Origin of the sequence: Ensifer sp. KUDG1 (assembly GCF_050434285.1) — a bacterium.
GTDB lineage: Bacteria > Pseudomonadota > Alphaproteobacteria > Rhizobiales > Rhizobiaceae > Ensifer.
On record NZ_JBNDIG010000007.1, the window covers coordinates 111,370 to 168,481 of the forward strand.

The following is a 57,112-nucleotide window of genomic DNA, read 5'->3' on the forward strand; positions in this document are numbered from 1 at the left end:
TCGTAACCGTGGGGCTGCGTCTTGCCCTTGCCGACGATCTTGTCTTTGGAATCCAGCAGTTGAAAATCGATGGGGCGCTTCGCATCGGCGACGAAGGTCGCGCGCTTCGGGCCATCGGTCAGGTAGCCGAGCTGGTTGACGCGAATGGCTGGCCCTTCCGCCGCCCGCCGCGCCGCCGGCGAAGCAGCCCCGGTCGCCACCAGCGAGATGTCGTCGAGGCAGACGCGGCCGCCCTCGCCGCCGCCAAGCGGAAACACGAGCTGCGCTTCGTCCGGTTCCTGGCCTGCGAATTCCGCCGAAAAAAGTCTGCCCTCCGGCGTGCCTTCCATCGTGAATTCGTCCACCGTGGTCCAGGGATCGGCAGCGCGCTGCACCCTCGCCTGGACGCTGCGCACAGGCTCGGCGAGCACCTTCATCGACAGGCGGTAGATGCGACCGGGCTCGAGCTTCAGGCCGTTGGTGCCGATGAGTTGGCTCCAGGCTTCGCCACCCCGCGCAACCTCGACGCAAAGCCGGCCTTTCTCGCGCGTGAGCGTCAGCCCGTCACTCGCCCAGAACGTATCCTGTCCCTTGTCAAAGTGGCCGTCAGCAATCAGTTCGGCGCCCCTTGCCGGGCCCGGCAGGAAGAGCACGGCAATCGCCGCGTGTGCTATCCCGAACCTCGACACGTTTCCAACTCCGAACTCGCCGGTCATCCAAAAGGCGCCACGGAGCCGACAAGCCATGGCAGCAGAGCGTTGCCGCAAACAAGTTAAGCTTGAGAAAAGATCCGGCGGCGCGGCGAAATTTCGCTGTTGCCAAGCCCCGTCCAAGACCCGTCGGCCGGACCGGCGCGAGGCTTGACGCGCCCCGGCGCCCTGATAGTTTGACCAAAGGGTAAAAATATGGGCGGCAACACCGCCCGGACGACAAGAGAGACCGAGGAGAACTGGAATGTCGAACCGCCTTAACACGCCGAACGACCTGCGCGCCTTCTGGATGCCGTTCACTGCGAACCGGCAGTTCAAGAAGGAGCCGCGGATGTTCGTCGGCGCCAAGGACATGCATTATACGACCCATGACGGCCGCACGGTACTGGACGGCACGGCGGGTCTGTGGTGCGTGAACGCCGGCCATTGTCGCCCGAAGATCACCGAGGCGATCCGTGCGCAGGCGGGCGAACTCGACTATGCGCCGGCCTTCCAGCTCGGCCACCCCAAGGCCTTCGAACTGGCAAACCGCCTGGTCGACATCGCGCCCGAGGGCATGAACCACGTTCTCTACACCAACTCCGGCTCGGAATCGGTGGATACGGCGCTGAAGGTGGCACTCGCCTATCACCGCGCCAAGGGTGACGGCTCGCGCTTCCGCCTGATCGGTCGCGAGCGCGGATATCACGGCGTCAATTTCGGCGGCATCTCGGTCGGCGGCATCGTCTCCAACCGCAAGATGTTCGGCACGCTTCTGACCGGCGTCGACCACATGCCGCATACGCATCTGCCGGCCCAGAATGGCTTCACTCGCGGCGAGCCGGAACATGGCGGCGATATCGCGACCGAACTCGAGCGCATCGTCACGCTGCATGACGCCTCCACCATCGCCGCCGTGATCGTCGAGCCTGTGGCCGGCTCGACCGGCGTGCTGATCCCGCCGAAGGGCTACCTGCAGAAGCTCCGCGAGATCTGCACCAAGCACGGTATCCTGCTGATTTTCGATGAAGTCATCACCGGTTTCGGCCGCCTCGGCACGCCGTTTGCCGCGCAGTATTTCGACGTCAAGCCCGACATCATCACCACCGCCAAGGGCCTGACCAACGGCGTCATCCCGATGGGCGCGGTCTTTGTCACCTCCGAGATCCATGACGCGTTCATGAACGGCCCGGAGCACATGATCGAGTTCTTCCACGGCTACACCTATTCGGGCAACCCGATCGCCTCGGCCGCCGCCCTCGGCACGCTCGACACCTACAAGGAAGAGGGCCTTTTGACCCGTGCCGCCGAGCTTGCGCCCTATTGGGAGGAAGGCCTGCACTCGCTGCGAGACTGCCCGCATGTCATCGACATCCGCAATCTCGGCCTGATCGGCGCGATCGAGTTGCAGCCGATCGCCGGCGAGCCGACCAAGCGCGCCTTCTCCGCCTTCCTCAAGGCCTATGAGAGCGGTCTGTTGATCCGCACCACCGGCGACATCATCGCGCTGTCACCGCCGCTGATCATCTCCAAGGCCGAGATCGACGAGCTCTTCGGCAAGCTGCGCGCGGTTCTCAACAGTAATATCTAAGCGGGCCTCACCGAGACCATCAGAACCCTTTCCCCGGCAACGGGGGAAGGGTTACTCTTATCTGCAACAATGAAACCAAGCGCCGTCCCGCCGAGAGCATTCGGGGCGCGTATAAGAAATGGAGTTGCCTCATGTCCGAAGCGCTGGAACGCTATATCGATCAGGGCGTCGGACGCGAGCCCGCTGACATCGTCCTGAAGGGCGGGCGGTTCTTCGATCTCGTCACCGGCGAACTCGTCGCCTCCGACATCGCGATCTCGGGCGACCGCATCGTCGGCACCTTCGGCAGCTACGAGGGGCGCGAGGAAATCGACATCACCGGCCGCATCGTCGTGCCGGGCTTCATCGACACCCATCTGCACATCGAATCCTCGCTGGTCACGCCGCACGAGTTCGATCGTTGCGTCCTGCCGCTCGGCATCACCACCGTCGTCTGCGACCCGCACGAGATTGCCAATGTGCTCGGCACCGAAGGCATCGAGTATTTCCTGGATTCGGCGCTCGAGACGATCATGGATATCCGCGTCCAGCTTTCCTCCTGCGTACCCGCAACGCATCTGGAAACGTCGGGCGCCGACCTGCCGATCGAAAGGCTCCTGCCCTTCCGCCACCATCCGAAAGTCATCGGCCTTGCCGAGTTCATGAACTTCCCCGGCGTGGTGCACAAGGATCCGGTCTGCCTTGCCAAGCTCGAGGCCTTCCAGGGCGCGCATATCGACGGCCACGCGCCGCTGCTGTCGGGCAAGGACCTGAACGGCTACCTCGCGGCCGGCATCCGCACCGACCACGAATGCACCAGCGCCGAAGAAGCGATGGAGAAGATCCGCAAGGGCATGCACATCCTCGTGCGCGAGGGCTCGGTCTCCAAGGACCTGCATGCGCTGATGCCGATCATCACCGAGCGGCTATCGCCGCACCTGGCGCTCTGCACCGATGATCGCAATCCGCTTGATATCGCCGAGCAGGGTCACCTCGACCACATGATCCGCACGGCCATATCCGCCGGCGTCGAGCCGCTGGCCATCTATCGCGCCGCATCCATCTCGGCCGCCCGCGCCTTCGGCCTGCGCGACCGCGGCCTCGTCGCCCCCGGCTGGCGCGCCGATCTCGTGGTCATCGACAGCCTGGAAAACTGCAAGGCCGAGACGGTGTTTTCCGGTGGCCGGCGCGTCACCGACGCGCTCTTTGCCACCCGCAATCCGGTCGCCCCGGTCGGGCTCGACAGTGTCAAGGCCGGCCACGTACACGCCAGCGCCTTCGGCATTCCAGTCGCTGACGGCGACACGTCGGTCATCGGCGTTCTGCCGGGCAAGATCATTACCGAGCACCGCCGCTACCGCCTGCCCGCCGTCGGCAACCAGACGGGCGTCGATCTCGGCCGCGACATCATCAAGGTCGCCGTCATCGAGCGCCACGGCGTCAACGGCAACCATGCCAACGGCTTCGTTCAAGGCTTCGGGCTGAAGAAGGGTGCGATTGCCTCGACCGTCGGCCATGACAGCCACAACATCTGCGTGGTCGGCGTCAACGACGAGGACATGGCGATCGCCGCCAACCGGCTCGGCGAGATCAAGGGCGGCTTCGTCGTCGTCGAAGATGGCAAGGTGACCGGAGAAATCGCGCTGCCGGTGGCAGGCCTGATGAGCCTCGAACCCTATGAGAGCGTCCGCGATACCCTGCACCATCTGAGGCAGGCCGCCTTCGCGCTCGGCGCGACGCTGGAAGAGCCGTTCCTGCAGCTCGCCTTCCTGCCGTTGCCGGTCATCCCGCATCTGAAGATCTCGGATCGCGGGCTGGTCGATGTCGACAAGTTCATGCTGATCGGGTGATTGGCCGCAGTGCTCAGTTGTCGGCCACGGCGGGCGCCAGTTCCTTGCGGAAATAGACGACGCGCTCCGTCTCCTCGAAGCCGAGCGCCATGTGCAGGCTCTGGCTTCTGAGATTGTCGGTCGCCGTGTCGGAGGCGAGTTCCTGGCAGCCCCGGCTCGTCGCCCAGCGTTCGACCGCGATGATCAGGGCGCGCGCCACCCCGCGGCGACGGTAGGCGGGCAACACGTAGATCCCTTCGAGGAAGCCGACGGGCGAGGTCTCGCAGCCGTTGACATAATCGTGGCGGATCGACGCTTCGGCGAAGCCGGCAGCGACCCCGGCTTCGTCCTCGCACAGGAACGAAGCATAGCGGTCGCCCTCCGCAAGACAGGATTCGACCTCGGCGCGATGATCCGCGGCGGGGGTATCCGGCCAGAGCGCCACGCGCATCTCGACCCAGCGGCCGATGGCCTCGTCATCCATCAACAATACGCGCATCAGTATTTCCCTGCGAAGACCGACAGTCCGGCAACCCTGATGCTACCGGCTTCCAGCCGCGCCGGATATCCGGGCAATTCCAGGGGCTCGACCGCAGCGGGCGCCGGAAACTCCAGGGGTTCCCGGGTGAGGTTGAAAACGAAGAGCACCCGTTCGCCGGCCTTCTCGCGTACAAAGGCGAGCAGGTCGCTGTTGGTGTCGAGGAACCGCATCGTGCCATCGCTGAGCGCCGGCTGCGATCGGCGGAAGGCGAGCGTCGCCCTATAGTGATCGAGCACCGTGTCACCGGCTTGCTGGGCGTCCACCGACAGGCGCCGATGGTCCTCGGGCACCGGCAGCCACGGCTTGCCGCCGGTGAAACCGGCATTCACAGCGTTCTCTTCCCAAACCATAGGTGTGCGGCATCCGTCGCGGCCCTTATAGGAGGGCCAGAAGCGGATGCCATAGGGATCGCGCAGATCCTCGAAGGCAAGCTCGGCTTCCGGCAGCCCCAGTTCCTCGCCCTGATAAAGGCAGATCGAGCCGCGCAAGGCGGAAAGCAGCGTGATCGCCAGCCGCGCCACGCTCTCCCTCTCTGCTTCGTTGGGGGCAAAGCGGCTGACATGGCGTGTCACGTCGTGGTTGGAAAAGGCCCAGCAGACCCAGCCGTCGGTCACCGCCTTCTGGAAGTTCTCGACGCAGCGGCGGATATGGGCCGCGGTGAAGTCCGGGCCCAGGAGGTCAAAGGTGTAGCACATGTTGAGCTTGTCGCCGCCGCTGGTATAGGCGGCCACGGTCTTCAGCGAGCGGGCGCCGTCGCCCACTTCACCGACGGTCATACGGCCCTCGTAGCGATCGAGCAAAGCCCGGAACCGCGCAAGGAAGGCGATGTTTTCCGGCTGGCTCTTGTCGTGGAGATGATCCTGCATGCCATAGGGGTTCACGTCAGGTGCATCGTTGCTGGTTGCATCCGGATCGGGAATGAGCGGCGGGTTGTCCCGCAGATGCTTGTCGTGGAAGTAGAAGTTCACCGTATCGAGGCGGAAGCCGTCGACACCGCGGTCGAGCCAGAAGCGGGCGGCATCGAGCACCGCGTCCTGAACTTCAGGATTGTGGAAGTTGAGGTCCGGCTGCGAGCCCAGGAAGTTGTGCATGTAATACTGCTTGCGCACGCCGTCCCACTCCCAGGCCGGCCCGCCGAAGATCGACAGCCAGTTGTTGGGCGCCGTGCCGTCCGGCTTCGGATCGGCCCAGACATACCAGTCCGCTTTCGCGTTGGTTCGGCTGGAGCGGCTTTCGATAAACCAGGGATGGCGATCGGCCGTGTGCGAGATCACCTGGTCGATGATCACCTTCAGGCCGAGACGATGGGCCGCGCCAAGCATCTCGTCGAAATCGGCGAGCGTTCCGAACATCGGATCGACGTCGCAGTAATCAGACACGTCGTAGCCCATGTCAGCCTGCGGCGAGGTGAAGAACGGCGACAGCCAGATCGCATCGACGCCCAGCGAGGCGATATGCGGCAGCCTGCGGGTAACGCCTTTGAGGTCGCCGATGCCGTCGTCGTCGGTATCCTGGAACGAGCGCGGATAGACCTGATAGATCACCGCACCGCGCCACCAATCGTCACCCGATACCTGCCGAGACGCCATGTAAGCCCCCTGAAGACGGTCTGTCGCGCAAAGGTGTAGCGTTGCCCGGCGCTGGAGTAAACGCCATTCACCGCCACGCACCGATCGCCACCGAGCAGCCGGAAACTATCTCTTGCCGAGAACGATCGAGACCCTTATCCCGTCTCAGGCGAAATCTTGTGAGGAGGAAAGCCGTTGGCCGGAAAGATGCTTGCGATCGGGGAGTGCATGGTCGAGCTCATGCAGGCGGAAGGCGGGCTCTTGCGCAAAGGCTATGCCGGCGACACGTTCAACGCCGCCTACTATGCGCGGCTGTTCATGCCTGCTGATTGGACCGTCGCCTACTGCTCCGCCGTCGGCACCGACACGGTCTCCGACGAGATGCTGGCCTTCATGGCGGAAAAAGCGATCGACACGTCGGCCGTCCGCCGCATCGAGAACCGCTCGGCAGGCCTCTACATGATCCATCTGAAGGACGGCGAGCGCAGCTTCTCCTACTGGCGCTCGCACTCGGCAGCCAAGCTGCTTGCCGAGGATGCCGAGCACCTAAGACGCGCGATCGAAAGCTCCGACCTCATCCTCTTCTCCGGCATCACGCTGGCGATCCTTGCCCCCGATGCGGTGGAAACGCTGCTGTCGGAACTGCGCCGCGCCAAGGCCTCGGGCAAAACGGTGGTCTTCGACCCGAACATTCGCCCGCGGCTCTGGGACGATGCGGAGCGCATGCGCCGCACGCTGACCGACGGTGCCCGCGCCGCTACCCTGGTGATGCCGAGCTTCGACGACGAGATCACCCATTTCGGCGACGCTTCGATCGAAGCGACGATTGCCCGTTACAAAAGCCTCGGCGCCGCAAATATCGTGGTGAAGGATGGCGAAAAGGGCGTGACGCTCGCCTTTGGCGACGCCCCGGTTGAGCATGTGCCGGCAACCCCGGTCGAGCGCGTCGTCGATACAACCAGCGCCGGCGACAGCTTCAACGGCGCCTTCGTCTCCCGCCTGGTGGCGGGCGACAAACCAGCCCAGGCCGCTGCCTTTGCGGCAAGCGTCGCTGCCGGCGTCATCGGCCATCACGGTGCGCTGGTCCCCAGGGAAAAGCTGCCTGCGGCTTAAGTGACGCCGCGTTTTCCGAAAAGAGCTTTGCGCCCGCCAAAATCTCCGTCATTCCTGTGCCAATCACAGGAATCTAGCCAGCCCAAGCCCTTGGGCTGAAAGGCTTTTCTGACCCGACGGACGTCGGGTCGCTGGATCCCCGCCACAAGGGCGAGGATGAGGGGGAATGAGGTTACCCTCCCGCTGGAGAACCTTAGCCTTATTCAAGGTTTGCAGGCAGTCTTCCTGCCGCCTGAGCGGCATGGTCGATTTCTCTCAGCGGCGCTTCTTCGCCTTGGATTCGTACGGGTTGTCGCCCGAGCGGAAATGCATGCGGATCGGCACGCCCGGCAGGTCGAAATCGTTGCGCAGACCGTTGATCAGGTAGCGGATGTAGGATTCCGGCAGCGCGTCGGGGCGGGTGCAGGAGATCATGAAGCCCGGCGGACGGGCCTTCACCTGGGTCATGTACTTGAGCTTCAGGCGGCGACCGGACACGGCCGGTGGCGGATGCTGGATCGTCTGCGATTCCAGCCAGCGGTTAAGCCGCGCGGTCGAGATGCGGCGGTTCCAGGTCTTGTCGGTATCGATGATCGCCTGCATCAGCCGGTCGAGACCGTAGCCGGTGTGGCCGGAGATCGGCACGGCGCGGATGCCGCGCGCCTGCGGCAGCAGCCGCTCAGTCTTTTCGCGAAGATCGGCAAGCACCGTCTGCCAGTCCTCGACGAGGTCCCATTTGTTGAAAGCGAGCACCGCCGCCCGGCCTTCGCGCAGGACGAGGTCAACGATCTGCAGGTCCTGCTTCTCGAAGGGAATGGTGGCGTCGAAGACGATGACAACCGTTTCGGCGAAGCGGATGGCGCGTAGCGCATCGGCGACCGAGAGCTTTTCGAGCTTCTCCTGCACCTTGGCCTTGCGGCGCATGCCGGCGGTGTCGAACATCTTTATGGTGCGGCCGCGCCATTCCCATTCGACCGAGATGGAATCGCGGGTGATGCCGGCTTCCGGGCCGGTCAGCAGACGGTCTTCGCCGAGGAAGCGATTGATCAGCGTCGACTTGCCGGCGTTCGGACGACCGACGATCGCCACGCGCAGCGGCTTGGTCTCGTCATAGGCCTCGGCCTCTTCCTCTTCACCATCTTCGTCCTTGAAGGTCGGGCGCAGATCGATATCGGTTTCGGCCACGTCGTCTTCCGGCGGGTAGGCCCGGTCTTCGCCGATCGCAGCGACGATCGCGTCGCGCAGATCGAGCATGCCCTGGCCGTGCTCGGCCGAAATCGGGCACGGCTCGCCAAGGCCGAGCGTGAACGCATCGTAGAAGCCACCGTCCGAACCGCGCGCTTCCGATTTGTTGGCGACCAGCACCACCGGCTTGCCGCGGCGGCGTAGCATTTCGGCAAGCGTCTCGTCGGCCGGCGTCAGGCCGCCCTTGGCATCCACCAGGAACAGCGACAGGTCGGCTTCATCGATCGCGGCCTCGGTCTGCGCCCACATGCGCCCCTGCAGCGTGTCGGGTCCAGATTGCTCGAGACCGGCCGTATCGATGATGCGGAAGCGCAGATCGATCAGCTTGGCATCGCCCGGGCGACGGTCGCGGGTGACACCCGGCGTGTCGTCGACGAGCGCCAGCTTCTTGCCGACCAGACGGTTGAACAAGGTGGACTTGCCGACATTGGGACGCCCGACGATGGCGACGGTGAAGCTCATGGATCTATCCGTTTCCGCTTGGAGCGCCGCTGCCAACAAGGCGTCTGCGCTCATAATTCGTTCTCTGCCGCATCCGGCAGCGACAGTTCCAGCCGGAACTGTTCCGATTGTACTCGGCAATCCCGAACGCAAAATCGCTTAAGCACTTTTGCTGGAACTGCCTTGTCTTTCGCAGTTCCGGACGCAAAACCGCTTAAGCACTTTTGCTGGAATTGCTTTAAACGCTTTAGCGCACAATCCCAAGGTCGAGACCGACATTGGGATCATGCGCTGATTCGAAGGGGTCTTGCACCCTGTGCCCATCGCGGCGGGGATAGGCTGCTGTTGTCTTAGGCCTTGCCGCTGGCGGCGATCACGTCGAGCAGCATCTGCGCGCGACCGGTGACGTTGCGCGGGCTCTGCGCATCGTCGACGATCTGCTGGAACCAGGTCTTCGCCTTGGCGTAGTCGCCGGACTTGTAGGCAGCGAGGCCAAGAGCCTCACGCGCCGAGTGGCGCATGTTGTTCTGCGGCGTTGCAAGCTGCTCAACCTCGGCCGAAACCTGGTCGTAGCTGCCGGTGTCGACCAGAAGGTAGGCTGCACGCAGGCGCGCTGCCTCCTGAATAGCCGTCGGAACGCTGCCGTCCTTGCCGATGGCGGAGAACGCCTTGGCAGCCGCGTCGGCCTCGCCCTTCTGCGCCTGCAGCGTGGCGGCGCGCAGACGCGCCAGCACCGGATAGGCGCCGTAGCCGTCCTTCTCCAGCGTGTTCAAGGCGGTGAGCGCCTCGTCCGTCTTGTTTTCCTTGGCGAGGTTGAGCGCCTGCAAGAACGCATCCCCCGACTTCGAGGAGGCGCCATCCTGCCAATAGTCGAAGCCGACCTTGCCGATGGTGCCGAGAACGATGAGCACGGCGATCGCCACGATGACGCCGCCGAAGCGGGCCCAGATGCTCTTCATCTGGTCGGAACGCAGTTCCTCATTGACCTCGCGGATAAAGCTGTCGTCTTGGTTCGCCATCTATTGCCCCGGCCTTGCCTGCACACTGGCCCGCCGCGCCAACGGTCTGATGACGATCGGCGGAACGGGCACTCTCAAACTGTTCGAGCATGCACGACGGGTCCTTTGCCGCACCCGCCGCACTCTCATGGATTTTGCGCCTTCTACCCGATTTTGCGGCGCTTGTAAGGGGGCCGACGCGATTTAGAGCGCCGATGGCCGCCACGAGGCCGCCTCTGTCGCTCTAAATTTTCTGTTACTGCAGTTCCCGGCGCAAAGCGCTGCGCATTTTTCCCGGAAATTGCGTCAGCCCATGACGACCGGCGCAACGCCGATCAACCATTCGTGCAGCTTCCAGACGAAGAGCACGTAGGCGACAAGCCCGATGATGACGGCGAGCACGTCGTTGGAGGCCGACTTGAACACCGGCAGCACGCGTTCGCCTGCCCGCTCGCGGCGTTTCAGCGAGATGCGCAGGATCACCGCCCAGGCGAGAAACGAGCCGAACAGCAGGACGGAGGACGTTTCACCATTGGCGAGCAGATGCGCCAGCGCCCAGATCTTGATCGAAAGCACCTGCGGATGCTTGACCGCAACCGCGATGCGCCCGGCCGGGAGAAAGCCGGCAGCAAGGAAGATGAACGCAAAAAGCATCAGCAGCAGGGCGATGTGGCGCATGAATACGGGCGGATCGTAGAGCATGCCCGTTTCGCTGCGGGCCTGGCCGAAGCCATAGATGATCAGACAGAGGCCGATGAGGCTGAGGATGGCATAGATCCCCATCCAGGTGCCCTTGCCGCGGCTCTCGATCACGCCGGCGCGGAAACCGGGCGCGACGACGCGGATGAGATGCAGGCCGAGAAAAAGAATGATGCCGAGAACGAGTATCGCCATGGGGCCACCGCTTTGTTCGAGTATCGGGCAAACTCAGCGCCGCGCGTCGGAAAAGACGGGAGCCGGCCGCTGAAGCCTGTTGATTTCCAGTATCTTCGGTTCCCGGACCGATTCCGCCCAGGTTGCTATGGAGTAGCCTTGATGGCGCGTTTTTTCCAGACCGATCAAAGGATTGCCGCATTTTCGAACCATTTGCGACAAAACCAAAACAGTGCAGTTGATCATGATCCGTATTCCGCTTGCCCTCTCGCTCGCCCTTCTTCCCGCTCTTGCCAGGGCCGAGCCGGCGTCGCCGGCCACTACGCCCGCCGGCGACAAGCAGCTGGTAATAGTCTCGTTCGACGGCGCACATGACAACGCGCTTTGGGAAAAGAGCCTGGCGATGGCCAAGCGCACCGGTGCGCATTTTACCTACTTCCTCTCCTGCACCTTCCTGATGACCAGAGCGGACGGCAAGGCGCTCTACAAGCCGCCGGGCCAGAAGGCGGGCCGCTCGAATGTCGGCTTCGCCCAGAGCCGCGAGGAGATCGCGGCGCGCGCCGGTCACATCTGGCAGGCCCATCTCGACGGTCACGATATCGCCAGCCACGCCTGCGGCCACTTCGACGGCAAGGGCTGGAGCAAGGCCGACTGGGAAAGCGAGTTTTCGACGTTCGACACGGCGCTCAAAGACGCCTGGAAGAAGGCCGGCACGCCCGAGGCCGAGCCTCAGGGCTGGGCGGATTTCGCCAAGGCCGGCGTCAAAGGCTTCCGCGCGCCCTATCTTTCGCTGAGCGATGGCCTGTTGCCAGCGCTGAAGGAGTGGGGCTTCACCTATGACGCGAGCCTGGTGACCAAGGGCCCGGGCTGGCCGACAACGAAGGACGGGCTGCCGCGCTTCGGCCTGCCGCTGATCCCCGAAGGGCCGTCGCAGCGCCCGGTCATCGGCATGGACTACAATCTCTTCGTGCGCCATTCGATGGGCGTCGAGAACAAGAAGGACAGCGCCCGCTTCGAGGAACGCACCTACGAGGCCTACAAGAAAGCCTTCGACCGCGAATATACGGGCGACCGCATCCCGCTACAGCTCGGTTTCCATTTCGTCGAAATGAACGGCGGCGCCTACTGGCGTGCGCTCGACCGCCTGCTGAGCGAAGTTTGCGGCAAGGCCGACGTCGCCTGCGTCAGCTACGCCCAGGCACTGCCCCTGATCGAGCAGGCAAAAAAGAAGGCGGGTCGCTCCGCCTTCTGATTGGCTTTTTTCGCTCGCCTCAGGCCAGCTCTTCGTTGCCGCCAACCGCAATGAATTTCTGGTCGATGTGCGGCAGCGGCTCGTCATCGATTGCCGCTTCGAATGCGCGCAGGCGCTTGTAGATCGACAACAGTTCGACGATCGTCGGCCAGGACGAAACTAGGTACTGAAATGACGACGACACCTGCCCGAAAGCATTCGAGATCTGGTTCAACGCACCAAGCGCAACCTTGCCGGCGATGATCGAAGGCACGATGATCACCAGCGAAAAGATACCATTGATCTGCAAATAGAAAATGCGGGCAACGTTGAAGTACAAATAGTGGAAATAGAGCCGGAAGTAGTTCCGGCGAACGTTATCGAAGAGATCGGCGACCGTCGGCGGTTGGGCGCGATCAGCATGGTCCTCACCATAAACCAGCTCTTTGCGGTAGGCAGCTTCCACGCGCTGGTTGCGGAACTCGAGGCCCGGCAGCTTGATACCAACGAGAGCCAGGAACACCGTACCGAACAGCGACCAAAGTATAGCGGACGTAACGAGCGGATACGGGATGACGCCAATGAGCGGCAATTCGGTGACGTGCGACTCGAGCCGGATCAAGACCGGCATGAACGCTATCAACGTCATCACACTATCGATCAGGCTAACGCCAAGCCCTTCCACTGTCGTGGAAAAGCGCATCGTGTCTTCCTGCACGCGCTGCGAGGCCCCTTCGATATGGCGCAGCTTGTCCCAGTTGGCCATGTAGTATTCGTTCATCGCTGTTCGCCAACGGAAGATGTAGTGACTGACGAAAAAGCGTGTGATGACCCCGACCGCGACCGCGACCATGGCGATGCCGAGAAAGACGGAGATTTCTCCGTAGACTTCCGCTGCAGGAACCACCTTGGTCTTCGCAATGATTGCCTGGATCATATCCCAGAACGGGCCGTACCAGTTGTTGATTGCGACGCTGACCTGCACCTGAAAATAGGTGACGAAGAGGATGAGTGCCGAGCCGAGGATCGACCAGTTCTGCCAACGGTGCGGCGAGTAGACGTACCAGAAAGCGGCAAACAGCCCGACGACAAGCGCGAAATAGAGGTAGAACCAGATGAAGGCCGGCGACCAGAAGGCAGAGATGCCGGTGATCGGCGGCGCATCCGCGGCCAAAGGCGGCATTCCGAAGACGGCACCCAGCTGTTCGCCACCGCCATACCAGAAGGCTACGGCAACCAGCGACCAGACGACAAAAGATATGAAGAAGAGCTTCGGCTTCGGAAAGAAGGATAGGAACAAGTGCGGCACTCTCGTTTCGGAGGAGACGAACAACTCGCCTCTCGAAGCGCCAAAACTAGGGCAAAGCGCTGTCGCCAACAATCGGGTAATGTAAACGTTACTGTTATTTCATCCAGGCGAGCGCCGATGCCGGAGGGTCTTTTTTCGCCGCCGCTCAGGTCCTCAAAGCCTGTGAAATCCGCTTCAACTCGACGACAATGACCCCACCGCACAGGAAAAGTACGGCAGCGGCGATCAAGGTCGGTGCGGCGAAGCTGCCGGTGCGTTCCGCAAGCCAGCCGGCAACCAGTGGGCCAACGATCTGGCCGATACCGAAGGCGGCGGTCATCAGGGCAAGTGCCTTGCGCGGGCTCTCGGGTGCCAGCTTCCGGCCGATCTGCAGACCATAGGCAGTGATCATCATGAAGGTTGCGCCAAGCATCAGGCCGCCGGCAAGCGGGGCATAGGGCAAAGGCAGGCTGACCGTCAGCACCAGCCCGACCGCCTCGACCAGAAGCCCGATCGCGTAGACACCGGCAAGCCCGAAGCGCGGCACGGCAAAGCGCCAGAGATAGACGGAGAGCGCTGCAGCAAGCCCGGTCAGCAGCCAGGCGAGAAATTCGATGCTGTGGCCGCCGCTCGGATCGCGCGCCATGGTGACGAGGAAGGTGGCGGTGATCACATAGCCGAAGCCGAAGAGCGCATAGGTGAAGGTCACCACCGTCAGCGGCCGCGTCCAGCGTAGCGGCTTTTCGCGCACCGGACCTGAACCGGAAGAAGGAACCCCGGGCAGAAGTGCGGCAACGACGATCGTCCCGACCAGCCCGACCAGCGCGCCGGTGAACCAGTCGCCCATGGAGGTCGTCAGGCCGGCGTGCCCCGCAAGCGGGTTCGCCCAGACGCAAAGCGATGAAAAAGCGATGCCGAGACCGACGCCGCCGAAATGGACAGCAGGGACATGTTCCGACCGCGCAAGCAGGCCGTGGCCAAGGACGATGCCGGAGATGAAGATCATCGCAAAGGCACTGGCAAGGCCTGCGAGAAACCGGATGAGCGCCAGCACGACAACGGAGGACGACAGCCCCATCGCCGCCAGGAGCACCGTCGTGGCGGCGAGCGCCAGAAGACCGATCCGGCGCTCGTGCCCATGCGCCCAGCCATAGGCGGCTAGAATGGCGCCGGCGAGGTAGCCGACGAAATTGGCCGAAGCGATCAAACCGGCATCGCCCGGCGACAGGCCGAGATCCGCCATCATCGCCGGCAGGATCGGCGTGTAGGAGAAGCGCCCAAACCCCATGGCGACGGCCATGGCGATGGCGCCGGCGGCTGCCGTGGCGGCGATGTTGGTCTGCAGCGGTCTGTCGAGCGTGGTCATATCAGTTTATTGCGCCGCAACACGGCAGACCACAAACGACAATAATTGAAGGACCTATTGAAGAAATCGAACGATCGCCGATTTCAATGGCTTAGACCAGTCGCCGAAAAGGTGAAATGCGCGACGTCACGGCGGCACATAATGCATTGCAGCGATGGAGCAAAAATCGTCTGGAGGACGACGAAGGCCCTAAACCACCGCCGTATCCCTGGCTCAGCCCGGCAGCGTGACCACCAGCGGCCCGCCGCGGGTGACCACGACCGTGTGCTCGTACTGCACCGTCGGCGCGCGCGGATCGCTGTAGAGCGTCCAGTCGTCGTTGCCGCCTTCGGCCCATTGTGCGCCCATCGACAGGAATGGCTCGACCGTAAACACCATGCCGTCGGTCATCCGGCGGCGCTCCTTGGGATCGGGCCAGGTGGCGATCTCGGTCGGCTCTTCGTGCAGCGAGCGGCCGATGCCGTGGCTGGCGAGGTTGGTGACCAGCGAGTAGCGATTCTTGCGGGCGAAGTCGCCGATCGCATTGCCGATCGCCGCCAGCGGCTGGTCGGGGCGAACCTGCTTAAGACCCACCCACATCGCCCGCTTGCCGTCGCGGCACAGCCGGTCGATCGCGGCGGTCACCGGCGGCACCGGGAACGAGGCGCCGGTGTCTGCGAAGATGCCGTCTTTTTCGGCTGACACGTCGATGTTGACGAGATCGCCCGCCTTGATGACGCGGCCGCCGGGAATGCCGTGGGCGATTTCCTCGTTGACGCTGATGCAGGTGGCGCCGGGGAAATTGTAGCAGAGCTCGGGCGCCGAGCGTGCGCCGGCCTCTTCCAGCACCTTGCGGCCGATCGCGTCCAGCTCCGCCGTGGTGATGCCGGGCTCGAGCGCCTCGCCCATCGCGTGCAGGGCATTGGCGCAGATGCGGCCGATTTCCTTTAGCCGCAGCAGATCTTCTTCGTTGTTGAGGGTCATCCGTTTCTCGCTTTCGCGCTCACATGTAGCGTGTCGCCAGGCGTTATGCCAGCGCCGAGCGGAATGACTGGCAACCGGGCACAAGACCCGGCGTTTCCGGTCAGACGGCGGCCGGGGCCGCCGCCTTCTCTTCCGCCACGGCCTTGCGCACCAGTGGCGCCACCTTCGTGCCGTAGAGCTCGATGCCGCGCATGATCTGATCGTGCGGCATCGGCCCGATCGCCATCTGCAGCAAGAAGCGATCGTTGCGGAACAGCTTCCAGTTCTCGACGATCTTTTCGGCCACCGTTTCCGGGTCGCCGAGGAAGAGGTTGCCGCTGGGGCTGCGCGCCTGGTCGAAATGCGCCCGGTTGGTCGGACCCCAGCCGCGCTCGCGGCCGATGCGGTTCATCACCTCGGCCTGCGGACCGTAGAACTGGTCGGCGGCGAGATCGGTCGTATCGGCGATGAAGCCGTGCACGTTGATGCTGGTCTTCAGCCTGGCCGAATCCTGGCCGGCCCGCCGCGCGGCCTCGCGATAGAGATCGAAGAGCGGCGCAAACCGGCGGGGTTCGCCACCGATGATGGCAAGCGCCACCGGCAGGCCAAGCGCCCCGGCGCGCGCCACCGATTGCGGCGTGCCGCCGACAGCGATCCAGAGCGGCAGTTCCTGCTGCAGCGGCCGCGGATAGACGCCGCGATCATGGATCGCCGGTCGCATCTCACCCGCCCACGAGACCTTCTCGCTCTCGCGCAGCGCCATCAGCAGATCGAGCTTCTCGGCAAAGAGCTGGTCGTAGTCGTCGAGCGACTGGCCGAAGAGCGGGAAGGATTCGATGAAGGACCCGCGACCGGCCATGATTTCGGCACGGCCGCCCGAGATCAGGTCCAGCGTCGAAAACTGCTGGAAAACGCGCACGGGATCGTCGGAGCTCAACACCGTGACGGCACTGGTCAGCCGGATGGTCTTCGTCCTCGCGGCAGCAGCGGCCAGGATGACCGCCGGCGCCGAGGCCGCATAGTCGGGGCGATGGTGCTCGCCGAGCCCGAAGACGTCGAGGCCGACCTGATCGGCGAGCTCGATCTCTTCGAGAAGGTTGTTGAGGCGGCGCTGCCCTTCCCTGCCCTTGTCATCGGCATTCGGATCGACATCCGCGAATGTGTAAAGCCCGAGTTCCATGGTGCCTGTCCTTTTTCTGTTTGCACAACAGATAGTTGGCGCGCGCGGGAGCAGCAAATGCGCATCCGGGAAACACAGTGTTTCCCGGATGAACACCAATGGACGTCAGCGGCGCGACAGACCGTCGAGCAGAATGTCGAGACCTTTCCGGAACGTGCCGTCCCAGTCGTTGTCGAGCAGCAGGCGCGTGCGCTCGATGGTCGGATAGCGTTCGCTGAGCACCGAGAGGCGCTGTTGTCCGGCAGTCTGGTCGGCATCCGAAAGCGCGAAGCTCGCCCGTGTGACGGTGGCGCCGAGCACGTAGTTCCACAGCGACCAGATCGCGACGTTCATGCTGGCATCGGCAACGCCGGCGCCGGACAGAGCCTTGCTCATGGTTTCCAGGCGGGCGAGGATGTTCGGCCCGAGCGCCCGGCGCGGCAACAGCGATGCCGACCAGGGATGGCGCAACATGATTGCACGCCAGTCTTCGAGCATGTGAACCACATCGCTACGCCAATCCTCTGGCTCGGTCTTTTGCGGGGCTCCGCGATAAGCAAACACCGCATCGAGCGCCAGATCGAACACCTCTTCCTTGTTGCTGACATGCCAATAGAGGCTCATGACGCCGGCGCCGAGACGGTCGGCAAGGCGGCGCATCTTCAACCCGTCGATCCCCTCGGTGTCCAGCAGGTCAACCGCCGTTGCGACGATACGGTCCAGAGACAGCGACGGTTCGCCACCCGGCTTCTGCCCGGCTTCAACTGCCGCCTCCACCCGTTGGGAGCGTTTGCCCTGCCCGCCGTTCCCTTTCCCCGCCATGCGTCTTCCTTACTGATTGAAACACCGATTTACGCCGACAACACGCAGGATGTCGATCCTCAACGATTGACTCGTACGGCGTACGATGTAAATCAATCGTACGCCGTACGAGTCAATATCAAAGAGCGACGGCGAAAGGTCAAACCTGCGGGTCTGCAAGCCGCGTCGCGCGCAGACCTCGGAGACGAGAGAGCATCATGTCACACGCAATCAGACATCTCATGATCGGAGGGTTCATCATCATGACCACAGGCGTTTCCACCGTGGCGACGGCAAGCGAGCAGGCGGCCAAGCTGACGATCGTCAACCCAAAAAACCTCTACGACCCGACGCCGCATGGCTATAGCACCGCGGTGATTGCGCCTGCCGGGGCCCGGGTGGCCTACATTTCAGGACAAGGCGGTCAGGACAGCAGGGGCGGCCTGTCTCCCGACTTTGCGGTGCAGGTCAAGCAGGCCTATGCCAATCTGGGTGCAGCGCTCGAAGGCCTTGGCGCAAGGCCCGACCAGGTCGCCAAGCTCACCATCTTCGTGGTCGACCACGACATGTCGAAGCTTGAGGTCCTGACCAACAGCGTCAAGGAAATGTTCGGAACAACCCTGCCGGCGCAGACCCTCGTTCCGGTGCCCAAGCTGGCGGTCGACGGCATGCTGTTCGAGGTGGAAGCGGTCGCGGTCATCGACTGACGAGCGGCCGGCGCGCGAGCGCCGCCGTCCGGTCAGAAGGCAGATGATCGTCAGGAGAAACGCGCGTCCGGGCCCTTAACTCAGCGTGCGCTTGACCGCGTTGCGCCAGCCCTTGAGCTTCGTCTTGCGCGTCTTTTCGTCCATCGCGGGCTCGAAGCGGCGGTCGCGTGCCCAGGACTTGGCGAAGTCTTCCTGCTTCGGCCAGACGCCGGCGCGGCTGCCGGCAAGCCAGGCGACGCCGAGCGCGGTCGTTTCGAGGATGACGGGCCGGTCGACCGGCGCATCGAGCAGGTCCGACAACCGCTGCATCGTCCAGTCGGAAGCAACCATGCCGCCATCGACGCGCAGCACCGTTTCCTTGCCGTTGTTGCGCCAGTCCTTGTGCATGGCTTCAAGCAGGTCGCGCGTCTGGTAGCAGACGGCTTCGAGCGCGGCGCGCGCAAACTCCGCCGGGCCGGTGTTGCGGGTCATGCCGAAGATCGCGCCACGTGCATCCGGATCCCAATGCGGCGCTCCAAGCCCGGTGAAGGCCGGCACCAGATAAACCTCCTGCGTCGGATCGGCACTTTCGGCAAGGGTGCCGGTATCGGGGGCGGCCTTGATCACCTTCAGCCCGTCGCGCAACCATTGCACCGCGGCACCGGCAACGAAGATCGAGCCTTCGAGCGCATAGGTGGTTTCGCCGTCAAGCTTGTAGGCAATCGTGGTGAGCAACCGGTTCTTCGAGCGCACCATGTCCTTGCCGGTGTTGAGCAGCGCGAAGCAGCCGGTGCCATAGGTCGATTTCAGCATGCCCGGCTTGAAGCAGGCCTGGCCGATGGTTGCCGCCTGCTGGTCGCCAGCAACGCCGAGGATCGGCACCGCCGCGCCGAAAAGTGCTGGATCGGTGACGCCGAAATCGGCCGCGCAATCCTTGACCTCGGGCAGCATGGCACGTGGCACTTTCAGGATCTTCAGCAGTTCGTCGTCCCAGGCATTGTCGGCGATATTATAGAGCAGCGTGCGCGACGCGTTGGTCGCGTCCGTCACGAAGGACTGGCCGCCGGTTAGCCGCCAGATGAGGAAGGTATCGATGGTGCCAAAGCAGAGCTCGCCCTTGGCGGCACGCGCCTGCGCCCTGTCGATGTTGGTGAGCAGCCAGTTGAGCTTGGTGCCGGAGAAATAGGGATCGAGCAGCAGGCCGGTCTTCTTGGTGAAGTTTTTTTCCAGCCCCTGCTTCTTCAGCCGATCGCAATAGGAGGCGGTGCGGCGGTCCTGCCAGACGATCGCATTATGGATGGGGTTGCCGGTCTCGCGATCCCAGACGACCACGGTCTCGCGCTGGTTGGTGATGCCGATGCCTGAGAGGTCGCCGGCCTTGATGCCGGCCTTGGCGAGCGCGTCCTCGACCGTCGAAAGCACCGTCTGCCAGATTTCCTCGGGATCGTGTTCGACCCAGCCGGATTTCGGAAAATACTGCTTGAATTCCTTGTGGCTGGCCCCGGCGATCTGCTGCTGACCGTCGAAGATGATCGCCCGGCTCGAGGTCGTACCCTGATCGATCGCGAGAATATATCCGCCCATATGCCCCTCCCCGGCCACACGCATGTTTGTTCACCGGCCTTGAAGGCGGGATCTCATTTCGAAAACTTCAATACGATGGCAAAACGAATGTCAAACGAAAACAAAACGCAACCGACCGGCTTCGCCGCTCCCCGCCTCAACTCTGCGGTCGCGAAGCCAAAAACACAATTGTCAGGTCAGTCGTTTTCCGCGTAGGCTGGCGCTGTTGCGCCGCAACAAAGCAGTGCGCGGCGCCGCAAAGGGAGAGAGCATCAATGACGAAAACAGCGGTCATCACCGGTTCGACGAGCGGCATCGGGCTTGCGATCGCCAAGGCCTTCGCCAAGGGCGGCGCCAATATCGTGCTGAACGGCTTCGGCAGCCCGGACGAAATCAAAAAGGCGACGGACGATGTCAGCGCGTTGACGACAGGAACGGTCGTCTATCATGCCGCCGACATGACGAAGCCAGCCGAAATCGCGGACCTGATCGCCACGGCGACGACCCGCTTCGGCGGCGTCGATATCCTCGTCAACAATGCCGGTATCCAATATGTCGAGAAGGTCGAGGATTTCCCGATCGAGCAATGGGACCGCATCATCGCGATCAACCTCTCCTCGTCCTTCCACACGATCCGCGCCGCCATTCCCGGCATGAAGGCGAAAGGCTGGGGCCGCATCATCAACATCGCCTCCGCCCACGGCCTCGTCGCCTCGCCCTTCAAGGCCGCGTATGTCGCCGCCAAGCACGGCGTTCTCGGCCTGACCAAGACCGTGGCGCTCGAGGTTGCAGAAAGCGGCATCACCGCCAACTCGATCTGCCCCGGCTATGTGCTGACCCCCCTCGTCGAAAAGCAGATCCCCGACCAGGCGCGCACCCGCGGCATTACCGAGCAGCAGGTGATCAACGATGTGATGCTGAAGGGTCAGCCGACGAAGAAGTTCATCACCGTCGAACAGGTCGCGGCGCTCGCTATCTATTTGGCCGGCGACGACGCGGCACAGATCACCGGCACGCATGTGTCGATGGATGGCGGCTGGACGGCGCAATAGCGGCCGACATCCGTCAAGAGAACGGCAGCGCGGACTTGATATCCTCGCGTTGCCCGCATGGCGTGCAAAACTCCGTTCAGCCCTTTGCTTTTCTGCATAACCACCTAAGATCAAAGTGATTTCAGGACGTATGCAGCAGCAGGGAATGAATGGCATGCCCCAGCCGAACGGATCGATCAGCTTCATCCTCAACGATCGCGAGATCGCGCTTTCGGACATCGCGCCGACCACGACCCTGCTCGACTATCTGAGACTGGAGCGCCGGCTGACCGGCACCAAGGAAGGTTGTGCCGAGGGCGACTGCGGCGCCTGCACCGTGCTCGTCGGCCGGATGGTGGGCGGCAGGCTCGTCTATGAAAGCGTCAACGCTTGCATCCGTTTCTTAGGCTCGCTGCAGGCAACCCATGTCGTCACCGTCGAGCACCTGGCCGGCCAGGACGGGACGCTGCATCCGGTGCAGCAGGCGATGGTCGATTTCCACGGCTCGCAATGCGGCTTCTGTACGCCCGGCTTCGTCATGTCGCTTTACGGCCTCTGGCTCGGCAACGACAACCCTGATCGAGCCGACATCGAAAAGGCGCTGCAGGGCAACCTCTGTCGCTGCACCGGCTACGAGCCGATTGTGCGCGCCGCGGAAGCGGCGGCCAAGGCGCGGCCCTCCGACATTTTCGACCCGATCACCCGCGAGCGCGAAGTGATCACCAGGAGGCTCGCAGCTTTGGCGCCGGTTGAAACCGTCACCGTTCGCCAGGCCGAACAGTGTCTGATCGTGCCGGCCGACGGCGACGGCCTGGCAAAGGCGCTCGCCGAAAATCCGAGTGCGACGGTCGTTGCCGGCTCGACCGATGTCGGCCTTTGGGTGACCAAGCAGATGCGGGCGATCAACCCGGTGATCTTCATCAACGGTATAGCCGAGCTGCAGCAGATCGAGGAGAACGATGCGGGCCTGACCATCGGCGCCGGCGTCAGCTACACCATGGCCTTTGACGCCCTGAGCCGAACCTTGCCCGGTCTTGGCGCATTGATCAACCGCATCGGCGGCGAGCAGGTGCGCAACATGGGCACGATCGGCGGCAACATCGCCAACGGCTCGCCGATCGGCGACAGCCCACCGCCCCTGATCGTGCTCGGCGCCACCGTGACACTGCGCTCGACCGCGGGTCGCCGGACGCTGCCACTCGAATCGTTCTTCATCGCCTATGGCAAACAGGACCGTAAGCCCGGCGAATTCGTCGAAAACATCTTCGTGCCGCGTCTGCCGACGGGCGATTTCTTTGCCGCCTACAAGATTTCCAAGCGCCGCGACGAGGACATCTCCGCCTTGCTCGGCGCCTTCCGGCTGTCGGTGGAGAACGGCACGGTGCAGACCGCACGCATCGCCTTTGGCGGCATGGCCGCTACGCCAAAGCGCGCCACCCATGTGGAAGCGGCATTGATCGGCAAGCCCTGGAACGAAGAAACAGTTCGTGCGGCACAGGTCGCCTTCGAGACCGACTACCAGCCGCTCACCGACTGGCGCGCCACCAGCGACTATCGCATGCTTGCGGCGAAAAACCTCTTGATGCGTTTCTTCCTGGAAAGCGGCGGAGAACCCGCGCAACTCGTGCGCTACGCCGCGGGAGAGAGATAATGGACAAATCCACCTTCGAGGAACGCAAGGCAATCCGCGGCGAGATGCATGTCTCGCAGCGTCACGACAGCGCCCACAAGCATGTCTCCGGCACTGCCGACTATATCGACGACATGCCCGAGCCCATGGGCACGCTGCATGGCGCGCTCGGCATGACAGACCGGGCGCATGCGGAAATCACCGCCATGGACCTGTCGGCCGTCGCCGCCTTCCCCGGCGTCGTCCTGGTGCTGACGGCGAGGGACATGCCGCATTCCAACGACATCAGCCCCAGCCACCTGCACGACGAGCCGGTGCTGGCCGATGGTCTCGTGCAATTCCATGGCCAGCCGGCCTTTGCGGTTATCGCCGAATCCCGCGACATTGCCCGCCGGGCGGCAAGGCTGGCGAAGATCACCTATCGCGATCTGCCGCATTTCACTGACATTCTCGATGCCGTTGCCCATGGCGGCGAGCTCGTCACCCAGCCCTTGACCCTGCAGCGCGGCGACGCCGCGGCGGAACTGGAGAAGGCGCCGCGGCGGCTCAAGGGCAGCATGCGCATCGGCGGCCAGGAGCATTTCTACCTCGAAGGCCATATCGCCCTTGCCATCCCCGGCGAGGACGACGAGGTCACGGTCTGGTCGTCGACCCAGCATCCGAGCGAGATCCAGCACATGGTCTCGCACGTGCTCGGCGTGCCCTCCAATGCGGTGACCGTGAATGTCCGCCGCATGGGCGGCGGCTTCGGCGGCAAGGAAACGCAAGGCAACCAGTTCGCGGCCCTTGCGGCGGTTGCGGCGAAGAAGCTCAACCGCGCCGTCAAGTTCCGCCCTGACCGGGACGAGGACATGACGGCGACCGGCAAGCGCCACGATTTCCTCGTCGACTACGATGTCGGCTTCGACGAAGACGGCCGCATTCACGCGGTCCATGCCAATTACGCCGCCCGCTGCGGCTACTCCTCGGACCTGTCTGGCCCGGTCACCGATCGGGCACTGTTCCATGCGGACAGCTCCTATTTCTATCCGCATGTGAAGCTCACCTCGCAGCCGCTGAAGACCAACACCGTCTCCAACACCGCCTATCGCGGTTTCGGCGGGCCGCAAGGCATGGTCGGCGGCGAGCGCATCATCGAGGAAATCGCTTACCAGCTCGGCAAGGATCCGCTCGAAATCCGCAAGCTGAATTTCTATGGCGACAAGGGCTCCGGCCGCGATGTCACGCCCTACCATCAGCAGGTGGAAGACAACATCATCGCGCAGATCGTCGCCGAACTGGAGGAGAGCGCCGACTACCAGGCGCGCCGCCAGGCGATCCTCGACTTCAACCGGAACAGCCGCGTCATCCGCAAGGGCATCGCGCTGACGCCGGTGAAGTTCGGCATCTCCTTCACGCTCACCGCCTTCAACCAGGCGGGCGCGCTGGTGCACATCTACCAGGACGGCTCGATCCACCTGAACCACGGCGGCACCGAGATGGGCCAGGGCCTCTACATCAAGGTGGCACAGGTGATCGCCGACAGCTTCCAGGTCGATCTCGACCGGGTGCGCATCACCGCAACGACCACCGGCAAGGTGCCGAACACGTCGGCGACTGCAGCCTCGTCGGGTTCCGACCTCAACGGCATGGCAGCCTACGACGCCGCGCGCCAGATCAAGGAACGGCTGGTCGCCTTCGCCTGCGAACGTTGGCAGACGACGCCCGAGAATGTCAGCTTCGTCACCAACCACGTGAAGATCGGCGAAGAACTCATTCCCTTCCCGGAATTCATCAAGCAGGCCTATATGGGCCGCATCCAGCTTTCGGCTGCCGGCTATTACAAGACGCCGAAGATCCATTGGGACCGCGCCAGCGGTCGCGGCACGCCGTTCTACTATTTCGCCTACGGCGCCTCGGTTTCGGAGGTTTCGATCGACACGCTGACCGGCGAATACATGGTCGACCGCGTCGATGTGCTGCACGATGTCGGCCGCTCGCTCAATCCGGCGATCGACATCGGCCAGATCGAGGGCGGCTTCGTGCAGGGCATGGGCTGGCTGACGACGGAAGAACTCTGGTGGGACGACAAGGGCCGGCTTCGCACCCACGCCCCCTCCACCTACAAGATCCCGCTCGCCTCCGACCGGCCGAAGATCTTCAACGTCAAGCTTGCCGAATGGTCGAGCAACGCCGAGAAGACCATCGGCCGCTCCAAGGCGGTGGGAGAGCCGCCCTTCATGCTGCCGATCTCGGTGCTGGAAGCGCTGTCGATGGCGGTGGCGAGTGTCGCGAATTATCGCGAGTGCCCGCGCCTCGACGCCCCGGCAACACCGGAGCGTGTGCTGATGGCCGTCGAGCGCCTTCGGCAAGCCTGACGACCATCGTCGTCAACGTTAAAACCGCGGCATTTCATCGACGCTGAAAAGGCGGCGAGAGGCAGCCATTGCCTCTTCGTCATCTCCATAGGGGCCGCGGCCATCCATGAAACCCATGTCTCTCTTGATGTGGTCAGGGAGCGCGTTGACGTCGAGCGTCGGCTTGGCGGCAACAAGGCCCCCGAACAGGCCGGCTACAAGCCGGGTGACCGGCTCGAACGAAAGAAATGGTTTTCTTTCAGTATGTTCGTAAGTGTCGCAAGTCATTTTAGCACCTGTTTCGTCTTGGGAAGTTGACTTGAAGGATGCCGTGAAGGAGGATCGAAATCCAATCGAACATCCGTCTGCATGCATCAAGAGAACTTATCCATGAAGATGTCGAAGCAGTTTCCGCTGAATGCGCTCAGGGTCTTCGAAGCGGTCGCAAGGCTCGGCAGCTTCACCAAGGCCGGCGAAGAGCTGGGCATGACCCAGACGGCCGTCAGCTACCAGGTTAAGTTGATCGAGGAGAATGTCGGCGAGCCGCTGTTCCTGCGACGCCCGCGCCAGATTTCGTTGACGGACGTCGGCCAGCGCATGGCGCCGCGCGTCACCGAAGCCTTCGAGATGCTGCAGGAGGCGGTTTCCAATGCCCGCGGCGATATCGACAGCGCGCTGCTGATCAGCTCGACCCCGACCTTCGCCTCGCAGTGGCTCGCCCGCAACATCGGCAGTTTCCAGCTCGCCCATCCGAACATCGCCGTTCGGCTGACGACCAGCGACTCGCTCACGGATTTTACCCGCGAGCCCGCCGATCTCGCGATCCGCTCCGGTGGCGGCGTCTGGCCCGGCCTCGACACCCATCCGCTGATGCGGGTGGAATTCAGCCCGATGCTGAGCCCGGCGCTGGCAGAGACAATCGGCGGCGTGCACGAGCCGCGCGACCTCCTGAAGCTCAGGATCATCGATGCCGGCGATCCCTGGTGGCCGATGTGGTTCAAGGCCGCCGGCGTCGAGGACCCCGACCTCGAGGGACGGCCGCACAGCCGGCTCGGTGCCCAGACCTTCGAGGCGCGTGCCGCAATCGCCGGCCAGGGCGTGGCGATCCTGACGCCGGAATTCTATCCCGATGACGTGGCGCTCGGCCGCCTCTATCAGCCCTTCGACCTGCGCTGCAGTGACGGCTGCGACTACTGGCTCGCCTATCCGCACGCCCGCCGCAACACGCCAAAGATCCGGATTTTCCGCGACTGGATCCTCGGCGAACTTTGCGCGCCGAACTTCCTGCAAGCAAATAGCGTTTGAGGAGCGCGCAAGCCCCTTTTCCCCTCCGCGGTTTATGCGCAAAGTGAGGCAACGGAGACAAAGGGGATCTGAATGTACGAGTTCGCCATCGCCTGGGAATGGCTGGCCTTTGCCGTGCGCTGGTTGCACGTCATCACCGCCATCGCCTGGATCGGCTCATCCTTCTATTTCATCGCGCTCGACCTGGGTCTGGTAAAGCGCGATCATCTGCCCATCGGCGCCTATGGCGAGGAGTGGCAGGTCCATGGCGGCGGATTCTACCACATCCAGAAATACCTGGTGGCGCCGGCCTCGATGCCCGAGCATCTCACCTGGTTCAAATGGGAATCCTATGTGACGTGGCTCTCGGGCTTCGCCATGCTCTGTGTCGTCTACTATGGCGGCGCCGATCTCTTCCTGATCGACCGGCACGTGCTCGACATCTCGGCAACCACCGCGATCCTGATTTCGCTTGCCTCGCTCGGCATCGGCTGGCTGTTTTATGATCTGCTTTGCAAGTCGCCGATCGGCAAGAACACCTGGGGGCTGATGGCGCTGCTCTATGTGGCGCTCGTCGCCATGGCCTGGGGCTACACCCAGGTCTTTACCGGTCGTGCCGCCTTCCTGCATCTCGGCGCCTTCACCGCCACGATCATGTCGGCCAATGTGTTCTTCATCATCATTCCCAACCAGAAGATCGTCGTCGCCGACCTGATCGCCGGCCGCACGCCAGATCCGAAGCTCGGCGCCCAGGCCAAGCAGCGTTCGCTGCACAACAACTACCTGACGCTGCCGGTCATCTTCTTCATGCTGTCGAACCACTACCCGCTGGCTTTTGCCACTGCGTTCAACTGGATCATCGCAGCGCTGGTCTTCCTGATGGGCGTCACCATCCGCCACTGGTTCAACACCACCCATGCCCGCAAGGGCAGGCCGACCTGGACCTGGCTCGTCACCGCGCTGATCTTTGTCCTGATCATGTGGCTGTCGACCGTTCCGAAAGTCCTGACCGGCGGCGAAGACAAGAAAGCCGAGGTTGCGCCGGCCTTCACCCGCTTCGCCGCCAATGCCCACTTCCCCGCCGTCAAGGACACGGTCTCGACCCGCTGTTCCATGTGCCATGCCGCCGAACCGGTTTATGAGGGCATCACCCAGGCGCCGAAGGGCGTGATGCTCGAAAGCGACGCAGAGATTGCCGCCCATGCCCGCGAAATCTATATCCAGGCCGGGCGCAGCCACGCGATGCCGCCCGGCAACGTGACAGACATGACGACGGACGAACGCCAGCTGCTGGCAGCCTGGTTTGAAAGCGCCGTCGAGGAAGGCAAGACACAATGACGACCACCCTCATCCGCGGCCGATTGCTGAGCTTTCACCGCGCGCCGACGTCGATCGACGACAGCGCCGCCTATAGCTACGAGAGCGACGGCGCCCTACTGGTTGCGGGTGGGCGGATCCTAGCCAGCGGCTCCTATGCCGCGGTGAAGGCTGACGCTCCGGAAGAGGCGGCGGAAATCGATCACCGCCCGCACCTGATCGTGCCCGGCTTCATCGACACGCACCTGCATTTCCCGCAGATGCAGGTGATGGCCTCCTATGCCGCCAACCTGTTGGAGTGGCTCAATACCTACACCTTCCCGGAGGAATGCCGCTTCGTCGAGAGCGGCCATGCGGAGCGCATCGCGACGCGCTTCTTCGACGAGATGGTGCGCCACGGCACGACGACGGCGACCGCCTATTGCTCGGTGCACAAGGCGTCCGCAGATGCCTTCTTCGCCGAGGCGCTGCGCCGCGACATGCGCATGGTCGCCGGCAAGGTGATGATGGACCGCAACGCCCCGCAAGGCCTGCTCGATACGCCTGAGATGAGCTACGACGAAACCCGCGCCGTCATCCGCGACTGGCACGGCAAGGGCCGCAATCACGTCGCCATCACCCCGCGTTTCGCCATCACCTCGACGCCGGAGCAGATGGACGTCGCGAAATCGCTGGTGCATGAATTCCCTGATCTGCATGTGCAGACCCATCTTTCGGAAAACCGCGACGAGATCGCCTTTACCTGCGAACTTTACCCGGAAGCCATTGATTACACCGACGTCTACGCCCGCTACGGCCTGCTCGGACCCAAGAGCCTGTTCGGCCACTGCATCCATCTGTCGGAGCGCGAGGCGGACGTCATGAGCGAAACCGGCTCGGTCGCCGTTTTCTGCCCGACCTCCAATCTCTTCCTCGGTTCCGGCCTCTTTCCGCTGCGCGCGCTCAGCAGGCGTGATAGGCCGGTGCGCACCTCGGTCGCCTCCGACATCGGCGGCGGCACCAGCTATTCGATGCTGAAGACGCTCGACGAGGCCTACAAGATCCTGCAGTTGCAGGGCGAGCGGCTGAACCCCTTCGACAGCTTCTTCATGATGACCCGCGGCAATGCCGAGGCGCTGTCGCTCGTTGACCGGATCGGCACGCTCGAAGCCGGCACCGACGCCGACTTCATCGTGCTCGACATGACGGCGACGCCGGCGATGGCGCTTCGGGCCGAAGTGGTCAATTCGCTCGCCGACGAACTCTTCCTGCTGCAGACCATGGGCGACGACCGGTCGATCGTCGAAACCTATGTCGCCGGCAAGCCGGCGAAATCGACGCTCGCCGCCGTTTGACGCGCCAGACGCAGAGAGGTCAAGAAAATTGACCTCTCTGCGTTCTGGCTATTAACAAGCCTCCGGCAAACATGGTAATGGCTCGTTCAATCCCTGTTGGACGAAGGCTATTTCCATGACGCAAATCCTCGAAATCAGCGATCTCAAGGCGCTCGCCAAGCGCCGGGTGCCGAAACTCTTCTTCGACTACGCCGACAGCGGCGCCTGGACCGAAGGCACCTATCGCGCCAACGAGGAGGATTTCGCCAAGGTGAAGCTGCGCCAGCGGGTCCTGGTCGACATGACCAACCGGTCGCTGGAAACGACGATGATCGGCCAGAAGGTGTCGATGCCGGTGGCGCTGGCGCCGACCGGCCTCACCGGCATGCAGCACGCCGACGGCGAGATGCTGGCCGCCCAGGCGGCGGAAGCCTTCGGCGTGCCCTTCACGCTCTCGACCATGAGCATCTGCTCGATCGAGGACGTCGCCTCGGTGACGACGAAACCCTTCTGGTTCCAGCTCTACGTCATGCGCGAACGCGAATTCGTGCTCAACCTCATCGATCGCGCCAAGGCGGCGAAATGCTCGGCACTGGTTTTGACGCTCGACCTGCAGATCCTCGGCCAGCGTCACAAGGACCTGAGGAACGGCCTGTCCGCGCCGCCGAAGATGACACCGAAACATCTCTGGCAGATGGCCACACGTCCCGGCTGGTGCATGAAGATGCTCGGCACCAAGCGCCGCACCTTCCGCAACATTGTCGGCCACGCCAAGAGCGTCACCGACCTTTCCTCGCTCGGCGCCTGGACGACGGAACAGTTCGACCCGCAGCTGTCGTGGAAGGATGTCGCCTGGATCAAGGAGCGCTGGGGCGGGCCGCTGATCCTCAAGGGCATTCTCGACCCGGAGGACGCCAAGATGGCAGCCGCCACCGGCGCCGACGCGATCATCGTCTCCAACCATGGCGGCCGGCAGCTCGACGGCGCCCATTCCTCGATCAGCATGCTGCCACGCATCGTCGATGCCGTCGGCCACCAAATCGAGGTGCATATCGATGGCGGCATCCGCTCCGGCCAGGACGTGCTCAAAGCCGTAGCTATGGGCGCCAAGGGCACCTATATCGGCCGCCCGTTCCTCTATGGCCTCGGCGCCATGGGCAAGGACGGTGTCACCAAGGCGCTCGAAATCATCCGCAAGGAGATGGACATCACCATGGCCCTCTGCGGCAAGCGCGACATCAACGACGTCGATCGCAGCATCCTGGCGGAGTGAGACGGCGCACCTCCCACTCTCTTGTCATGCTCGGGCTCGACCCGAGCATCCAAAGCCGCAGGCGACATATGGATCCTCGGGTCAAGCCCGAGGATGACCCTTTGAGAGGTCCGGCGCCTTAAGGCATGTGGCGTCTGGTGGACGCCTCAGCTCCCCCGGTAGGTCGAGTACCCATAGGGCGATAGCAGCAGCGGCACATGATAGTGGCTCGCCGGATCGGCGATGCCGAAGCGCAAGGGGATGCGGTCGAGGAAGGCCGGCTCCGGCAGTGTCACGCCTGACCGGCGCAAATAGTCGCCGGCATGGAACACCAGCTCGTAATTGCCAGCCATGAAGCCGATGCCTTCAACCATCGGCCCGTCGACGCGGCCGTCGCTGTTGGTGTGTACGGTGCGGATCAGCTGCCGCTCTTCACCCTCCAGCCAGTAGAGGTCGATGCGCAGGCCCTCGGCCGGTTTGCCGAGAGCGGTATCGAGAACATGGGTGGTCAGGCGGCCGGTGCTGCTCATGGCTTCTCTCTTCTCACACATTGGCGCGGGATGCTGTCAGAAGCCGCGCACGTCCTGCTAGATCGCGCTCTCTATGACGAAGGGTTCCTCATAGAAGAACTCCTCGAGATTGTTGCCCGGCCCTTCGCGGTCGACGATGAGGAAATCGCTGACGGCGCCGATGGACATCAGCGGGTGATGCCAGACATTACGGCCGTAGTTGACGCCCTGCCGGCCGTTCGCCTGGAAAACGCGTGGCGTGCCCGGGCGCCCGTCTTCGTCGTCCGCTACGACGACGAGCCAGGGACGGTCGTCGAGCGGCGAAAAGCTCTGGCTGCCAAGCGGGTGCCGTTCCATCATCGTCACCGAATAGGGGAAAGCACGCGGTTGGCCGCGAAAAATGTTGATGATGACGTTGGCGCCCTCGCCGACGACATCGGCGCGCGCCAACCCGTGGAAGCGTTCGGTATTGCCGCCGTTGATGTAGCGCATCGTTGCCGGATCGGCTTCGATGACGGTTCCGAACGGGGCGAAGGCGTCGCGTGTCAGCGGTTCGATCGTAAGCAGACGCGACATTATGCGGAGACCTCGCAAGAAGACTTGGCGCTTGCGGATGTCCGGTCCAGTTCGAGGGCCCTCCTCATGAGCGGGGACAGGCATCGAACGGTTTTGTCAGGCATTTTCGTCTCCAGGAAGCATCGACTGCAGGCGCAGGCGGGCGATTTTCTCGACCTGTGCGCAAGCGGTTTCAAATTCCTCTTCGGGCGAATTGTCAATGCGGCTTTCGAAGGAGGCAAGAATTTGCGCCTTGGTGAGCCCCTTCACCGCGATGATGAAGGGGAAGCCGAATTTCTTCGTGTAGACGTCGTTGAGCCCGGTGAAGCGCTGATGCTCCTCTGGCGTCAACCGGTCGAGGCCAGCGGATGCCTGTTCCGCCGTCGAGTCCGCCGTCAGCTTGCCGGCGATCGCCAGCTTGCCGGCAAGATCGGGGTGCGCGCGCAGCACCTGCATCTTCTCGCGCGGCAGCGCCGTGCGAAAGGCCTGGCAGAGCGCCGAGTGCACCGTGCCCGCCGTCAGCCCCGTCGCCGCGGCTCGGTCGTAGGCGCGTTCGGCAACCCAGGGCGAGTGCTCGAACACGCCACCGAAACGGGCAACAAAGGCATCACGGTCGGTCATCAGAGCGCCCCTTCCGGCTTGTGGTGCTGGTACCAGTGGTTGGCGATGTCGATGCGACGCGGCACCCAGACCTTGTCGTGCGACATCACGTAGTCGATGAAGCGGGCAAGAGCGGCGGCGCGGCCCGGGCGGCCTACGAGCCGGCAGTGAAGCCCGATGTTCATCATCTTGGCGTCGCCCTGGCGGCCTTCCTCGTAGAGCACGTCGAAGGTGTCCTTGAGGTAGCTGAAGAACTGGTCGCCGCTGTTGAAGCCTTGTGGCGTCGCAAAGCGCATGTCGTTGGCGTCGAGCGTATAGGGGATGATCAGGTGCGGCTTGTCGGGCGAAAGACCCGGCACCCAGTAGGGTAGCTCGTCGGCATAGCTGTCGCAGGAGTAGAGGAAGCCGCCTTCCTCCAGCACCAGCTTCAGCGTATTGGCCGAAGGCTTGCCCTGGTAGATACCGAGCGGGCGCTCGCCGGTGAGTTCCGTGTGCAGGCGGACGACCTCGCGGATATGCTCGCGCTCGACCTCTTCCGGCACGTCCTTGTATTCGAGCCAGCGCAGACCGTGGCTGGCGATTTCCCAGCCGGCTTCCTTCATCGCCTCAACCGCTTCCGGATTGCGCGCCATGGCCTGCGTCACGCCATAGACGGTCAGCGGCACGTTGCGGCTGGTGAACATGCGCCACAGCCGCCAGAAGCCGGAACGGGCGCCATATTCGTAGATCGATTCCATGTTGAGGTTGCGCTGGCCAGCCCAGGGCTGTGCGCCGACGATTTCCGACAGCAGGCATTCGGACGCCGGGTCACCATCGAGAATGCAGCTTTCACCGCCCTCTTCGTAGTTCAGCACGAACTGCACGGCGATGCGCGCATCGCCCGGCCAGTTTGCCTTCGGCGGATTGCGGCCGTAGCCAACGAGGTCGCGCGGATACTTAGTCTCAGACATCAAATCACCCTTCGAATTTTTAGGAACGGTATCACCGCCGACCGGATTGTCGATACCGAAATGACGGGAAGCGGGGCAGCGGCAGCACCGTGGCCCTGACGGAAATCACCAGAAAAATTCCGTTCAGGCCGAGGTTGAGAGATTTTCGGAAACGGCGTTGAATGGATCGGCAAGGACAACGGCCCGCATCGAGATGAAATCCTACATTCAAGCGCTTCGCGAAAAAGTCGGTTCCGGCCTGCTTCTCTGCCCGTCGGTGGCGGCCTCCATTCTCGATCCCGATGGCCGGATCCTGTTGCAGGAAAAAGCAAGCGGCGAAGGCTGGAGCCTGCCGGCCGGCGCCATCGAGCCGGGCGAAACGCCTGTCGACGCGATCCTTCGCGAGGTCATGGAGGAAACCGGCTATCCGGTCTCGGTCGAGCGGATACTGGGCGTCTTCGGCGGAGAAGCGTTTCGCTACACCTACCCGAACGGCAACCGCGTCGAATATGTGGTTACCCTCTATCGATGCCGGATCGTCGGTTCCCAGCAGCCGATCAGCGACGGCGAAACGAAGTCGCTGCGCTACTTCGCGCTCTCGGACATGCCGCCCCTCGGCCTGCCCTATCCGAAAGCGCTGCTGTTTGCAGATCAGCCCGCGTGCGTTTCCGCTTAGCGCTGCGCCATCAGCGCGGCGACGATCAGCGGCAGCGGCCGAACTGCGCCTTGCGGCGCCAGCGACGGATCGGCGGCGGCGCGCTTTGCCCGCTCGGCGCGCGTGTTCGTCGAGATCTTGCCGAGCGGGTGCTGCGAATGCACCCGCATGGGTGCGCCCGTCTCCTGCTCGACAAACAGCGCAAGGCTGCCGATCGAAAGCGGTTTTGATAGGCAGGGCTCGAAGAGGTCGCGCAGTGGTGCCTCGACCCGGCGCATCGCGTCGGGCGCAAGCGGGCCGGTCAGCATCATGTGGAAGCGGTACTCGTCCATCACATGCGGATCGCCCCAACGGTACAGGTTGGAAAACTGCGGCGCGGTCAGCCGGTCCGGATCGGAACGCTCGATCTCGTCTTCGCTGAGCGGCGCGCGGAAGGCGTCGAACTCCTGGACGACGTTGGCCGCAAGCAGATGCATGGCCGTACTCGGCACCTGCGGCATCAGCCCGAAGCATCTACCGATACGAGCAACCTCCAGGCGATCGATTTCGAACGGGGTCTGGGCGCCGGCAAAATGCATCAGCGCCTTCAGAAGCTTCGATTCCGTCATGTCCGGATGCAGGCGGAACGGCGACATCATCACCGCGTGAAAGCCGAAGCGGCGGGGTACCGCCGTGTGATAGGCGACATCGGCGGCGCTCAAGCCCGCGACCGACGGCAATTCCGTAGGATCGCCGGAATAGACGTTGCGTCCCAGCCAGCTTGCTGCGGTCGCGGAAAGCGTGTCGGCCATCGGCGGCGTAAAACAAATGGCATAGCGCATCGGCTGGCTCCGGGTATCCCTCAGCGCGGGATGAGCAAAAGCATGCGGTTTTCCGCCCTCACCCCGACTTGTCCAATGGCCGCGTCTTAGGTGATTTGCGTGACAGATTGACGAAGTCGACCGGGGATGAGCGCAGCGCCGGCCCGAACGTCGCCGTTGGTTTTTCGGAACCATCCGGCCGATCGCTCGTTCCCCAATGGTAGGAAAACAAGGATGGAGACGAAACGTGACCTATCACAATGCGAACCTTCAGGACGCCCGGATCAAGGAGACCCACGACCTGATCGCGAGCGACAAGGTTGAAGGCACGAGGGTCTACGGCCCCGACGACAAACACATCGGCTCGATCGAGCGCGTGATCATCGAGAAGCGCAGCGGGCGCGTCGCCTATGCGGTGCTTGGCTTTGGCGGCTTTCTCGGCCTCGGCGAAGACCACTATCCGCTACCCTGGGCAAAGCTGACCTATGACGAGAAGCTCGGCGGCTATCGCACTGATGTGACTCGCGATCAGGTCGAAAACGCGCCGAAATATCACGGCACCGACGAGTACGACTGGAACGCGGAAAACGGCCGCCGTGTCTATGACTACTACGGCGTGCCGCCCTACTGGATGTAATGCCTGACTTTCGATCTTTCGGGTCCCGCCGCCGGCGGGGCCTTTCGCATGTCCGGGGCTAAAGGCTTTTGTCGCGAAGTGCGGCTATGTGATTCCGGCAGAAGAAGGAATCGGGAATACCGATCGTTGGAGAACCGGCGATCTCGTCCATGACGAAACGCGCCAGTCGATGCGCAATGCCGAAGCTCACCTTGAAGCCGCCGGTCAGGACCGAGACGTTCGAATGGTCCGGATGCCGGCCGACCATCGGCTCGCGCCCCGTCGCCTTCGGACGCAACCCCGCCCATCGCTCCACTACCTCGGCCTCTGCCAGGCGCGGCGCAAGCGCCACGGCGCGCCGAAGCAGTTCATCGAGCTGCGCGTCCGTCGACAGGGGATCGACAAAACTGTTTTCGCTGGTGCTGCCGACCGCCACATGTCCGTCGTCATGCGCGATGATATAGACGCCATCGGCGAAGATCACCGGAAGCGCCGGGTCGATCTCCGCCCGCAGCAGTGCCGCCTGGCCCTTGACCGCCGTGCCGCTCGTTTCCGCCAGCGGCGCTGACACGTCGTCGATCAATTGAAAACTGCCGACACCGGCGGCGATGATACAGTGCTCGAAACCGATCCGGGTGCCGTCGTCGAGTTCGGCCCAACCGTGTGCCGGCTCGATCCGGCGCACGCCCCGGCGTTCGTCCACATGGGCGTTCGGTGCCCGCAGGAGCGCCGTGCGGAGGGCCGCAAGCATGCGACGCGGCGAGACGCGCGCGGCGAGCGTATCGAAGACCATGCCGTGCGCTGCTGCCTCGGCGCCTGGCCAGCCCTCAGGCCCCTCGTCCTTCACGTGCCAGTGGAACTGCCTGTCGGCCGCCCGCCAGTGGCTCAGTGCATCCTGCTCGTGCCGAAGGGCGATGTCGCGCAGGTGAGGCTTGGCGAGCGGGATCAAGCGGCCCGTCCGCCGATAGCCGGTCGAAACCCCCGTCTCCGCCTCGAGCGCCGCGATCTCTTCTTCGATCGCCACGAGTGCGTCGAACTGGAACTGCTTCTTGTCGTTCCAGCGATCGGGCATATGCGGCATGAGCGCGCCCAAAAGGCCACCGCTGGCGCCAGCGCCGATCGCCTGCTGCTCGACGAGCCGCACGGTCATGCCCCTGCGCGCGGCGCCAAGCGCGGCCGACAGCCCCATGATGCCGCCGCCGACGACCAAAAGCTCGCTCATCGATTGACCTTCTCCGGCCGGCGGATTATCGCCTTGGCCATGACAGGATCCGCAGACCCGATCGAGCCCCCGGCGCACCAGAACCTTGATTGGCACGAGGGCGATATGCCCTATTCCCGGGAGTTTGGCGATCACTTTTATTGCCGCACCGACGGGCGGCTGGAGTGCGGCCACGTCTTCCTATCGGGCAACGGCCTGCCCGATCGCTGGGTCGGTGCAGGCACCTTCCGCATCGGCGAACTCGGCTTCGGCACCGGCCTCAATTTCTGCGAAACCTGGCGTCAGTGGAAGATGACCGCTGCCGCCGGCGACGGGCTGCAGTTCGTGTCCTTCGAGCGTTTCCCGATGGCGGCAGAAGAGATTTCGCGCGCGCTTAGCCATTGGCCGGAGATCGACACGGAGCGCCAGGCGCTGGCCTCGCGCTGGCCGGCCGAGCCCGATGGCGACGTCCGGCTCGACTTCGGCGACGGCGTCAGCCTCACGGTCGTCTGCGGTCCGGCACTCGAGGGCGTCGCACGCGCGGAACAACCGTTCGACGCCTGGTATCTCGATGGCTTTGCGCCGTCGCGCAATCCCGACATGTGGTCGGAGGAGCTGATGCGGCTGGTCTTCGAAAAGACCACGCCCGGCGGCAGTTTCGCCACCTATGCCGCCGCCGGTTTCGTCCGCCGCAATTTGCAGGCCGCGGGCTTTGCCGTCGAAAAACGCAAGGGGTTTGCCGGCAAGCGCGAGATGCTGCGGGGCGACCGAGCCTAGCGCTCGTCGCGATTGCGGCCTGTCTTGAGCGGTTGCGCCATCCGGCTGCAGAAATGCGTCAGGGTAAGCGATTTACTCCACAAGAGAACTGAACTGTCGCAAATGGCGGGCCATCGCCGCTTCGAATCTGCGACACACTCCCCATCGGCAACACGGTGGGTCTTTCATGAACGACGATCAGTTTCCCGATGCGGCAACCGGCGACGCAGCCTCGACGCCGCTGGAGCGCCGACGCCGCCCGGGCGGGCGCAGTGCCGAGCGTGTGCGCAGATCCCCCGGCGGAAAATATCTCAATCTTGTCAATACGCTGGCGAAATCCACCGTCCTTTCGGATGATGCGCTTGAATCGGTGCATGAGGCGTCGCTGACGATCCTCGAAGAGATCGGCATGGACGTCATCCTGCCGGAGGCGCGCGAGCGGATGAAGGCGGCCGGCGCCGACGTGACACCCGGCACCGACAGGGTGCGCTTCGACCGCGGGCTGATCATGGACATGATCGCCTCGGTACCGCCAACCTTCACCATGCATGCCCGCAACCCGGCCCGCAATGTCGCCATCGGCGGCAACAATCTCGTCTTCGCCCAGATCGCCAGCGCGCCCTTCGTCGCCGACCGGGACGGCGGCCGGCGCACCGGCAACCAGGAGGATTACCGCAAGCTGGTGAAGCTCGCGCAATCCTATGACATCGTCCACACGACCGGCGGCTATCCGGTCGAGCCGGTCGACATCCATGCCTCGGTGCGCCACCTCGATTGCCTCTCCGACATGGTGAAACTTACCGACAAGGTGTTCCACGTCTATTCGCTCGGCCAGCAGCGCAACACCGACGGCATCGAGATCGCCCGCATCGGCCGCGGCATCTCGATGGAGCAGATGGAACGCGAGCCCTCGCTCTTCACCATCATCAACACCTCCTCGCCGCTCCGGCTCGACGGGCCGATGCTGCAGGGCATCATCGAGATGTCCTCGCGCAACCAGGTGGTCGTGGTCACGCCCTTTACGCTCGCCGGCGCCATGGCGCCGGTGACGATCGCCGGTGCACTGGTGCAGCAGAACGCCGAGGCGCTCTGCGGCATCGCCTTTACCCAGATGGTTAGGCGCGGCGCGCCGGTCATGTATGGCGGCTTCACCTCCAATGTCGACATGAAGACGGGCGCACCCGCCTTCGGCACGCCGGAATACATGAAGGCGGTGGTCGCCGGCGGCCAGCTCGCCCGCCGCTACAACATCCCCTACCGCACCTCGAACACCAACGCCGCCAATACGCTGGACGCTCAAGCGGCTTACGAATCCGCCATGTCGCTCTGGGCGCTGACGCAAGGGGGCGGCAACTTCGTCATGCACGCCGCCGGCTGGACCGAGGGGGGGCTTACGGCCTCGTTCGAGAAGTTCATCCTCGATGTCGACATGTTGCAGATGGTGGCGGAATATCTGACCCCGCTCGATGTCAGCGAGGATGCCCTTGGCCTCGATGCCGTGCGCGACGTCGGCCCCGGCGGTCATTACTTCGGCACGCTGCACACGCTGCAGCGCTACGAGACCGCCTTCTATTCGCCGATCCTGTCGGACTGGCGCAACTTCGAGACCTGGACCGAAGCCGGGCGGCCGACGACCTACGACCATGCCAACCGGATCTTCAAACAGAAGCTCAACGACTATGAGCGCCCGCCGCTCGATCCCGCGATCGAGGAGGAACTCGACGCCTTCGTCGCCAAGCGCAAGGCGGAAGGCGGCGTCCCGACCGATTTCTGACGGGACGCCCTGGATATACCGGAAAGCGCTACGAAGCCCGGCTGCGGCCAAGCCTTAAGGGAACACTGCGGCCCGTGCCGTTGCGATCAGTTGCTCGGTGGTTGCAGCCACGCAATTGCGGTCGATCTCGGCGACTGTCCGCTCGCGGACATGGGCGGAAAGCTGCTTGCGGAGATCGCCAAGCGTCCGGGGTGCCGCACAGATCACCAGGCTGTCGAAGGCCTGGTTGGCGGCATAGCTTTCGAGCCTTCCGGCCACATCAGCAACAAAGCGCTGCTGCTCCTCGCGAACAGGATCGCTCTTGTATTCCATGGCCGAGCGGCCGTGTCCGACGGACGAATGCGAGCGGCCCGGCTTGTCGGCCATGATGTCCTGAACGCGCTTCGGTTCGGTGTGAAAGGTCTCCTCCTCCGGCCGCTGGCGCTCTTCCTTCAACAGGTTCACGCCCTTGACGATGCGCGCGGTGTTACCATCCGCGGCCAGTATCCAAGTCCGGTTCTGCACGATTGTCTCCCAGTGAAAGGTGTGGATCGCGAAGGGTCATGAAGACCCTGTAAAGGAAACGAACGAGCGGCGATCCGGTTCCATCGGAAGGTAGCGACGATGCTGATTGTTTCGCCGCATGCACCGGTCACATCCGCGCGATATAGGCTTCGAAGCTGCGCTCCGGCATCACCTCGTAGCGTTCGCGCTGGACGTGAAGCGCGCTGATCCTGTCGACCCGGAAATCGCGGAAATCCGACCTCAGTTCGCACCAGCCCGTCAGCAGCCAGAAGTGCCCGAAGACGCTCAAGCCCAGCGGCCAGATGATGCGCTCGGAATGTTCGTCCTTGAGGCTGTCATAGGCCAGGCGAAGCTTGCGACGCCCGGCGATCGCCAGGCGGATCTCGCCGAGCAGCGCCGGCGGTTCTGGCTGGAGCGACGAGCGGAAGGCGCGAAGCGGTGCTGCCGTCAGCCGCTGCCGATGTTCGGGCGGCAGGCCATGGGCAATCTTCTCCATCGCCTCGCGCGCCGCCTGGGCGAGCCTGCCGTCGCCGAGCATCTGCACCGCCCGCGCGCCGAAGGCGAGCGCTTCCAGCTGCTCGAAGGTAAAGGCAAGCGGCGGCGCATCGAACGCGCCGCGCAGGAGATAGCCGACGCCGCGCTCGCCGTCGATCGGCGCGCCTGAGGCGATCAGGTGCTCCATGTCGCGATAGATGGTGCGCTGGGCGACCTCCATCTTCTCGGCGATCTCGCGCGCCGTCATCACCCGGCCGCTCGCGCGCAGGAGCTGAATGATGCGAAACAGCCGGTCGGCGGGTCTCATGTCTGGCCTCCCAACGGCAAGGCGTCGTTGACGTATCAAAGGGCTACCGCGCGCCTGGCTTGTCCACAAGCACGCCGCCGTCGGCAATGGCCATAAGGCTGTCAGTTGCCCTGTGTTAAATCAAGCGACAACTCACAGGGAGCATCCTCATGACCAGCGATCACATCCTCGAACTTGCCGTCTGCATCGTCACCGACAGGCCGGCCGCGACGGCCACGCGCCAGCGCGCCATGCAGGCGGTTTCACGCTATCCGGGCTTCGTCTCCTGGCGCGCTGTCGATTCCTGCGAGACTTCGGGCATGTTCGCCGACCTGGTCGAATGGGAAACGCTGGAGGCTGCGAAATCGGCCGGCGAGCGCGTCCGGGTCGACCCTGAGTTCGCACCTTACGCAGCCACCATCAGCGCGGTAATGCTGGTGCAGCATTTTAGTGGCGGCCAGCGGATCTGACCGACCCGGAATTAGACGAACAAAGGATTGCCTGAGCGATGGCCGAACCACTGAAGAACCTGCTGCACCCCGGTGTCGTCGTCGCCATCGCCGATGCGCTCGGGCGTAACGCGGGAACCTTCGATCGCAGGAAGTTCATGGTGCTTGCGGGTGAAGGCCTGGAGGCGCTGGAGCTGATGCAGCGGTCGCTGCAGATCCGCGACGCGCTGGTCGAGACGCTGCCGCAGGCATTTCCGGAGGCGGCCGCCATCCTCGGCGCCTGCCTTCCCCGCGACGGCGCCGAGGGCATCAGCGGCTGGTCGCTGCTGCCCGTCAGCCAGTACGTCGCCTTGCGCGGCCTCGACGACTTCGACCTTTCGCTGTCGCTGCTGCGCGCGCTGACGCCGCATTTCACAGCCGAGTTCGGCATCCGCGTCTTCATCGATCGTGATCAGGAGCGCGCCCTTGCGACGATCCGCGGCTGGACGAAGGACCCCAACCATCACGTCCGTCGATTGGCGAGCGAAGGCACCCGCCCGCGCCTGCCCTGGGCGATGCGGCTGCCGCAGCTCATTCGCGATCCGCAGCCGATCCTGCCGATCCTGACGGCCCTCCTCGACGACCCCGAGGACTATGTGCGCCGCTCGGTTGCCAACAGCCTCAACGACATCGCCAAGGACCATCCCGACCTGGTGGCCGCTTTCGTCGCCGAGCATATCGGCGACGCATCGCCGGAGCGCCGCCAGCTTCTACGCCACGCCTCGCGCACGCTTTTGAAGCAGGGCCACGCGGACGCACTCGGCAATTTCGGTTTTGCGCCCCTGGCCGGCATCAATGCCCGCTTTTCGCTCGATCGTTCGGACATCGTGCTGGGCGAAAGTCTCGGCCTGCGCCTCGCCGTCAGCCATGACGCCGAGACGAGCCAGAAGGTGATGATCGACTACGCCGTGCACCACCGCAAGGCAAACGGCGCAACCTCGCCGAAAGTGTTCAAGTGGACGTCGGCGACGCTTGCCCCCGGCGCCTCGATCGAGATCGAGAAACGCCATGCGATCCGGCCAATCACCACCCGCAAATACTACCCCGGCACCCACCGCATCGTCATCCTCGTCAACGGCCAGGAAGCAGCCGAAGCGGGCTTCGATCTCGCGCTTGAGTAGATCTCATTTCGCACCTGCGAAAAGATGGACCTTGACTTTTTCGTCCAAACCAACGACATGGTGCCCAGCGTCACCTTCCGGCCGCCGCGTGAGCGCGCCCTCGGCAGACATAGAAAGCCGTGAAGAAGGATAGCGCACATATCACCGCAATAGGCGGCACAGCACAGGCGCTTGACGACTTAATTCAACCCACAAGTTCCCAATTCACGCGGGGTTCTTGACGCCGAACGACACCGGAACAGCAACAACGCGGTTCCGGCGAATGCGTTTGGCGCCCCCAAAAGGTATATGCATTTGTCCACCTTTAAAGATCTCGGCCTCTCCGAGCACATTCTGGAAACCCTGTCTGCCAACGGCTTCGAAAAGCCGACCCCGATCCAGGCACAGGCCATTCCGCTGGTGCTGAAGGGCAACGATCTCATCGGCCTCGCCCAGACCGGCACCGGCAAGACCGCTGCCTTCGGCCTGCCGATGATCGAAAAGCTGGTCGCCGAAAGCCGGCGTCCCGATCCGCGCAACATCCGCGCGCTGGTGCTGGCACCGACCCGTGAACTGGTCAACCAGATCGCCGCCAACCTCAAGCTGTTCGTGAAGAAGTCGCCGATCAAGGTCGGCGTCGTCGTCGGCGGCGTTTCGATCAACAAGCAGACCGAGCAGCTTGCCCGCGGCGTCGACATCCTGGTCGCCACGCCCGGCCGCCTGCTCGACCTCGTCGCCCGCAAGGCCGTGACGCTGACGCAGGGCCGTTACCTGGTGCTTGACGAAGCCGACCAGATGCTCGACCTCGGCTTCATCCACGACCTTCGCAAGATCTCCAAGCTGGTGCCAAAGAACCGCCAGACGCTGCTCTTCTCGGCCACCATGCCGAAGCAGATCGCCGAGCTCGCCGGCGAGTACCTGACCAACCCGGTCAAGGTCGAAGTCACGCCTCCGGGCAAGGCTGCCGACAAGGTCGAACAGTACGTGCACTTCGTGCCCGGCAAGGACCTGAAGACGCAGATCCTCAAGAAGTCGCTGACCGACAACCCGGACGGCCTGTCGCTGATCTTCAGCCGCACCAAGCACGGCGCCGAGAAGCTGATGAAGCATCTCGACCACGTCGGCTTCAAGGCCGCCTCGATCCACGGCAACAAGAGCCAGGGCCAGCGCGAGCGCGCGCTCAAGGCCTTCCGTGACGGCGAGATCCGCGTGCTGGTCGCAACCGACGTCGCTGCCCGCGGCATCGACATTCCCGGCGTTACTCACGTCTACAACTACGACCTGCCGGAAGTGCCGGATGCCTATGTTCACCGCATCGGCCGCACCGCGCGCGCCGGCCGCGACGGCATCGCCATCGCCTTCTGCGCGCCGGACGAAATCCGCCTGCTGCGCGACATCGAGAAGCTGATGGGCATCAACATTGCCGTTGCCAGCGGCGAGGCTCCGGCCGACCAGGCGCGTCCGGCCAAGGGCCGCGGCGGCCGCGGCAACAACGGCGCCGGCCACCGCAAGGGCAATGGCGGCGGTCATCACCAGAACGGCGGCCGTCCGCCGCGTCGTGAGCGCCCGGCCGGCGAGCCGGTTGCAGCCACCAGTGGCTTTACCGGCGACGACCTGCTGCGCGACGAGCGCCGCCCGCAGCGCCAGGAGCGCCGCGATCACGGCCACCCGCAGACTGACGGCCGTGGCGAAGGCAACCGCAACCACGAAGGCAAGAAGCACCACGGACGTCCCGGCCAGAAGCAGGGCGACCGTCGTGACCGCAACCAGGGCGGCCGCAACGAAAACCGTGGCGGTGGCGAGCGTCGCGAAGGCGGCCAGGGCCAGCGTCGGGGCAATGGCGGCAATCGCGGCCACCAGGGCTGACCGAGGCGCTGCGCGTCGATCAGGCGCGCAAAGCCATCGTAGTACTTAGAAATATGAACGGCGGGTCGCTTCGGCCCGCCGTTTTCGTTTTGGACTGTTCGCCTATCGCCATAGCAAAACCGCTACACGCCCTCGCACGTCGTGGGTCAAGCCTGCTTGCGGTTGGTCAGATAGACGCCGGCAACGGCAATGATGGTGCCGATGACCATCGGCAGCGTCAGCGCTTCGCCGAAGAAGAGCCACGCCTGCACGGCGGCGAGCGGCGGCACGAGATAGATCAGCGACGCTGCGCGCGACACCTGCCCGCGACGGATCAGATAAAGCAGCAGCGCGATCGCCCCCATCGAGAGCCCGAGAACCGACCAGGCAAGCGCCAGAACCACCTGGAGGTTCCAGGTCACGTGCAGGTCTTCCAGCATCAGCGCCAGCGGAATCGTCACGATCAGCGCGCCGAGATATTGCAGCGCTGCGATGGTGCGGATGTCGCCGCTCTGCAGATGGCGCTTCTGGTAGAGCGTGCCATAGGTGACGGCGCCCATGCCGAGCACGTTGATGATCACGGGCAGAAAGTGGATCGGCGTCGCACCCGTGTCGATCGCCAGCACCTTCGGCAGGACGGCAAGAGCAATGCCGAAGAAGCCGAGCACCAGCCCAAGCTTCTGCTGCACGCTCAGCCGTTCGTCGATGACGAAGGCCGCGGCGACCGCGGTCATCAGCGGCTGAAGGCCGGCGATGATGCCGGAGATGCCGGCCGGCACGCCTTCGCCGATCGCCCACCAGACCGACCCGAGATAGAGCCCGTGCAGGAACATGCCGGACAGGATCGCATGACCGGCCATTTTCCAGGACTTCGGCCACTGCGCGCCGGTGACGACGCAGAAGAGGATGAAGAGCGCGATCGCCAGCGTGTAGCGCAACACGAGAAAGGTCAGTGGATCTGCGTAGACCGCAGCATATTTCGCCACGACCCAGCCGGTGGACCAGAGCAGAACGAAGATGGCGGGAGCCAGACGGGCGAGCATGGTGAGCCTATCGGAATGACGGCGGCAGGCGGAAAGCATGAGCCGCCCTCGCTGAAGCGCGCCTGGCCGCTGTAACGCTTTGATCTGCCGCTGATTTCGCGCTCAAATCCTCTGATTTAAGCACTCATGCAAGTATCCGCGCCGGTATTGATGGTCAAAGCAATTTTTCTGATGGGAAGCATCAGCCAATCGGAACCATCAGCCTGAGCGAGGATAGCGACAGCGAGACGAAACCGGGATCGTACTCCTCGCGATAGTGCAGCAAGGCGGTATCGATCGCGAGGCCTTCGGCCGCGATCCAGTCGAACATTTTCTGGTAATGGGCAAAGACGTCGCCGGCGTCAGGGTGATGCAGGGCCGTTACGAAGCGCATGGCCGGCAGGTCGACATGGCCAGGGTGCACGGTCGTCTCGGCCTTGTCGGAGACATAGCCGACGAGATAGCGAAAGCCATCCGGACGATCGTTCCAGGAGATGCCGACCAATGCCGTATGGTCGCCGGGATGAAGATGCTGGTGGTGCCCCTGCATTTCGGCGATCAGCCGGCGCACGGCGCCATCGGCCGCCTCGACAAAGGTTCCCTCCCAGAACGATCCGGAAATGCGCTGTGCGGGTCTCTCCACGATTTCGAACGCCATGGTCACCTCTTTGAACGGGCAATCCCGCAAACATTGGCAGGCTTTCGCCGCCATCGCAGGAGAGAAACGGACCTGCTCTCAAAGCAGTTCCACGAAGGCGCGTGCCGCGCGGCTGAACTGCCTCTCGCGATGGGTCAAAAGTTCGAAGCTGCGCTCGGCCAGTTCGAACGGCAGTTCCACCAGCCGGCCGCTGTCGACGAAGGGTTGTGCGGCAAGCCGGGAAACGGCCGTCACGAACGGACCGCTTTCGACCGCCGTCAGCACCGCCTCGTTCGAGGGCAGCTCAAGCTCGACCCTGAGCCGATCGACGTCTGCACCATGATCGTCCATCGATTGCAGGAACATTGCCCGCGTGCCGGAGCCTTCCTCGCGCAGCACCCAACGCGCAGAAAGCAGCATTTCCAGATTGACCGAGGCGCCGACGAACGCATGGCCAGGCGCGGCATAGACGGCGATGCGATCGACGGCGACGCGGCGATGGTCGAGCTTGGCGCCATCCACGCGCCCCTCGACGAAGCCGAGCTGCGCGGTCCCCTCCTCCACCGCCTCGGCGACGACGGCCGTGTTGCGCACGGTGAGCTTCACGTCGACCTGGGGATAGTCGTGGGTGAAGCGGGCAAGCCGCGACGGCAGCCAATAGCTCGCAACCGTCTGGCTCGCTGCAATCGACAGTTCGCCACGGCGAAGCTCGGAGAGATCGCGAAGACAGGCGGTGGCCGCGGCTGCCCGGGCAAGTACCGCTTTTGCCTCCGGCAGGAAGATCTTGCCGGCATCGGTCAGCGTCAGGCCGCGGCCAACGCGATCGAACAACCGGACATCGTGCTGGGTTTCAAGCGCTGCGATCGCCGCACTTGCGGCTGACTGCGTGACGTTCATCGCCTCGGCGGCTTTGGTCATGTGCAGCCGCTCGGCGACCGCGACGAAGATTTTAAGCTGATCGAGTGTCATGGTAGATCAATCTCAAAAATCGATCAGAATGACAAGAATAATCCGTTAGACTGATTCATGGATGAGCGTAGGTTGCGCCCATGTCCAGATCGCATTCCCCATTTCGTTCCCATTTTTCCTCAGCCGCCTCCCGCCTGACGCGCATTCTTCCGGGCCTTTTCCTCTGCTGTCTCGTCGCCCTTGCGGCCATCGGGCTCGAATGGATCGAGCGGCGCTGGACCGGCCGAGCCTGGCTGGAAGCCCTCGTTCTCGCGATCCTTCTCGGCGCTATCGTCCGCACCCTCTGGACGCCCGGCTCGCGCTTCCTTTCCGGTATTCACTTCTCGGCGAAGATCCTGCTGGAGACGGCGATCGTGCTCATCGGCGCGATGCTGAGCTTCGACGCGATCGCCAAGAGCGGGCCGACCTTGCTCGTCACCATCGTCGTGATGGTCCTCCTGTCGATTACCACCGGTTACGTGATCGCGCGATTGCTCGGCCTGCCGAAGCGCCTGGCGACGCTGATTGCCTGCGGCAACGCCATCTGCGGCAACTCCGCGATCGCGGCCGTCGCACCGGCGATCGGTGCCCGCGGCGAGGAAGTCGCAGCCGCAATCTCCTTTACCGCCATCCTCGGCATCGCCGTCGTCCTGTCGCTGCCCTTCATCGGCGGCTGGCTCGGCATGACGCCCCAGGGCTACGGCGTCTTTGCCGGCATGACCGTCTATGCCGTGCCACAAGTCCTGGCCGCCGCCAGCCCCTTCAGCCCGCTCTCGGTCCAGGTCGGCACGCTCGTCAAGCTGGTGCGCGTCCTGATGCTTGGCCCCGTCGTCTTCTGCTTCTCGCTGATCGGCAGCCGCGATGAGGAGCCGGAATGCAAAGCGCCCGGACAACGCAAGTCGCCGCTCGCCACGATCCTCCACTTCGTTCCCTGGTTCATCCTGGGTTTCGTGGCCGTTGCCATTGCCCGCAACAGCGGCGCAATCTCCGACACGCTCGCGACTGACGCCGTGACGGTCTCCACCTGGCTGACCGTCATCGCCATGGCCGCCCTTGGCCTTGAGGTCGACATCCGCGCGCTTGCCCATTGCGGGCCGCGTGCAAGCGCTGCCGCCACGCTGTCGCTGCTGGTGCTCTGTGTTCTTGCGGTGCTCGCCATCGTCTGCCTGGGCCTCGGCTAGCTTCGGCGCCTGCGTCCAAATTTAGAGCACGTGCATATTTCTTGCCCACCCGGTCGCAACCGCTTTCGGCGACCGGATGCGGCTGCCTTGCCGTTGGGCAGATTTTCCCGCGAACGGGCGCTTCTGGCGGGGCCAACTTTCTTTTCGGGCGACTGAGCACGCTTCTTGCATTGCAACCAGCCTTGTACTCAAATGGTCAAAAATAAGGGGACCACGCCTTTGGCATTTGACGAAATGATGAATGCGGACAGCAGTCCGCGCCAGCCATATTCGACCTATCATGATTGGTATGCCAGCCAGGACAGAAATCGGCTCATAGCGAAATCCAAGGACGCCGAGAACATCTTCCGGAAAACCGGCATCACCTTCGCGGTCTACGGACACGCAGACAGCTCCGAAAAACTCATCCCCTTCGACCTCATCCCCCGCATCATCTCCGGCCGCGAATGGCGCAAGCTCGCGCAAGGCATCGAACAGCGGGTCATCGCACTCAACGCCTTCCTCGACGACATCTACCACAAGCAGGAAATCATCCGCGCCGGCCGCATCCCGCGCGAACTGATCGAGAAGAACGAAGCCTTCCTGCCGCAGATGATCGGCTTCCGGCCGCCGGGCGGCGTCTACACCCACATCGTCGGCACCGACATCGTCAGAACCGGCGAAGACCAGTTCTACGTTCTCGAAGACAATGCGCGCACCCCGTCCGGCGTCAGCTACATGCTGGAAAACCGCGAAACAATGATGCAGATGTTCCCGGAACTCTTCCATCAGAACCGCGTGCGCCCGGTCGAGAACTACCCCAATCTGCTGCGCCAGAGCCTTTCGTCGCTCGCCCCTCCCGGCTGCAGCGGCAAGCCGCGCGTGGCGGTGCTGACGCCCGGCATCTACAATTCCGCCTACTATGAGCACGCCTTCCTCGCCGACCAGATGGGCGTCGAGCTCGTCGAAGGCTCGGACCTGCGGGTGATCGACGGCAAGGTGAAGATGCGCACCACCCGCGGCTACGAGGCGATCGACGTGCTCTACCGCCGCGTCGATGACGACTTCCTCGATCCGCTCACCTTCCGACCGGATTCCGCTCTCGGTATTCCCGGCATCATGGACGTCTACCGCGCCGGCAACATCACGATTGCCAACGCGCCGGGCACCGGGATTTCCGACGACAAGGCGATCTATTCCTATATGCCCGAAATCGTCGAGTTCTACACCGGCCGCAAACCGCTGCTCGAAAACGTGCCGACCTGGCGCTGTTCCGAGCCGCAGAGCCTGAAATACGTGCTCGAGCATCTCGAAGAGCTGGTGGTCAAGGAGGTCCACGGCTCCGGCGGCTACGGCATGCTGGTGGGCCCGACGGCGACCAGGAAGGAACGCGCCGTCTTCGCCGAAAAACTGAAGGCCCGCCCGACCAACTACATCGCCCAGCCGACGCTTTCGCTTTCCACCGTGCCGATCCTCGTCAACAAGGGTATCGCGCCCCGGCACGTCGATCTTCGCCCCTATGTTCTCGTCTCAGACAAGGTCCAGATCATCCCCGGCGGCCTGACGCGCGTGGCGCTGAAAGCCGGTTCGCTCGTCGTGAATTCCAGCCAGGGTGGCGGGACCAAGGACACCTGGGTGCTGGAGGACTGAGAGATGCTGGGAAGAACCGCAAACGGCCTCTACTGGATGTTCCGCTACATCGAGCGGGCGGAAAACAGCGCCCGGCTGATTGATGCCGGCCTGCGCATGTCGCTGACCCGAAGCGAGGCGAGCGAGGACGATTGGGACGGCGTGCTGCAAAGCGCTGGTGTGCGCGAACTCTATGATGAAGCGCACGAAAAGCTGACGAGCATCGACGCGATCGACTTCCTCTTGCGCGACCGCGCCAACCCGTCGAGCGTCATGTCCTGCATCGAAGCAGGCCGTCACAACGCCCGCATGGTGCGCACGGCCCTTACCCGCGAGACCTGGGAAGCGACCAACGAGTGCTATCTCGAGATGAAGGCGATGCTGTCGAAGAAGGCGCGCCCGACCGACATGCCGGAGATCATCGATGCGATCAAGCATCGCGCCGGCCTCATCCGCGGCGCCTTCCACGGCACGATGCTCAGGAACGAGATCTTCAATTTCTCGCGCATCGGCACCTTCATCGAGCGGGCCGACAACACCGCCCGCATCCTCGACGTGAAGTACTATGTGCTTCTACCGGCGGTCGCCGCCGTCGGCTCGTCGATGGACAACGTGCAGTGGGAATCGATCCTGCGTTCGGTCTCGGCGCATCGCGCCTATGGCTGGGTCTACGACGCCGAGCTTCGTCCCGCCAACATCGCCGACTTCCTGATATCGAACGGTCGCATGCCGCGCTCGCTTGCCTATTGCTACGAGAAGATCGCCAGCAATCTCGGCTACCTCGAACGGGAATATGGTGAGCGCCATGCGGCGCACGACACAGCTGACCGCACGCTCGCGTCACTGCGCAGCCAGTCGATCAAGGACATCATGGACCAGGGGCTGCATGAGTATCTCGAAGACTTCATCAGCCACAACAACCGTCTGGGACAGGAAATCTCCGACGGCTACCGGTTCTACTAGTGCAATTCCAGCGAAAGCGTGGCGCGGCTTCGCGTTCAAAATTGCGTAAAAACAAGGAGATAGAGCGCTTTCACAACTCTGTTTTGACCGGAAGCGCTCTAGATCGGAGGATGGCATGCACCTGAAGATCAGCCACACGACCGAATATCACTATGACGAGCCCGTGCAGTATGCCCTGCAGCGCCTGCGACTGACGCCCCTGACACAGGTGGGCCAGACCGTGCTCGGCTGGGAGACCTTGGTCGATGGCGCTGCGATCGAAGTGAGCTACGACGACCACTTCGGCAACCGCGTTCATCTCGTCAGCGTCGACGGCGACCGCGATACGATCCACATTACGGCCTCCGGCGAGGTCCACACGGAGGATCGTGCTGGCGTCTTCGGGCCGCACCAGTCCTACGTGCCGCTCTGGCTCTACGCCCGCGAAACGCCGCTCACCAAGGCCGGCAAGCTGATCCGTGATCTCTCGAAATCCGCCGAGGGCGACACCGACCTTGCCCGCATGCATGCGCTGATGGCGGCCATCCATGAAGCCGTGGAATACAAGCCCGGTGAGACCCACGCGGAGACGACGGCCGAAGACGCACTCGAAAGCGGCCACGGCGTCTGCCAGGATCATGCGCATATCCTGATTGCGGCGGCGCGCTCCCTCGATCTGCCGGCACGCTATGTCTCGGGTTACCTGATGATGGAGGGGCATCCCGAGCAGACCGCCAGCCATGCCTGGGCCGAAGTGCACCTCAACGGGCTTGGCTGGGTGGGCTTCGACGCCGCCAACAAGATCTGCCCGGATGATCGCTATGTCCGCATCGCCTCCGGCCTTTGCTACCGCGACGCCGCTCCCATCTCCGGGCTGATCCACGGCGAAGCCAAGGAGACGCTGAAGGTATCGGTGACGGTCGAACAGCAGCAGCAAAGCCAGAGCCAGTCGCAAAGCCAGTAGGTGACCCGACGGGGCGCAGCGTGCGTCCCGTCGGTGCAGGCCCAAGTCTCAGGCCTTACCGCGAAGCGCTCGCCTGCAGGATGCGGCAGAGCGAAACCAGCCCGCTGTCATAACCGCCGCCAACGACATCGCGACAGCGTTTGATCAGCTTGACCCGCTCGCCGGCGGGCAGTGCATTGAACGCGGCCATCGAAGCGCCCGGCGAAACCGCACCGCCGGAACCGCCTCCGGTTCCACCGCCAACGCTGCCGCCACCCCCGGGGCTCCCGCCGCCGGACCCTGTTCCAACGCCCACGCCGAGCCCAAGCCCGACGCCATTGCCACCGCCGGCATTGGCCTTGAGACCGGCAGTCAGCCCATTCCGTCCACCGACCGTGGCATTGACCGACGTGTTGAGCCCCTTGCCACCACCAAGGCCGACATCGGCGTCGGCGTTGATGCCATTGGCGCCGCCGGCGCTCGCCCGCACATCGGCATTGACGCCTTGCGATCCGCCGACAGAGGCGTTGGCGTTGGCATTGACGCCGTTTGCGCCACCGAGCGACGCATCGACATCGGCCTTAAGGCCGTTCGAGCCGCCGAGGCCCACATTGGCGTTCAGCCCATTCGCACCGCCGACGGACACGCCGACGCCAAGACCGTTTGCACTCTGTGAAAATGCCGGCTGAGACAGCGCCACCGTCGCAAGAAGACCGAGCGACAACGCAAGTACATTCCTCCGCATGATCGTCCTCCTTTTCAGGCTCGGGACCGGAATGGCCCCGGCAAAAGGGATACGTTCTGGGGTTGCCGCCGGTTGCCGCGGATCAGCCGAAAACGGAGGGTTTTGTGCTGTGTGGATAACACAAGGCAAAGATGCCGCCGGATACGTGTCTTTTCGAGACGATGACCTTGGCACTCACATAGGTTCACCGCACCGAAACCGATGCGGTGATCGTGTCTGAGGCTCCGCTCAATGGTAGCCGATCAAAGGAGGCCTGCTCAGACGCGCGACGCCGTCAGGCTGACCAACGGCCCGAAAAAGCCGATGATGCGCGTAATGCGCGTCTGGCCGGGATCGAGGAATGCGATATCCAGACCCTCGGGAAAGGATGATCCGTCGGGCATCACAAACCGCCAGGCGAAGCGTGCGATGCCATGATGAACATCCAGGTCGCTTGTCCGCGCAATGCGCGCGCCCGGATGCCTGGCCTGAATGCCGGCGATATGCGCGAGCAGTTCTTCTGCGCCGACGGCATGAACCGTTGGATCCGTATACGTTGCGCCATCGGCCCAGATCCGTACCAGCAACGCCCGCCTCTGCTCGGCGTCCTCCGACGACCAGGCGGCGCAATAGGTATCGATGAGTTCTGTCAACGGCACGCTTCTTCACTCCTTCGGATCATAGTTCCAGCACTGCCGCGGCCGCCCCGTCTGCAGGCCCGCACCGTCGCGGGGATAAACTATGATGTCGACGCTGCGACGCCGATACGCACCCAGTGGTAAGTGCTTACCCAGAAGTAAGGGAAGAGGAACAGGCCTGCGGACGAAGGCGGATTGCAGGCGTGAAAACAATCGCAGCGTAAAGGTCCGCCCGCGGCGTTGCTTGCGGGTGCGCCAGGCCTGTTCAGCGCGCAGTGCAATTGCCGTGCGACGGCGGCCTTTGCACATCTGATATGACGCAAGCTGTGGTGCACGCCGAAGTCGCACGAGCGGACCCGTCCGCTCGTGCGCCGACAGCGTCAGTGGCTGTCGCGGTTCATCGGGATTTCAGCACCGCGCGGGCCGACGAGGAAGTCGAGATCCGCGCCCGTGTCGGCCTGCATCACGCTCTTGACGTAAAGGCCGGCATAACCACCCTTGAGCGGCATCACCGGCGACACCCAGGCCGCACGGCGACGGGCCAGTTCTTCGTCGGAGACGTCGAGATGGATGGTGCGGGCCGGCACGTCGACGGCGATCATGTCGCCGTTTTGAACGAGCGCCAGCGGGCCACCGTCGGCCGCTTCCGGTGCCGTATGCAGGATCACGGTGCCGTAGGCCGTGCCGGACATGCGCGCATCCGAGATGCGGATCATGTCGGTGATGCCCTTCTTCAGCACCTTCGGCGGCAGGCCCATGTTGCCGACTTCGGCCATGCCCGGATAACCCTTCGGGCCGCAATATTTCAGCACCATCACGCAGGTTTCATCGATGTCGAGATCTTCGCGGTTGATGCGGGCGTGATAGTCCTCGATGCTCTCGAACACGACGGCGCGGCCCTTGTGCTGCATCAGGTGCGGCGAGGCGGCCGACGGCTTCAGCACACAGCCCTTCGGCGCGAGATTGCCGCGCAGCACCGCGATGCCGCCGGACTTGGTCAGCGCCTTGTCGCGCGGCACGATCACGTCGTCGTTGTAGTTGACGACATCCTTGACGTCGTTCCAGATCGTATCGCCGGTGACGGTCACAGCATCCTTGTGAAGCAGGCCCATCTCGCCCAAGGCCTTGATCACGACCGGAAGGCCGCCGGCGTAATAGAACTCCTCCATCAGGTACTTGCCCGACGGCTGCAGGTTGACGATCGTCGGCACGTCGCGGCCAAGGCGATCCCAGTCGTCGAGGCTGAGATCGACACCGACGCGGCCGGCAAGCGCCAGCAGGTGCAGCACGGCATTGGTCGAGCCGCCGACGGCGCCGTTGACGCGAATGGCGTTCTCGAAGGCTTCCTTCGTCAGGATGTCCGAGGGCTTCAGGTCTTCCTTGACCATGTCGACGATGCGGCGGCCGGAGAGCTGCGAAATCACCCGACGGCGGGCGTCGACGGCGGGGATCGCCGCATTGCCGGGAAGCGTCATGCCGAGCGCTTCGGCCATCGAGGCCATCGTCGAGGCCGTGCCCATGGTCATGCAGCTGCCGGCCGAGCGGGCCATGCCCTGCTCCGCGTCCATGAATTCGGCGAGCGACATCTCGCCGGACTTCACCATTTCCGAGAATTGCCAGATCGCCGTGCCGGAGCCGACATCCTTGCCGCGCCACTTGCCGTTCAGCATTGGGCCGCCGGAGACGAGGATAACCGGGATATCGACGCTGGCAGCGCCCATCAACAGGCTCGGCGTGGTCTTGTCGCAGCCGCCAAGCAGCACGACGCCATCGACCGGATTGCCACGGATCGCTTCTTCGACGTCCATCGCCGCGAGGTTGCGGAACATCATCGCGGTCGGGCGCAGCGTGCTTTCGCCGACGGAAAACACCGGAAACTCGACCGGGAAGCCGCCGGCCTCGTAGACGCCGCGCTTCACCCGCTCGGCAAGGTCACGCAGATGCGCATTGCAGGGCGTCAGCTCCGACCAGGTGTTGCAGATGCCGATGATCGGCCGGCCATCGAAGGTGTCGGCAGGCAGGCCCTGGTTCTTCATCCAGGAGCGGTGCATGATGGCATTCTTGCCGGTGCCGCCGAACCAATCCTGCGACCGCAGCTTGCGCGGCCATTCAGCTTTCTTCTTCATCTCTTCCTTCCTTATGCGGCCCGCGCCGTTCACGCGGGCCCAATGACGGCGCGCTTCAGGCGAGCGTGTAGGCCGTCTTGACGGTTGTGTAGAACTCGGCGGCGTAGCGTCCCTGCTCGCGCGAGCCGTGGGACGAGCCCTTGCGGCCGCCGAAGGGCACGTGGAAGTCGACGCCTGCCGTCGGCAGGTTGACCATCACCATGCCGGCCTCGGCATTGCGCTTGAAATGGGTCGCGTGCTTGAGGCTGGTGGTGGCAATGCCCGACGACAGACCGAAGGGCGTGTCGTTGGCAACGGCAAGCGCCTCGTCGTAGTCCTTGACCCGAATGACGGACGCGACCGGGCCGAAGATCTCTTCCCGGCTGATGCGCATCTGGTTGGTCGCTTCGGTAAACAGCGCCGGCTGCAGGTAGAAGCCGGGGGTGTCGCGCTTCAGAAGCTCGCCGCCGAAGGCGAGCTTGGCGCCCTCCTGGCGGCCGATGGCGATATAGTCGGTATCCTGGTTGAGCTGGCTCTCATCGACCACCGGACCGATCTGGGTGCCGGCCTTCAAGGCGTCGTCAATAACAAGCCCCTTCATGCGTTCGCCCATGGCCGCGACGAAGCGATCGTGAATACCCTCGGTGACGATGAGGCGCGACGACGCAGTGCAGCGCTGGCCAGTCGAGAAGAAGGCGGAATTGACCGCTGCCTCGACCGCGACATTGAGGTCGGCGTCGTCGAGCACGACGAAGGGGTTCTTGCCGCCCATCTCCAGCTGGTATTTGCGATTGTGTTCGACCGAGGCCAGCGCCACGCGTTTGCCCGTGCCGGTCGAGCCGGTGAAGGTGATCGCGTGCACATCCGGGCTGTCGAGCATCGCCTGGCCGACGACCGAGCCCTTGCCCATGACGAGGTTCAGGACGCCTTTCGGCAGGCCGGCGCGGTGAAGAATGTCGACGATCGCCCAGGAACTGCCGGGAACCAGCTCGGCCGGCTTGAAGACGACGGTGTTGCCGTAACAAAGCGCCGGCGCGATCTTCCAGGCAGGAATGGCGATCGGGAAGTTCCAGGGCGTGATGATGCCGACGACGCCGATCGGCTCGCGGGTGATCTCGACGCCGATATTGGGTCTTGCCGACGGCAGCACTTCGCCTGCCAACCGCAGGCATTCGCCGGCGAAGAAGTCGAAGATCTGGCTGGCGCGCACGGTCTCGCCGATGCCTTCGGCCAATGTCTTGCCTTCCTCGCGCGACAACAGCTTTCCGAGTTCGTCCTTGCGGGCAAGGATCTCGTCGGCGGTCTTCCTGAGGATCGCGTGGCGCTCGAGGATGCCCGAGCGCGACCAGGCCGGAAACGCCGCCTTCGCAGCGGCAATCGCCGCACGTGCATCGTCCGCAGACGCGCGGGCATATTCGCCAACCACGTCGTTGGTGTCGGACGGGTTGATGTTGGCAACCCCGTCACCGCCGACCCATTCGCCGGCAATCAGGTTCTGGTGCAATGTCATGGAGGCTCCTTCCTTCTCGCGCAATCCGGCGTTACGCGCCGGCGCTGCGGTCAGAGTTGCTGGATGGCGACCGGCTCGTCGGCGGCGATGGCAAGCGCGTTGCGAAGCGGCAGGCCGAAGCCCGAAGCCTCGATCTCGAACACGTCGCCTTCCTCGGTGCGGATGCCGTCACCGAAGGACAGCGTTGCCGTGCCGAACATGTGCACGTGCACGTCGCCCGGCTGGCGGAACAGGCCGTACTTGAAATGGTGATGCTCAAGATTGGCGAAACTGTGCGACATGTTGGCTTCGCCCGACAGGAACGGCTTTTCCCAGAGCACTTTGCCGCCGCGCAGGATGCGCGACATGCCGCGGATATCCTCCGGCGCCACGCCGATGCGGATTTCCGGACCGAAGCTCGCCTGACGCAGCTTCGAATGCGCCAGCCAGAGGTAGTTGACCCGCTCGGTCTTGTGGTCGGAGAACTCGTTGGCAACGGCAAAGCCAATCCGGAACGGCACGCCCGTCTCGGAGATCACGTAGATGCCGGCCATTTCCGGCTCTTCGCCGCCGTCTTCGGCAAAGGCAGGCGAGGTGAGCGCCGCGCCCGGCGCCACGGCAGACGTGCCGTTGCCCTTGTAGAACCATTCGGGCTGCACGCCGGTCTCGCCTGATTTCGGCTTGCCGCCTTCGAGGCCCATGCGGAACATCTTCATCGAGTCCGTCAACGTTTCCTCGGCTGCCTCGCTTGTCTTCTTGTGCATGGCGTCGCGGGTCGCAGCCGAGCCCAAGTGCGTGAGCCCCGTGCCGGTCAGGTGCAGGTGAGCCGGATCCGGATGGGTGATCGGCGGCAGGAAGCGTCCCTCCGCATAGGCCTTGTCGAGGTCGACGGCAGCACCGAGACCCTTGGCCTCGATCGTCTCCTTCAGGCTGCGCCCGGCATTGGCCGCTTCCATCGCCAGCGCATAAACGCTCGCCGCACCGTTGACCGCATGCGCCGCCTCGCCGGGCTGCCGCACCGCCACCGTGATCGATCCGTCTTCGTTCCTGATCTGCGAAATCAGCACGATGCTATCCTTCCTATCGTCTCGGGTCGCTGTGTTCGCCTTCTCGAGGCAAAAGCATCCCCGTGGGTGGCTCTCGCCACCCAATTCCGGCGGACCAATCCGCCGATCCTGGCAGCCGCAGCCGCCGGTGAATGTTACTGGTTTACGCCGGGTCTTATGGCTTTGCGCTCAACCCTTGTTCTTGTTGTAGACATCGAAGAACACGGCAGCCAGCAGCACGAGGCCCTTGATCAGCTGCTGGTAATCGATGCCGATGCCCATGATCGACATGCCGTTGTTCATCACGCCCATAATGAAGGCGCCGATGACAGCCCCGATGATCTTGCCGACGCCGCCCGACGCCGAGGCGCCGCCGATGAAGCAGGCCGCGATGACGTCGAGTTCGAAGCCGACGCCGGCCTTCGGCGTGGCCGAGTTGAGGCGAGCGGTGATGATCATGCCGGCGAGTGCGGCAAGCACGCCCATGTTGACGAAGGTGTAGAAGGTAAGCCGTTCGGTATTGATACCCGACAGCTTGGTCGCCTTGACGTTGCCGCCCATCGCATAGATGCGGCGACCGATCGTCGAACGGGTGGTGATGAAGGTGTAGAGCGCAATCAGCACGGCCATGGCGATCAGCACGTTCGGCAGGCCGCGATAGGTCGCAAGCTGGAACCCGATGAACAGCGCCA

At 63.7% G+C, this 57,112-nt stretch carries 54 protein-coding genes (2 of these 54 running past the window's edge); 23 read left to right on the plus strand and 31 right to left on the minus strand.

Going from position 1 to position 57,112, the window contains the following annotated elements:
- Positions 1–668: the 5' end (the start) of a glycoside hydrolase family 9 protein gene (locus tag M2267_RS18425; protein WP_429116050.1), read on the minus strand. 1,585 nt of this gene lie to the left of the window's left edge; 668 of the gene's 2,253 nt are visible here — the first part of the coding sequence; the start codon lies at positions 666–668; its stop codon lies beyond the left edge, outside the window.
- A gap of 265 nt (positions 669–933) precedes the next feature.
- Here M2267_RS18425 and M2267_RS18430 point away from each other — a divergent pair, with 265 nt between their 5' ends.
- The gene (locus M2267_RS18430; RefSeq protein WP_043621123.1) at positions 934–2,259 is read left to right on the plus strand and encodes an aspartate aminotransferase family protein; all 1,326 of its coding nucleotides are present in this window, start codon (positions 934–936) and stop codon (positions 2,257–2,259) included.
- 131 nt (positions 2,260–2,390) lie between these two features.
- Complete coding sequence (ade, locus tag M2267_RS18435; RefSeq protein WP_429116051.1) at positions 2,391–4,088, plus strand: adenine deaminase; 1,698 nt, start codon at positions 2,391–2,393, stop codon at positions 4,086–4,088.
- 13 nt (positions 4,089–4,101) lie between these two features.
- On the opposite strand, the gene aac(6') is transcribed toward ade, so the two are convergent.
- Together aac(6') and M2267_RS18445 are read right to left on the minus strand one after the other, a co-directional pair.
- Positions 4,102–4,566 carry an aminoglycoside 6'-N-acetyltransferase gene (gene aac(6'), locus M2267_RS18440; protein ID WP_429116053.1) on the minus strand — a complete coding sequence of 155 codons (465 nt, stop codon included), beginning with the start codon at positions 4,564–4,566 and terminating at the stop codon, positions 4,102–4,104.
- Positions 4,566–6,197 (minus strand): alpha-glucosidase family protein, encoded by a 1,632-nt coding sequence (locus M2267_RS18445; RefSeq protein ID WP_429116055.1) that lies wholly within the window; start codon positions 6,195–6,197, stop codon positions 4,566–4,568. Before M2267_RS18445 ends, aac(6') begins: the two co-directional genes overlap by 1 nt.
- A 174-nt stretch (positions 6,198–6,371) precedes the next feature.
- Between M2267_RS18445 and M2267_RS18450 the strand changes: the two genes are divergently transcribed.
- Positions 6,372–7,289 carry a sugar kinase gene (locus M2267_RS18450; protein ID WP_429116057.1) on the plus strand — a complete coding sequence of 306 codons (918 nt, stop codon included), beginning with the start codon at positions 6,372–6,374 and terminating at the stop codon, positions 7,287–7,289.
- Between the two features lie 255 nt (positions 7,290–7,544).
- Here the strand turns inward: M2267_RS18450 and der are convergent, their stop codons facing one another.
- The 4 genes from der to M2267_RS18470 form a co-directional block, all read right to left on the minus strand.
- A complete protein-coding gene (gene der, locus M2267_RS18455) occupies positions 7,545–8,975 on the minus strand; it encodes a ribosome biogenesis GTPase Der (protein ID WP_429116059.1) in 1,431 nt (476 codons plus the stop codon).
- A 329-nt stretch (positions 8,976–9,304) separates the two neighbouring features.
- Positions 9,305–9,973: a tetratricopeptide repeat protein gene (locus tag M2267_RS18460; RefSeq protein WP_429116061.1), complete on the minus strand. Its 669-nt coding sequence runs from the start codon at positions 9,971–9,973 to the stop codon at positions 9,305–9,307.
- Between the two features lie 285 nt (positions 9,974–10,258).
- Positions 10,259–10,846 (minus strand): NnrU family protein, encoded by a 588-nt coding sequence (locus M2267_RS18465; protein WP_043623814.1) that lies wholly within the window; start codon positions 10,844–10,846, stop codon positions 10,259–10,261.
- A 33-nt stretch (positions 10,847–10,879) separates the two neighbouring features.
- Positions 10,880–11,071, minus strand: coding sequence for a hypothetical protein (locus M2267_RS18470; RefSeq protein WP_043623811.1), 192 nt, complete (start codon positions 11,069–11,071; stop codon positions 10,880–10,882).
- On the opposite strand from M2267_RS18470, the gene M2267_RS18475 reads away from it, so the two are divergent.
- A complete protein-coding gene (locus M2267_RS18475) occupies positions 11,070–12,077 on the plus strand; it encodes a polysaccharide deacetylase family protein (protein WP_429116064.1) in 1,008 nt (335 codons plus the stop codon). The genes M2267_RS18470 and M2267_RS18475 overlap by 2 nt on opposite strands.
- 19 nt (positions 12,078–12,096) lie before the next feature.
- Here the strand turns inward: M2267_RS18475 and sbmA are convergent, their stop codons facing one another.
- The 5 genes from sbmA to M2267_RS18500 form a co-directional block, all read right to left on the minus strand.
- The gene (gene sbmA, locus M2267_RS18480) at positions 12,097–13,356 is read right to left on the minus strand and encodes a peptide antibiotic transporter SbmA (protein WP_034789080.1); all 1,260 of its coding nucleotides are present in this window, start codon (positions 13,354–13,356) and stop codon (positions 12,097–12,099) included.
- 154 nt (positions 13,357–13,510) lie between these two features.
- Positions 13,511–14,710 (minus strand): MFS transporter, encoded by a 1,200-nt coding sequence (locus M2267_RS18485; RefSeq protein WP_429116066.1) that lies wholly within the window; start codon positions 14,708–14,710, stop codon positions 13,511–13,513.
- A 213-nt stretch (positions 14,711–14,923) separates the two neighbouring features.
- Positions 14,924–15,673, minus strand: coding sequence for a type I methionyl aminopeptidase (gene map / locus M2267_RS18490; RefSeq protein ID WP_402319979.1), 750 nt, complete (start codon positions 15,671–15,673; stop codon positions 14,924–14,926).
- Positions 15,674–15,773: 100 nt separating this feature from the next.
- The gene (locus tag M2267_RS18495) at positions 15,774–16,832 is read right to left on the minus strand and encodes an LLM class flavin-dependent oxidoreductase (RefSeq protein ID WP_429116068.1); all 1,059 of its coding nucleotides are present in this window, start codon (positions 16,830–16,832) and stop codon (positions 15,774–15,776) included.
- A gap of 105 nt (positions 16,833–16,937) precedes the next feature.
- Entirely contained in the window at positions 16,938–17,633 is a 696-nt protein-coding gene (locus M2267_RS18500; protein ID WP_429116070.1) for a TetR/AcrR family transcriptional regulator, read from the minus strand.
- 197 nt (positions 17,634–17,830) lie between these two features.
- Here M2267_RS18500 and M2267_RS18505 point away from each other — a divergent pair, with 197 nt between their 5' ends.
- Positions 17,831–18,319 carry a RidA family protein gene (locus M2267_RS18505; protein WP_429116072.1) on the plus strand — a complete coding sequence of 163 codons (489 nt, stop codon included), beginning with the start codon at positions 17,831–17,833 and terminating at the stop codon, positions 18,317–18,319.
- A gap of 75 nt (positions 18,320–18,394) precedes the next feature.
- On the opposite strand, the gene glpK is transcribed toward M2267_RS18505, so the two are convergent.
- Positions 18,395–19,882 (minus strand): glycerol kinase GlpK, encoded by a 1,488-nt coding sequence (gene glpK / locus M2267_RS18510; protein ID WP_429116074.1) that lies wholly within the window; start codon positions 19,880–19,882, stop codon positions 18,395–18,397.
- Positions 19,883–20,136: 254 nt separating this feature from the next.
- Here glpK and M2267_RS18515 point away from each other — a divergent pair, with 254 nt between their 5' ends.
- From M2267_RS18515 to xdhB, 3 genes are all read left to right on the plus strand, one after another.
- A complete protein-coding gene (locus M2267_RS18515; protein ID WP_429116076.1) occupies positions 20,137–20,913 on the plus strand; it encodes a 3-hydroxybutyrate dehydrogenase in 777 nt (258 codons plus the stop codon).
- 154 nt (positions 20,914–21,067) lie between these two features.
- The gene (gene xdhA, locus M2267_RS18520; RefSeq protein WP_429116078.1) at positions 21,068–22,543 is read left to right on the plus strand and encodes a xanthine dehydrogenase small subunit; all 1,476 of its coding nucleotides are present in this window, start codon (positions 21,068–21,070) and stop codon (positions 22,541–22,543) included.
- A complete protein-coding gene (gene xdhB / locus M2267_RS18525) occupies positions 22,543–24,879 on the plus strand; it encodes a xanthine dehydrogenase molybdopterin binding subunit (protein ID WP_429116080.1) in 2,337 nt (778 codons plus the stop codon). Before xdhA ends, xdhB begins: the two co-directional genes overlap by 1 nt.
- A gap of 18 nt (positions 24,880–24,897) precedes the next feature.
- Here xdhB and M2267_RS18530 read toward each other — a convergent pair whose 3' ends face one another.
- Positions 24,898–25,236, minus strand: a complete 339-nt coding sequence (locus tag M2267_RS18530) for a hypothetical protein (RefSeq protein WP_429116082.1) — start codon at positions 25,234–25,236, stop codon at positions 24,898–24,900.
- Between the two features lie 12 nt (positions 25,237–25,248).
- Between M2267_RS18530 and M2267_RS18535 the strand changes: the two genes are divergently transcribed.
- The 4 genes from M2267_RS18535 (at position 25,249) to M2267_RS18550 (ending at position 30,045) form a co-directional block, all read left to right on the plus strand.
- Positions 25,249–26,163, plus strand: coding sequence for a LysR substrate-binding domain-containing protein (locus M2267_RS18535; RefSeq protein WP_429116084.1), 915 nt, complete (start codon positions 25,249–25,251; stop codon positions 26,161–26,163).
- 72 nt (positions 26,164–26,235) lie between these two features.
- The gene (gene puuD / locus M2267_RS18540; protein ID WP_429116086.1) at positions 26,236–27,480 is read left to right on the plus strand and encodes a urate hydroxylase PuuD; all 1,245 of its coding nucleotides are present in this window, start codon (positions 26,236–26,238) and stop codon (positions 27,478–27,480) included.
- Positions 27,477–28,793, plus strand: a complete 1,317-nt coding sequence (gene guaD, locus M2267_RS18545; protein WP_429116088.1) for a guanine deaminase — start codon at positions 27,477–27,479, stop codon at positions 28,791–28,793. Before puuD ends, guaD begins: the two co-directional genes overlap by 4 nt.
- 115 nt (positions 28,794–28,908) lie before the next feature.
- Positions 28,909–30,045, plus strand: a complete 1,137-nt coding sequence (locus tag M2267_RS18550) for an alpha-hydroxy acid oxidase (protein ID WP_429116090.1) — start codon at positions 28,909–28,911, stop codon at positions 30,043–30,045.
- Between the two features lie 146 nt (positions 30,046–30,191).
- Here the strand turns inward: M2267_RS18550 and uraH are convergent, their stop codons facing one another.
- From uraH to puuE, 4 genes are all read right to left on the minus strand, one after another.
- Positions 30,192–30,554 carry a hydroxyisourate hydrolase gene (gene uraH / locus M2267_RS18555; RefSeq protein WP_043623670.1) on the minus strand — a complete coding sequence of 121 codons (363 nt, stop codon included), beginning with the start codon at positions 30,552–30,554 and terminating at the stop codon, positions 30,192–30,194.
- Positions 30,555–30,611: 57 nt separating this feature from the next.
- Positions 30,612–31,109, minus strand: coding sequence for an ureidoglycolate lyase (locus tag M2267_RS18560; RefSeq protein WP_429116092.1), 498 nt, complete (start codon positions 31,107–31,109; stop codon positions 30,612–30,614).
- Between the two features lie 96 nt (positions 31,110–31,205).
- Positions 31,206–31,709: a 2-oxo-4-hydroxy-4-carboxy-5-ureidoimidazoline decarboxylase gene (gene uraD / locus M2267_RS18565; protein WP_043623675.1), complete on the minus strand. Its 504-nt coding sequence runs from the start codon at positions 31,707–31,709 to the stop codon at positions 31,206–31,208.
- Entirely contained in the window at positions 31,709–32,638 is a 930-nt protein-coding gene (gene puuE, locus M2267_RS18570; protein WP_205238095.1) for an allantoinase PuuE, read from the minus strand. Before puuE ends, uraD begins: the two co-directional genes overlap by 1 nt.
- Before the next feature lie 157 nt (positions 32,639–32,795).
- Here puuE and M2267_RS18575 point away from each other — a divergent pair, with 157 nt between their 5' ends.
- The gene (locus M2267_RS18575; protein ID WP_429116094.1) at positions 32,796–33,293 is read left to right on the plus strand and encodes an NUDIX domain-containing protein; all 498 of its coding nucleotides are present in this window, start codon (positions 32,796–32,798) and stop codon (positions 33,291–33,293) included.
- Here the strand turns inward: M2267_RS18575 and M2267_RS18580 are convergent.
- Positions 33,290–34,093: a DUF1045 domain-containing protein gene (locus tag M2267_RS18580; protein WP_429116096.1), complete on the minus strand. Its 804-nt coding sequence runs from the start codon at positions 34,091–34,093 to the stop codon at positions 33,290–33,292. The genes M2267_RS18575 and M2267_RS18580 overlap by 4 nt on opposite strands.
- Positions 34,094–34,319: 226 nt before the next feature.
- Between M2267_RS18580 and M2267_RS18585 the strand changes: the two genes are divergently transcribed.
- Complete coding sequence (locus M2267_RS18585) at positions 34,320–34,709, plus strand: PRC-barrel domain-containing protein (RefSeq protein ID WP_429116097.1); 390 nt, start codon at positions 34,320–34,322, stop codon at positions 34,707–34,709.
- A gap of 58 nt (positions 34,710–34,767) precedes the next feature.
- Here M2267_RS18585 and M2267_RS18590 read toward each other — a convergent pair whose 3' ends face one another.
- Positions 34,768–35,910 carry an NAD(P)/FAD-dependent oxidoreductase gene (locus M2267_RS18590; RefSeq protein ID WP_429116098.1) on the minus strand — a complete coding sequence of 381 codons (1,143 nt, stop codon included), beginning with the start codon at positions 35,908–35,910 and terminating at the stop codon, positions 34,768–34,770.
- A gap of 39 nt (positions 35,911–35,949) precedes the next feature.
- On the opposite strand from M2267_RS18590, the gene mnmD reads away from it, so the two are divergent.
- Both mnmD and M2267_RS18600 read left to right on the plus strand, forming a co-directional pair.
- Positions 35,950–36,666, plus strand: coding sequence for a tRNA (5-methylaminomethyl-2-thiouridine)(34)-methyltransferase MnmD (gene mnmD / locus M2267_RS18595; protein ID WP_429116100.1), 717 nt, complete (start codon positions 35,950–35,952; stop codon positions 36,664–36,666).
- A 166-nt stretch (positions 36,667–36,832) separates the two neighbouring features.
- Positions 36,833–38,419: a trimethylamine methyltransferase family protein gene (locus M2267_RS18600; protein WP_429116102.1), complete on the plus strand. Its 1,587-nt coding sequence runs from the start codon at positions 36,833–36,835 to the stop codon at positions 38,417–38,419.
- A 54-nt stretch (positions 38,420–38,473) separates the two neighbouring features.
- Here the strand turns inward: M2267_RS18600 and M2267_RS18605 are convergent, their stop codons facing one another.
- Both M2267_RS18605 and M2267_RS18610 read right to left on the minus strand, forming a co-directional pair.
- Complete coding sequence (locus tag M2267_RS18605; RefSeq protein WP_043623693.1) at positions 38,474–38,923, minus strand: host attachment protein; 450 nt, start codon at positions 38,921–38,923, stop codon at positions 38,474–38,476.
- A 127-nt stretch (positions 38,924–39,050) separates the two neighbouring features.
- The gene (locus M2267_RS18610; protein ID WP_043623696.1) at positions 39,051–39,725 is read right to left on the minus strand and encodes a helix-turn-helix transcriptional regulator; all 675 of its coding nucleotides are present in this window, start codon (positions 39,723–39,725) and stop codon (positions 39,051–39,053) included.
- Positions 39,726–39,874: 149 nt separating this feature from the next.
- Here M2267_RS18610 and M2267_RS18615 point away from each other — a divergent pair, with 149 nt between their 5' ends.
- The 3 genes from M2267_RS18615 (at position 39,875) to M2267_RS18625 (ending at position 43,158) form a co-directional block, all read left to right on the plus strand.
- Complete coding sequence (locus tag M2267_RS18615; protein ID WP_043623699.1) at positions 39,875–40,174, plus strand: hypothetical protein; 300 nt, start codon at positions 39,875–39,877, stop codon at positions 40,172–40,174.
- A 38-nt stretch (positions 40,175–40,212) separates the two neighbouring features.
- Positions 40,213–41,313, plus strand: a complete 1,101-nt coding sequence (locus tag M2267_RS18620) for a DNA alkylation repair protein (RefSeq protein ID WP_429116105.1) — start codon at positions 40,213–40,215, stop codon at positions 41,311–41,313.
- 294 nt (positions 41,314–41,607) lie between these two features.
- Positions 41,608–43,158: a DEAD/DEAH box helicase gene (locus tag M2267_RS18625; RefSeq protein ID WP_402320052.1), complete on the plus strand. Its 1,551-nt coding sequence runs from the start codon at positions 41,608–41,610 to the stop codon at positions 43,156–43,158.
- A gap of 146 nt (positions 43,159–43,304) precedes the next feature.
- Here the strand turns inward: M2267_RS18625 and M2267_RS18630 are convergent, their stop codons facing one another.
- The 3 genes from M2267_RS18630 to M2267_RS18640 form a co-directional block, all read right to left on the minus strand.
- Positions 43,305–44,180 carry a DMT family transporter gene (locus M2267_RS18630; protein ID WP_043623328.1) on the minus strand — a complete coding sequence of 292 codons (876 nt, stop codon included), beginning with the start codon at positions 44,178–44,180 and terminating at the stop codon, positions 43,305–43,307.
- Between the two features lie 181 nt (positions 44,181–44,361).
- Positions 44,362–44,817 carry a GyrI-like domain-containing protein gene (locus M2267_RS18635; RefSeq protein WP_043623308.1) on the minus strand — a complete coding sequence of 152 codons (456 nt, stop codon included), beginning with the start codon at positions 44,815–44,817 and terminating at the stop codon, positions 44,362–44,364.
- A gap of 78 nt (positions 44,818–44,895) precedes the next feature.
- A complete protein-coding gene (locus M2267_RS18640) occupies positions 44,896–45,765 on the minus strand; it encodes a LysR substrate-binding domain-containing protein (protein ID WP_429116107.1) in 870 nt (289 codons plus the stop codon).
- Positions 45,766–45,845: 80 nt separating this feature from the next.
- On the opposite strand from M2267_RS18640, the gene M2267_RS18645 reads away from it, so the two are divergent.
- From M2267_RS18645 to M2267_RS18660, 4 genes are all read left to right on the plus strand, one after another.
- On the plus strand, positions 45,846–46,925 hold the full coding sequence (locus M2267_RS18645; protein WP_429116109.1) for a YeiH family protein: 1,080 nt from the start codon (positions 45,846–45,848) through the stop codon (positions 46,923–46,925).
- A gap of 234 nt (positions 46,926–47,159) precedes the next feature.
- Positions 47,160–48,554, plus strand: coding sequence for a circularly permuted type 2 ATP-grasp protein (locus M2267_RS18650; protein ID WP_192447211.1), 1,395 nt, complete (start codon positions 47,160–47,162; stop codon positions 48,552–48,554).
- Between the two features lie 3 nt (positions 48,555–48,557).
- Positions 48,558–49,496 (plus strand): alpha-E domain-containing protein, encoded by a 939-nt coding sequence (locus M2267_RS18655; RefSeq protein ID WP_043623314.1) that lies wholly within the window; start codon positions 48,558–48,560, stop codon positions 49,494–49,496.
- Positions 49,497–49,611: 115 nt separating this feature from the next.
- Positions 49,612–50,439 (plus strand): transglutaminase family protein, encoded by an 828-nt coding sequence (locus M2267_RS18660; protein WP_429116111.1) that lies wholly within the window; start codon positions 49,612–49,614, stop codon positions 50,437–50,439.
- A 55-nt stretch (positions 50,440–50,494) separates the two neighbouring features.
- Here the strand turns inward: M2267_RS18660 and M2267_RS18665 are convergent, their stop codons facing one another.
- From M2267_RS18665 to mmsB, 6 genes are all read right to left on the minus strand, one after another.
- A complete protein-coding gene (locus M2267_RS18665; protein ID WP_429116113.1) occupies positions 50,495–51,163 on the minus strand; it encodes a hypothetical protein in 669 nt (222 codons plus the stop codon).
- A 257-nt stretch (positions 51,164–51,420) separates the two neighbouring features.
- Entirely contained in the window at positions 51,421–51,729 is a 309-nt protein-coding gene (locus M2267_RS18670) for a hypothetical protein (protein WP_429116115.1), read from the minus strand.
- Positions 51,730–52,160: 431 nt separating this feature from the next.
- A complete protein-coding gene (gene araD / locus M2267_RS18675) occupies positions 52,161–53,906 on the minus strand; it encodes an L-arabinonate dehydratase (protein WP_429116116.1) in 1,746 nt (581 codons plus the stop codon).
- A 55-nt stretch (positions 53,907–53,961) separates the two neighbouring features.
- Positions 53,962–55,395, minus strand: a complete 1,434-nt coding sequence (locus tag M2267_RS18680) for an aldehyde dehydrogenase family protein (RefSeq protein WP_429116118.1) — start codon at positions 55,393–55,395, stop codon at positions 53,962–53,964.
- 50 nt (positions 55,396–55,445) lie between these two features.
- Complete coding sequence (gene araD1, locus M2267_RS18685) at positions 55,446–56,441, minus strand: AraD1 family protein (RefSeq protein ID WP_429116120.1); 996 nt, start codon at positions 56,439–56,441, stop codon at positions 55,446–55,448.
- A 168-nt stretch (positions 56,442–56,609) separates the two neighbouring features.
- Positions 56,610–57,112, minus strand: the final stretch of a protein-coding gene (gene mmsB, locus M2267_RS18690) for a multiple monosaccharide ABC transporter permease (RefSeq protein WP_043611659.1). Its footprint extends 706 nt past the window's final position; only the last 503 of its 1,209 coding nucleotides appear in the window; the start codon falls outside the window, past its right edge; the stop codon is at positions 56,610–56,612.

Coding starts and splice junctions, on each gene's coding strand:
- M2267_RS18430 (WP_043621123.1), top strand. CDS start 934: ATGTCGAACCGCCTTAACACGCCGAACGACCTGCGCGCCTTCTGGATG.
- ade (WP_429116051.1), top strand. CDS start 2,391: ATGTCCGAAGCGCTGGAACGCTATATCGATCAGGGCGTCGGACGCGAG.
- M2267_RS18445 (WP_429116055.1), bottom strand. CDS start 6,197: ATGGCGTCTCGGCAGGTATCGGGTGACGATTGGTGGCGCGGTGCGGTG.
- der (WP_429116059.1), bottom strand. CDS start 8,975: ATGAGCTTCACCGTCGCCATCGTCGGGCGTCCCAATGTCGGCAAGTCC.
- M2267_RS18460 (WP_429116061.1), bottom strand. CDS start 9,973: ATGGCGAACCAAGACGACAGCTTTATCCGCGAGGTCAATGAGGAACTG.
- M2267_RS18465 (WP_043623814.1), bottom strand. CDS start 10,846: ATGGCGATACTCGTTCTCGGCATCATTCTTTTTCTCGGCCTGCATCTC.
- M2267_RS18475 (WP_429116064.1), top strand. CDS start 11,070: ATGATCCGTATTCCGCTTGCCCTCTCGCTCGCCCTTCTTCCCGCTCTT.
- M2267_RS18470 (WP_043623811.1), bottom strand. CDS start 11,071: ATGATCAACTGCACTGTTTTGGTTTTGTCGCAAATGGTTCGAAAATGC.
- M2267_RS18485 (WP_429116066.1), bottom strand. CDS start 14,710: ATGACCACGCTCGACAGACCGCTGCAGACCAACATCGCCGCCACGGCA.
- map (WP_402319979.1), bottom strand. CDS start 15,673: ATGACCCTCAACAACGAAGAAGATCTGCTGCGGCTAAAGGAAATCGGC.
- M2267_RS18495 (WP_429116068.1), bottom strand. CDS start 16,832: ATGGAACTCGGGCTTTACACATTCGCGGATGTCGATCCGAATGCCGAT.
- M2267_RS18500 (WP_429116070.1), bottom strand. CDS start 17,633: ATGGCGGGGAAAGGGAACGGCGGGCAGGGCAAACGCTCCCAACGGGTG.
- M2267_RS18505 (WP_429116072.1), top strand. CDS start 17,831: ATGTCACACGCAATCAGACATCTCATGATCGGAGGGTTCATCATCATG.
- glpK (WP_429116074.1), bottom strand. CDS start 19,882: ATGGGCGGATATATTCTCGCGATCGATCAGGGTACGACCTCGAGCCGG.
- M2267_RS18515 (WP_429116076.1), top strand. CDS start 20,137: ATGACGAAAACAGCGGTCATCACCGGTTCGACGAGCGGCATCGGGCTT.
- xdhA (WP_429116078.1), top strand. CDS start 21,068: ATGCCCCAGCCGAACGGATCGATCAGCTTCATCCTCAACGATCGCGAG.
- xdhB (WP_429116080.1), top strand. CDS start 22,543: ATGGACAAATCCACCTTCGAGGAACGCAAGGCAATCCGCGGCGAGATG.
- M2267_RS18535 (WP_429116084.1), top strand. CDS start 25,249: ATGAAGATGTCGAAGCAGTTTCCGCTGAATGCGCTCAGGGTCTTCGAA.
- puuD (WP_429116086.1), top strand. CDS start 26,236: ATGTACGAGTTCGCCATCGCCTGGGAATGGCTGGCCTTTGCCGTGCGC.
- guaD (WP_429116088.1), top strand. CDS start 27,477: ATGACGACCACCCTCATCCGCGGCCGATTGCTGAGCTTTCACCGCGCG.
- M2267_RS18550 (WP_429116090.1), top strand. CDS start 28,909: ATGACGCAAATCCTCGAAATCAGCGATCTCAAGGCGCTCGCCAAGCGC.
- uraH (WP_043623670.1), bottom strand. CDS start 30,554: ATGAGCAGCACCGGCCGCCTGACCACCCATGTTCTCGATACCGCTCTC.
- M2267_RS18560 (WP_429116092.1), bottom strand. CDS start 31,109: ATGTCGCGTCTGCTTACGATCGAACCGCTGACACGCGACGCCTTCGCC.
- uraD (WP_043623675.1), bottom strand. CDS start 31,709: ATGACCGACCGTGATGCCTTTGTTGCCCGTTTCGGTGGCGTGTTCGAG.
- puuE (WP_205238095.1), bottom strand. CDS start 32,638: ATGTCTGAGACTAAGTATCCGCGCGACCTCGTTGGCTACGGCCGCAAT.
- M2267_RS18580 (WP_429116096.1), bottom strand. CDS start 34,093: ATGCGCTATGCCATTTGTTTTACGCCGCCGATGGCCGACACGCTTTCC.
- M2267_RS18590 (WP_429116098.1), bottom strand. CDS start 35,910: ATGAGCGAGCTTTTGGTCGTCGGCGGCGGCATCATGGGGCTGTCGGCC.
- mnmD (WP_429116100.1), top strand. CDS start 35,950: ATGACAGGATCCGCAGACCCGATCGAGCCCCCGGCGCACCAGAACCTT.
- M2267_RS18600 (WP_429116102.1), top strand. CDS start 36,833: ATGAACGACGATCAGTTTCCCGATGCGGCAACCGGCGACGCAGCCTCG.
- M2267_RS18610 (WP_043623696.1), bottom strand. CDS start 39,725: ATGAGACCCGCCGACCGGCTGTTTCGCATCATTCAGCTCCTGCGCGCG.
- M2267_RS18615 (WP_043623699.1), top strand. CDS start 39,875: ATGACCAGCGATCACATCCTCGAACTTGCCGTCTGCATCGTCACCGAC.
- M2267_RS18620 (WP_429116105.1), top strand. CDS start 40,213: ATGGCCGAACCACTGAAGAACCTGCTGCACCCCGGTGTCGTCGTCGCC.
- M2267_RS18630 (WP_043623328.1), bottom strand. CDS start 44,180: ATGCTCGCCCGTCTGGCTCCCGCCATCTTCGTTCTGCTCTGGTCCACC.
- M2267_RS18635 (WP_043623308.1), bottom strand. CDS start 44,817: ATGGCGTTCGAAATCGTGGAGAGACCCGCACAGCGCATTTCCGGATCG.
- M2267_RS18640 (WP_429116107.1), bottom strand. CDS start 45,765: ATGACACTCGATCAGCTTAAAATCTTCGTCGCGGTCGCCGAGCGGCTG.
- M2267_RS18645 (WP_429116109.1), top strand. CDS start 45,846: ATGTCCAGATCGCATTCCCCATTTCGTTCCCATTTTTCCTCAGCCGCC.
- M2267_RS18650 (WP_192447211.1), top strand. CDS start 47,160: ATGATGAATGCGGACAGCAGTCCGCGCCAGCCATATTCGACCTATCAT.
- M2267_RS18655 (WP_043623314.1), top strand. CDS start 48,558: ATGCTGGGAAGAACCGCAAACGGCCTCTACTGGATGTTCCGCTACATC.
- M2267_RS18660 (WP_429116111.1), top strand. CDS start 49,612: ATGCACCTGAAGATCAGCCACACGACCGAATATCACTATGACGAGCCC.
- M2267_RS18665 (WP_429116113.1), bottom strand. CDS start 51,163: ATGCGGAGGAATGTACTTGCGTTGTCGCTCGGTCTTCTTGCGACGGTG.
- araD (WP_429116116.1), bottom strand. CDS start 53,906: ATGAAGAAGAAAGCTGAATGGCCGCGCAAGCTGCGGTCGCAGGATTGG.
- M2267_RS18680 (WP_429116118.1), bottom strand. CDS start 55,395: ATGACATTGCACCAGAACCTGATTGCCGGCGAATGGGTCGGCGGTGAC.